Here is a 57,671-nt window from a genome sequence, read left to right as displayed (position 1 = left end):
ATGTTAAATCAATCATGATTGCTGGATTGATCGTGGCTGCACCCTTGTTACTGATTATGCTTCAGCCCGATACAGGTTCGGCATTGGTATTTCTTGCCTTTATGTTCCCCTTGTACCGCGAAGGTTTATCAGGTTACTTTCTATTGATATTTCTGGGAATGATTGTGCTCTTTATTGCCGATTTCTTAGTACCAACCTATATCTTAATCATCATCTTAACCACAATTGCTGGCCTCTTCATTTACAACAACAGAAGAAAGCAAAAAATTATCTTCTCAACCGTTTTGGTAACCGTTTTTGCAATTGGCTATCTGTTTCTGATAAAAATTGCGTACGAAAAAGTTTTAGCCCCCCACCAACGTAGCCGTATTGAATTAATGTTAGGCCTTAAAACCGATAATAAAGGTGCGGGTTATAATGTAATTCAATCGCAGATTGCCATAGGCTCAGGACAGGCAACTGGCCGTGGTTTTTTACAGGGCACACAAACCAAATATGGCTACGTACCCGAACAGAGCACCGATTTCATCTTCTCTACCATTGGTGAGGAATGGGGATTTATGGGCTGTTCTGTAGTAATAGGTCTGTATATGTTTCTGCTACTCCGATTGGTTAATTTAGCAGAAAGGCAACGATCTACATTCTCCAGGGTGTATGGCTATAGCGTAGCCTGTATCCTCTTTTTTCACGTTTTTATTAATATCGGAATGACGATCGGAATTATCCCGGTAATTGGAATTCCCCTACCCTTAATTAGTTATGGTGGTTCGTCGTTATGGAGTTTTACAATTTTACTATTTATCTTTTTAAAGCTCGATTCTAACCGGATGGGATTTATTTAGGCTAAGTGGGGAGTCTGGAGTCGATATCTAGCCTAAAATGCCCTTTTTAAGTTACATCATTTCGAGCGGAGTGCAACGCAGTCGAGAAATCTATATTAACAGATTTCTCTCCCGAACATTCGGGACTACACTTCAGTCGAAATGACGACCCCACAATAGATACTGACCTGTAGCAAAGCGGAAAGCTACGCAGTAAAACAAGTTCAGTATGACAACAGCGCGGTGTAACGCCAGGCGATTACTTACTAAACCTTCGGTTCAATAATTCGTAAAACTGATCAACCGTAGCCTGCTTATTGGCCCAGTTATTCTTTGCAGCATAATTATTCTGAAGGTAGCTATCTGCGGCTTCGAAGCTGTTCATCTTATTGATGATGTCAATTACTTCCGAATAGGCCAGATTATACCCATTAAAAAGATCTTTGATAAAAAGTAACTTTTCATTTAAACTGATCGCCTGTTTTAAATCTGTAATCGGTGCTTTAACAGGCTCATCACTTTTGCCATTTGTTTTGGCAAGCAGGTCGTTTAAACTTGGTGCAGGTTTAGCGGCTTCGGGCTGTGGAGCTGGTTTTACTGGAACAGCTTCAGGTGTAAACAAAGGACGTTCCTGCTCAACCGGTGGCGAAATAATGGGATCATCCAGTTTCACATCCTTCAGTGCCTCAATATGCTGAGTAGCAGGTGCAGGTATAGGTTCATCCACTTTAGCGGCTACAACAGGCGCTTCTTTCTCTATTATTTCTGGCTCTTCTTTATGGGGGATTAAAAAAGGTTCAGGACCAATTTCATCTTCTTCAGTTGGTAAAGCCTCTTCCTCAACAGCTAAAGCATCTTCCTTTTCGTGAATTATCTTTTTACGCGCTAAAATTTCAGCTTCTTCTTTGCTTAAAGGGCGATCGAAAATTTCTTCAACAGATTTTGCTTCATAATCGAACTGATCGTTTTCATCGTGTGTACCCAGCACAAATTCAAAAGTATGATCGTCCTGGTCGGGTTTAAAAAAATCTTTATTTAAAAGTGCTTCGGCTTTTTCTTCTTCAATACTTTCATCATCCAACACTTCCTGTTTGGGCTTTACATCCACTCGTTCTTCTTCTTCCTGAGCTGTAGCTACTTCTTCCAGTTCCTGTGGATCGAAACACTCATCGTCTTCTACATAACTTTTTTCAGCTTCGGGCAGGATAATGGTATTTTGTTCGGCCAGCAAAGCATGATTTCCAGATTCGGTGGGCTTATCCTCTATTATGGTATTTAATTTTTTGACGATATTCACATGATCGGAAAGAAAATGGGCATTGGCCAGAAAAAGCTCCAGCTCCAAATCGTTTAATTGCTGAGGGTTTTGAGCTAAAAACTGATATTGCTCATTTAATTCTGTTAAAATGCTGCCGATCTTTCTGAAAATATCTTGTTGGTTCATCATAAAATTAAAACGGATTTTTAATCGATTTATGTTGGTAACTATGTGTTCAAAAATAACACATAATTCTCATATTTAGTTTTAATAACTGGAATTTCGGAAAACGCCCTTAGATATGATTAAACCAATAATCCGTTTTTAAAAAAAATTGAAATTTGTTAATTTTGTCACTTATGTAGGGCGATTTTGTCACTCTTTACATATTCTTATAATATTTAATTTCTATAGACTAAAAACTAGTATCATTTTGTTGTTTTTGAATATAATAAACAACCTTCATGAGTTCATTTTTCGTAAGAGTATCTATATGAAACGTATTTGGAAGCTTAAACTTTTTGATGAAGCTAACGGAATTATTTGCCAAGTTGCCAATGGCTGGAGCAAACAATTTTATATTCATATCATGACAAGATTTACAAGCTTTTCTGAAAATAATTTTTCCCGCTATAATATCGTTATCTACATAGCTATTCCATAAACGATCAACAATCGATTTATTTAGGGTTTGTTTCAAATCTTGACCTTTAGAGTTTATTAATTTAAATTTATATCTATTCTTGTATTGTTCGCCTTTCAATTTTGAACTATATAATTTTAATCCTGAAATAAATGCAGCCGTATCATTTTCTGCTGTAAAAATAATAGGCTTATAATTTGTTCCAGTCATTACGAATTCTGGTAATAACTCTAAAAAGTATTTCTTTTGTGGTTTTACATTACAGGAAAAAATAACGAAAGATGCTAGTATAATTAAAAATAGCTTTAAGTATATTTTAACTGAGTCTTTCATCTGTGTACGGTTCATTATTATATTACTTGTTGAATCATGTATAGACTTTAACAAATATTTTGTTGGTAACTATGTATCCAAAAATACTGCAATATTCTCATATTTGTTCGGTTTAAAAATTATAGAACGGACATAGGGGAATAAAAAAACAGGCATGTTATTTAGCGAACAAAATTTTAGAAGAAGGGGCGAATTTTCGGGAAGTATAGAAGTGGTATGTGGCTCTATGTTTTCTGGTAAAACGGAAGAATTGATCCGCAGGTTAAAAAGAGCTCAGATTGCTAAACTGAATGTCGAAATTTTTAAACCCCGTACTGATACCCGCTATCATGAAACTGCTGTGGTTTCGCACGATTTGAACTCCATAAACTCTACTCCTGTTGATAGCGCTTCGGCCATTTTACTCTTGGGCACCAATACACAGGTGGTTGGCATAGATGAAGCGCAGTTTTTTGATGATGAACTGCCTGATGTTTGCAATAAACTGGCCCTTAAAGGCATACGCGTTATTGTTGCCGGCCTGGATATGGATTTTACGGGCAAACCCTTTGGCCCGATGCCCGCTTTAATGGCCATTGCCGAACATGTTACCAAAGTAAATGCCGTTTGTGTTTGTTGTGGAAACCCAGCCCTGTACAGTTACCGTACAGTTGCTGATGAAGCTACCGTTTTATTGGGCGAAAAGGAAAGTTATGAGCCACGATGCAGGGCTTGCTATAATCTCGGCAAGGGATAACCCCCATTCTTAATTAATCTGTACCTTTAAGTTGCACTTAAATATTGATATGGATAAACAATTTAAAATCGACGCTTTTAGAACCGGCTTAGCAAAATTCGTAACTTTTGAAGAAAGCGAATGGGAAATCTTAACTCGGTACCTGAGTTTTTCTACCCTAAAGAAAAAGGAACATTTTGTAGCTGAAGGAAAAGTATGCGATTATATTGCCTTTATTATCCAGGGTGCTGTAAGACATTATCATGTTAAAGACGGACAGGAAATTACAGGTTATTTTTGTTTTGAAAACGAGCTGGTAAGTGCCTACAAAAGCTTTGTAAAAAGAGTACCGAGTACAAACTTTATTCAGGCCTTGGAGGAGACCCAACTTGTTCTTATTGCTTACGCCGATCTTCAAAAAATGTTAAACCACCCCGTGCTGGCGCTGAAAATGGAACGGTTTGGCCGTCTGGTTGCTGAATATTACATCTGCTGTTTTGAAGACCGTCTTAATGCTTTTGTTACGCAAAACCCCGAAGAACGTTATACTGCGCTTGAAAAAACTGCAAAAGATATTTTTCAGCGTGTTCCACAACACTATATCGCCAATTTTTTAGGTATTACACCTGTTTCACTCTCGCGTATCCGTAAACGCACACTCATTTTAAAGGATTAAATTAATCCTTATCTTTTGTTAACGTTTTTATGGTTCAATGCCGCATAACTTTGAACTAATCAAAAACGAAGATATGCACACTATCCTTGGCGCCGGCGGACCAACAGCAAACGCACTGACCAGAGAATTAACCAATACTAACCAAACCATTAGATTGGTTAGCCGAAAACCAATTTCTACAAGCAACCCGAATACAAGTTGGGTTAAGGCCGATTTATTAAATGAAGCTGAACTTTTCGCAGCAGCCGAAGGTTCGAAAGTAATATACCTGTGCGCCGGTTTGGTTTACGATGCCAAAGTATGGCAAGAACAATGGCCGATTATTATTCAGAATGTAATTAACTTAACTAAACGTACGGGCGCAAGGCTAATATTTTTTGATAATGTTTATATGTATGGCCTGGTAAACGGCCCAATGACAGAAGATACGCCTTACCATCCCTGTAGTTTAAAAGGAGAAGTAAGGGCAAAGGTAGCCCAACAATTAATGAACGAATCGAAAGCGAGTAAAATAAATGTAACCATTGCCCGTGCTGCAGATTTTTACGGAGCAGAATCGATGAACAGCTTTTTTGATATGATGGTACTCGATAAGTTTGCCAAGAAAAATAAAGCTCAATGGATGGGAAACCCAAATACACTACACAGTTTTACTTACATTGAAGATGCGGGGAAAGCTTTATTTCTGTTAGGCCAAACACCCGGTTCCGGCAACCAGATATGGCACCTGCCAACCGCAGCTCCTTTAAAAGGGAAAGCTTTTATAGAAATGGCTGCAAAGATTTATGAAACCAAACCTCAATACTCGACCATTAATAAACTGATGTTACGCTTAGTGGGTTTATTTAAAAAGGTAGTTGCCGGTACTGTAGAAATGTACTACCAGTACGATCATGATTATCATTTCGATTCTAGCAAATTTGAAAAGGCGTTCAATTTCAAACCTACGCCTTATTATGATGGGATTTTAAAACTATCGGAAACCATGTATAAAAAGCAGAATTGACATCAATCAGGGTAAATTATAAAGCTAACTATTTATCTTTAGCGCCAATGATTCAAGATAATACAACGAATAGAAACAGTACTAAAACTATATCAATTTTAGGTTGCGGTTGGTTCGGACTGGCTTTAGCCAAAAAACTGATCGGGTTAAATTACATTGTTAAGGGTTCTACCACAAGCCAGGAAAAATTAGCCATACTTAAGGCTGAAAATATACAGCCGTTTTTAGTCAATTTTACGACTGAAGCGGTTGTGGCCGATCCAGCTTTTTTTGAGGCCGATACCTTGTTTATCTGTATTCCACCAAAACGCAATTCGACTGAACTCCTTGATTATCCCCAAAAGATAAATTCAATTTTGGCTGCAGCGAAAGATAAATCGAAACATGTGGTATTGATCAGTTCGACGAGTGTTTATGCTGATGAAAATAAAACAGTAAATGAAAGCAGCCATACATATCCTGATACGGATTCAGGAAAGGTCGTTTTAGCTGCAGAAATGCTATTTAAGAAACTATTTCCCGAAAACTGCACAGTAATCCGCTTTGCGGGCTTAATTGGCCCTGACCGTAACCCCGGGAGATTCTTTGCCGGAAAAAGTAATGTACCGAATGGTTTGGCTCCTGTAAACTTGATTCACCAAACAGATGCTGTAGGGATTGCAATTAAACTTTTAGAAAAACAGGCATTTGGTAGAACATATAATGCCTGCTCGTCAAACCATCCTGCAAAAATGGAATTTTATATCAACGCGGCTAAAAGTACGGGGCTTGCAGCACCTGATTTTATTGCAGAAAAGAAAGATTGGAAAATCGTAGAGAGTGTTAATGTACCTGAGTTTTTGGGTTATAAGTTTGAGGAGGGGATTTAGATATAAGTTCATACGTCATTTCGACTGAAGCTTGCCGATTTTTCATCGGCAGCGGAATGGAGAAATCTTTGAGAGTAAACAACCTAAAAGATTTCTCCACTACGGTCGAAATGACGATACTTCTAATTGACGAACTTACATTAACTCAACAAGCCCAATAACTCTTTCTTCGTTAAGTTCTTAAACAAACTTCCATCCGTCTGGATCAGATCCTTAACCAGATCTTTTTTTGTGGCCTGAAGCTTCATAATTTTCTCCTCGATAGTATCGGGGCAGATTAAACGCACAGCCATTACATTTTTATGTTGACCAATCCGATATGCCCTGTCTATGGCCTGGTTTTCTACTGCAGGATTCCACCATGGGTCGACTAAGTAAACATAATCGGCTTCGGTAAGGTTCAATCCGGTACCGCCAGCCTTTAAACTGATCAGGAAGACCGGAATATCGGCATTTTGTTGAAAAGAGCTAACCACTTCGGCTCTTTTACGGGTTTGCCCGGTAAGGTATTCATATTTAATGCCACGGTTTTCCAATTGTTTTTTAATCAGATCGAGCATGGTTACAAACTGAGAAAAAACAAGGATTTTATGGTTTCCGGCCTTGCGCTCAATCTGCTCCATCAGCACATCAATTTTTGAAGAAGCCTGTAAATACGATTTTCCATCAGCCAATAATGCGGCCGAATTGCATATCTGTCGTAAAGTGGTAATGCTTTTCAGTACGTGCATCGAACTTTTAGGCAATTCATCTTCCTGTTTACCCAAAATAAAATCCTGAATTTCTTTTTTGTTCGCTTCGTACACTTCGCGCTGCTCTGCTCCCATTTCGCAATACAGTACAATTTCCGTTTTATCGGGAAGTTCTTTGGCCACCTGTTCTTTTGTTCTGCGTAGAATAAACGGTCTTATTTTTTGCTGAAGTTCCTCTGCCCTTCTGCTATCCTTAAACTGATCGATGGGGGTTGAATATAAATCGGCAAACTGCTGTTTACTGCCAAACAAACCCGGACAAGCGAACGACAGCTGTCCATATAAATCGAAGGTATTGTTCTCTATCGGTGTTCCCGTCATGGTTACCTTATTCCTCGATTGCAGCATCCGAACCGCTTTATAACGTTGCGAATCAGGATTTTTTATCAACTGCGATTCATCTAAAAAGATATAGTTAAAGCGATAATCCTTTAAGAAACGGATATCAGAAAGCAGCGTTCCATAAGAGGTTAAAATGATTTCGTAATCGTCGAAAGTATCAGTCGTTTTGGTCCGTTCGCCAGCATAAATGGTTTTTACCTTTATAGAGGGGGCAAATTTCCCTACTTCGGCTTTCCAGTTAAATATTAACGAGGCCGGAACCACCACCAGATTTGTATTGTGTTTTACTTTTTCGCGCTGTGATAAAATGAAAGCCAAAACCTGAATGGTTTTACCCAATCCCATATCATCGGCCAAACAAGAACCAAAGTTAAAATCATCCAAAAAGTTAAGCCAGTTTAAACCGTCTTTCTGGTAATGGCGCAGCGTTGCTGTTAAACCTTTTGGCACTTCAACTTCCTGAATCGAATCAGTCCCTTCGAATTTCTGTTTATAAAGTTTCAATTCGTTCTTTACATCGCCATCTAACAAAGCATCTTCATAAAGCTCGTTTATAGAAGCAAACTTAATTTTTGGTGTAAGAATGGCATCTTCGGTTACTTCACCTGCACTAAAATAAGCAGCAAATTTTTCGATCCACTCATACGGTAGTATGCCCTGGGTTCCATCATCAAGGGTTACAAACTTACTTTTGTTCCTGATCGATTTATGCAGATGCTTCAGCGCAACCTGTTGTTTGCCAAACTTTACTTTTACTTTAGTTTCAAACCAATCTGTCCCACTTAAAACCTCGATATTAATTTTAGCCTGAAATTCGCTTAGTTTATTGTTCTTGAGTTGGTTGAAACCTAAAATATGAATGCCTTTGTTCCGCCATACCTCAAAAGCTTCGAGAAACCAGGCTTCTTCCAGGAACCGTTTGCGGTGCAGGTAAAAAGAATCGTTGGTTTCCTGATCGTAGAAATAAGGATGCTGTTTCAATACGTTTCCGATAAATTGCAGCTCGGTACTTTCGTCGCGGTGTAAAGTAAAAAGGTTACCCAGTTTATCCTGCGCCTGAATCTGCTTTTTAGACAGCACAGGTATTTCTAAATTCCCATAGCGCATTACCGGTGTAAGGAGAATATAATCTTCAGATTCAGAGAGATAAATCAGTTGCTCGTTTTCGAGATCGAAACCTTTTTCTTCGATCTGGCTTTTGGTGGCAGGTTTTAAATAAGAATAATCAACATGGATACTTCCTTCTAAAGGCACCAAAATAACTTTTTGAAACTCAGGATATTTAGTTTTATGCAGGATTAACCTGTTGCTCTGCTTTTTGAAAAACCCGATTACGCGTAAAAAATCCAACCTTCCAACTAAATAAAGTTGATTGTTAAGTTTAACAAAATACTGGTGTACCAATACCAGGTTATCCAACTCGTATGATTTCCCTTCGATGATCAACCGGCCTGTAATTTCATAATAATCATCACGTTGATTTACAGAAAGACGCAGGTCTACTTCCAATAAATGTACATCAACCGCTGTAATGGTCGACGCTTGAATAGCGACAGACTGCTTACCATCCTGCAGGTAAAAAGGAATCTGTTTAGGATTTTTAACGATCGCTTTTAAGGCTTCAATCTCCGCCTCGCTTTGATCGCTATTGTAGTTCTGCTGAAAAGTGGTAATACCGCTATAAAACTTTACCTGGTCGTTGTCATCTGTTTTAAACAGTAAATCAGCTGGATTGATTCCTTTTATCGGGTTTTTAACCTTGCCGCTTTTAGTGGTTTCAGCCTCGAATAATTCTACCGTTAAATTGTTGTAATAGCGGTGTTGCCCAAAAACCAGGATCATTTTACCCTGATCGTTTTTAGCTTGTACTTTTACTTTGGCTTTAGTCCCAGGCAGTAAAAGTTCCTGTAAATTTTGCTGGGCTTCTTTATTGAATGGCTGGAGGGCATCCATTTTTGGGCGGATATCTACCTGGCCGTTTTCGTAGCGGAGATTAAACAGAAGATCGAGGTTTTCTTCTTTTTCTAAACCATAGTCAATTGCTATTTTTAATAGTTTTTGCTTACGAAGGTTAGCATCGAAGAAAATAAGCAGATCCTGGCGCTGAAGAATATTGTACAAAACCCTTGCCTGATGCTCACATAACTTATGCTTCGGTGCAGCGCAACGACAAGAAAGTTTTACGGAGTTTGAGTGCTGTTGCACCTGAACAATCGGAAAGGGCAATCCAGAGACCTCATCGCTAAATGCTGCAAAATCGATTTCAATCTGCTCTGGAAAAAGTTGGTAAAAGCCCTTAACATCCGTATGGATCAATCCGCTTAAATGTTTGAGGATAACAATCTGGCTCAGATTTTTCAGGTTAAAATCCTTTAAAATATAATCGTAAGGGTTTTGCTCTGATACTTGATACCCGGTTACCTGTTCACTCATTTAAACTAAAATAGCTAAGTGATAAAAGTAATCATTAATAAGTTTTAGCTAAAACTCCTTTTTAGATTTTTATGCACAATTAATCAAGAGAATCGTCATTTCGAGGAAAAATTTATTCCATAAAAAACAATATAAATGACAGTGGGATTTTTAGAATTAATTAGGCTGCGAGGAGTCGTCATTGCGAGAAGGCTTTTTCAGCCGACGAAGCAATCTTACAACGATCGCTACTAGCGTGCGCATTAAGATTGCTTCGTGCCTCGCAATGACGACCCTTTTTATTTAAATCTGTATATGTTAGCGAGATTCAACGCAATCGAGAATCCGAATGCTCTGCACGGCAAAATCTGTCTAAACAACTCCCTCCCGAAAGTAGGCTTCAGTCGAGATGACGAACTAACAGCGTACTAAAGCGATTTACGCAGGTTCAAATAAAAAGGCACGGCTATCTTCTCAGTTTTTCCGTTGAGAATAAATTCAGCAGCTTGGGCGCCCAATTCACTAAAATCAGTTGAAATGGTGGTAATCCCATCCAAAATAATTCTTTTTAAAGGCGTTTCGTTATAAGAAATTACACCAACATCTTTCCCGATTTTAAGCTTTTGGGCAATTAAACGTTCAATGAGTGTTACCAGGTCATCTTCCATGAGGTTAATGTACACCTCACCTGGATTAATTTCTTCGTCTTTGATGTTGTGGATTACTTTATGATCGAAAGCATACTGCTGGCAGAACCGGTAAAAGCCTGTTAGAATTTCGTGCGGGAAATAACTGTTTTTTGGGAAGATAATTTTTAAGGTTCGGTAATGAGAAAGCCGGTCTAAAGCCTGTTCTAAAGCTGCGTAGATATCCTGCGCAAAGTTTTCATAGGCCGCAGCATAATCGCCTGTTACTCCTGGCAATAATTTATCAAGGATAACCAATTTTTCTTTGGGTATGGTGTTGATAATTTCATGTGCATTTTCGCCTCCTTCTAAAAAATGCGGAATAATTACAAAATGTGAATAATCATCACGTTTGGTGACGATCATTTTTTTAAACAGCGCGAAATCGTTGTTATAGATATAAAAATCAATCGCAGCACGCTCACCCAAAGTTTTGGTAAACGAATCGTAAATGATTTTTTTATGTGTACTGAGTTTATTAAAAAGCAGACAAACCTTTAGTTTACGCGAGAAATCGGTATTGATAATGAAATAGCCCTTTCCTGGCACAGAATCTACCACCCCAAGTTTCCGGAGGTTACGATAGCCTTTTTCGGCGGTATCCCTCGACATTTCCAGACTGAAACTCAATTCATTAATAGACGGCAATAAACTATTTTTCAGAAGTTTACCACTTTCAATTGCGGCCAAAATTGCATTGGTTAACTGCTTGTATTTTGGTGTCGACGAATACTCATCGACGTTAATGTAGGGGATTAAATCTTCTGGTTTCAAAATGGTTATATTGATATAGGAAATTCTAATATAAGGAAATTCCTAAAAATCTAGTGTACGTTGTATAGCAGAATAGTATTTTAACTGAATCATATCCGTTGGTGCAGGGTTTTCGTTCCATGCATCATTTATAGCTAACGCTGTACCGATTGCTGTAGCCTGCGAAACTGAAGAGGCATAAACCTCAATATCTGGAATAGAAGTAGCCAGCAGGTGCATGTAAATCGCATTTTTACCGAAACCACCATCTACAAAAATCCTTTTCACACCTGCATTTAAAATCAGCTTTAACGAATAAATCTGTTGTTTGATCAGATCAAAAATCAATTGATGATAGGCTTCTTCTGCCGTTTGAAAGAGGTTCAGATCACGCTCCGGGAAAGCGGAACTTGCCGAAAAGCCCTGTTGCTCCTGTTGGTTTTCAGGGATTTTATTGGCCAGTTTCAAAATCATTGAAGGGTTAAACTTCAAATGTTTAAAAAGATAGGCCGCACGATCGAAATGTTCTGCTATCCGCTTAAGCTGTACCTCGTGCTCATAACCTGCAAAAATACGCGAAGCCTTTACCGCTTTGCCTTTAAAGTGCATGTAACACAGGCAATCCTGTTTAAGTTCTTCGGCAGTTAGCGGTTCCTGGTTAAAAGGGTTTAAACTGATACACCAGGTTCCTGTTGAAATGAGTACAAATGGTGTATTAAAATTGGCCAGATAGGGAATCAGCGCGGCAGAACTATCGTGCAAACCTACACCAACCTTTACGCTGCTCCCTTCGAAGTCAGTTTTCAGGCTGGAATCTGCCGGGGTAAATGCACCAAATTTCTCGTCGATTTTTTCAGTAGTAACCCAATTATGGTATTCATTTTTATTGAAATCCCAAAGCTGGGTGTGGCAGCCTATACTGGTAATATCGGCCACGGCCTTACCCGTAATTAAATAACTTAAATATTGAGGCAGGTGTAAAGCCCACTTCACTTTTTTAAATATTTCGGGTTTTTCGTTTTTCAGGCGATACAATTGCATCCCTGAATTTAAGCTACCCAAAATCGGTGAGGCCGTTTCTAACGAAATCTTCTCCTCACCTCCGTATTTTGCATAAAAAGCTTTTTTAAGCTCCTCCGGGTATTCTTTTAAATAGTTATAAAGCGGTGTCAGGGGATCGCCGTTTTCATCGAGATAAACAAAACTGGCACCATAAGTAGAAAAGTTTATGGCCTTAACATCGAACTCTTTTAACTGCAAAACCTGATGCAGGGAATCGTAAACTGAGGAACGCAGGCTTTCGAGATTTTCGCATGGTTCGCCATCTTCATCAACTGTTTCCACAAAACGTGCAGACCGTTCGTAAACAATACTGTAGTTTTCGTCGATCAGAAACAGTTTTTTGTTCGTTTTTCCAACATCAAATATGGCAATAACAGGTTTAGGCATTTTCTATTTCTCTATTTACAAACCTGTGGCAACAGTATTTCCGCGGTGATTAACTAACTTATTTCTAACTTCTAAACCGCGGTATAAAGCGATTGGCGATAAGGCTGCCCCAGCTCTTAATCTGGCTTCGGCTACCAAAGCCCTTAAATCGCTACGGAAAGTATGTTGCAAAATTTCCTGTGCTTTTGCTACATCGTTGTTGTTCTGCGCTTCGTTTAATGCTTTTCTATCAACCAATAAGGCTTGTGCGTAGGCAATCATAATGGCTTCCACTGATTGCAATAAATCTTCAAGAGGATCTTTTACATTATGAGAAGCATCGATCATCCAGCCTAAATCTTTTGCATGGTTCATGCCCTTTGCATCCATACCTTCTACCAGTTCGTTAAAAATCAAGAACAATTGGTAAGGTTTAATGCTTCCGGCAGTTAAATCATCATCTCCATATTTAGAATCGTTAAAGTGGAAACCACCCAATTTTCCTTCCATTAATAATAAAGCAACAATCTGCTCGATGTTTGCATTAGGCAAATGATGACCTAAATCGACCAAAGTATAGGCTTTTTTACCCAATTTGCTGGCATATAATAACGACTGTCCCCAGTCTCCAACCGTAGTTGAATAAAAGTTAGGTTCGAAGGCTTTGTACTCCACAAACATTTTCCAATCTTCTGGCAGTGCTGAATAGATCTCCTGAAGGCTTTCTAAAGTATTTTCAAAGGCTTTACGGAAATTAAGCTGCCCAGGGAAGCAAGAACCATCGGCAAGCCAAACGGTTAATGCATCAGATCCTAGCGAGATACCATGCTTAATTACTTCTATATTATGCTCAATCGCTTGTTTGCGGATGTCTTTATTTACATTCTGTAACGAACCAAATTTATAGCTATGTGCAGAACCTTTCTGATCTTGAAAGGTATTCGAGTTCATGGCATCGAATTTTAAACCATAGCCAGATGCCAAAGTTTTTAACGCTTCTGCATTTTGAGGGATATCCCAAGGGATGTGAAGCGAAATTGCTCCACTTGCGCCGTTAAGGGCATGTAGCAGACCAACATCTTCAATTTTTTCTTCAATGGTACGTGGTTCACCGCCAGTAATGGCAAAACGGCCAAAACGTGTTCCACCTGTACCTAAAGCCCAGCTTGGAATGGCAATCTGAAAATCAACAAGTTTCTGGATTACGCTTTCTACATCAACGTGCGCCCATTCTTGTTTTAAAAAAGAAAGTTTGCGCTGATGCGAGGTTAAAAGGGAGTCGTTATGTTTTTCTATCTGGTTCTGCTCGATATTCATGAGAATATTTGGTTTTTGTTAGGTTAATCATTATGGCGATACAATCGCCATTCTTACTCATCATCGTTAAAACGAAGATGATGATATTATTTACTAAATTTAAAAGTCATTTCGGTCTATGCCAGGCACAGACCGATTAAACAACTTACTAAAACTGAATTTAAAATCTATCGCAGCGGTCTGTGTAACCACAGACCACTGATCAAATTATTCGTTTCGTTCTGTGAAGACACAGGCCGAGGATTAAGTTATCTTACAAATGCCATGGCTACTCCACCGTCAACATTTAAAACATTTCCGGTTGATTTATGCAGCAAGCCACCCACAAAGGCAAAACAAGCATTGGCAATATCATCTGGTAATATAATCTGATTTAACAGCGTACGTTTTGCATAATAGGCCGGTAGCTCTGCAACGGTAATGCCGTAAGCTTTTGCACGGCCTTCGGCCCAACCGCCAGCCCAGATATTGCTATCGCTGATTACAGCATCAGGATTAACCACATTTACACGGATATTATCGGCACCCAGTTCGGCAGCGTTTAACCTGCTCAAATGTAACTGGGCAGCTTTTGCACTGCCATAACCAGCATTATTTGGTCCGCTTACTAAGGCATTCTTACTTACAATATTAATGATATCGCCACCAATATTTTGCTTTTGCATCGTATTTGTTGCAGCCTGAGTGATAAAAAACTGACCTTTTACCAAAACATCATATAATAAGTCCCAATCCTTCTCGGTATGATCGGCAATGGTTTTAGAAATCGATAATCCTGCATTGTTTACAATAATATCTACTCCGCCAAAAGCCAGAGCAGCCGAATCGAAAGCTTGTTTAATATCTGCTTCGCTGGTAACATTTAAAATTGCGGTACTGTAAGAATCTTTACCATACAGGCTCGCAAATTCTTTACCTGCTTCTTCCAAACGCTCGGCATTCATATCATTTAAAATCACCACACCACCTTCTGCAACAAACTTTTTAGCAATCGCTTTACCTATACCACCTGCACTACCGGTAATCAAAGCAATCTTGCCAGTTAAAGGTTTTGGCTTAGGCATACGCTGTAACTTCGCTTCTTCCAACAACCAATATTCGATATTAAAAGCTTCCTGGTGTGGCAATGAAGTATATTCTGAAACAGCCTCAGCGCCTTTCATTACGTTAATGGCATTAATATAGAATTCTGCAGCAACCCTTGCTGTTTGTTTATCTTTAGAGAAGGTAAACATTCCGATACCTGGATATAAAATAACAACCGGATTGGTATCGCGAATGGCAGGACTGTTTGGATGTTTACAGGCTTCGTAATAAGCCGTGTACATGGCCCTATATGCTTCGAAAGCAGGCTCCAATGTTTCCTTTAGCGCTTTAACATCCGACAAATCGGCATCGCTTGCTAAAGTTAAAACCAGCGGACTGATTTTGGTTCTTAAAAAGTGATCAGGACAGCTTGTACCCATTGGAGCAAGACGATCAAGATCGTTAGAATTGATGAATTCTAAAACGCGGCTATCATCGGTAAAATGACCGATCATGTGCTGTTTAGAAGAACACAAGCCGCGCAAAACAGGTGCTAAAGCAGCCGCTTGTTGTTTACGCAGATCTGCTGCTGCACTTTCAATCTTTTGTCCTCCAAAAACAGGACCTTTTTTACCATAGTTCTGGTTGAGGTAATCAGAACAGATTTCGATAACTTCTAAGGTATTCAGGTAACTTTCGTAAGCCGTATTACCCCAGGTAAACAAACCATGTGAACCCAACATAATACCACGGATACCTGGGTTTTCATCTAAACATTGTTTTAACTGCAGGCCCAGTTCGAAACCTGGTTTTTTCCATTCTACCCAGCCTATCGTTCCACCAAATAATTCTTCGGTAATTTTTTTACCGTCTTTAGCTGCTGCGATTGCAATGGCCGCATCCGGATGCAAGTGATCGATATGTGCAAACGGTAGAAAACCATGCAAAGGGGTATCGATTGATGGTGCTTTAGAGCTTAAATCGAAAATGCAGTGGTTAAACAGTTCAACCATTTCATCTTCGTGTTCTACACCACGGTAAATATTTTTCAAGCTACGTAAACGATCTACGTACAACGCAGCCAAACCGCTTTTCTTTAAAGTACCTAAATCGCCGCCCGATCCTTTTACCCACATTACCTCGGTTTCTAAACCGGTAAGTGGATCCTTTTCCAATACTTTACACGAGGTATTTCCACCTCCATAATTGGTTAAGCGTAAATCTGCACCCAATAAATTAGAGCGATAAATTAAAAGGGCAACTTCATCACCAGCCAGTTTTGCGGCTTCCTCTTCATCCCACAGATAGCTTACGTGCTTATAACTTTTCGTATCGATTGACATTCTTATATTCTATTTAAATTTTTATTTATTAACCTTTAATTGAATTACCATAACCCACAATGAGTACCGAAATGATGATGGTTAAAATACCCGCCAAAACAGTAATCAAAGTTTTTCTTGATACACCTTTCCACTCTTTTAATACCAGCCCCCATACATTGGCGATGAGAATGATAAAGGCCATGTGCAGAATCCACGAACTGGCACCGTTGCCCATTTTGCTTTCGCCCATGCCGTAGAAAAAGAATTGTAAGAACCAGGTGGTACCTGCCAGGGCAGAAAAAATATAGTTTTTTAACAGTGGCGTTTTTGCATTGGTATAATCGCCAAATGTTTTATTCCTTGCATTTAATACCATACACCAGATAAAATTCGTAGTTAAACCACCCCACAGTACAATTACATAAGTAACGTTGTTCTGGAACAAGAAATTACCTGTTTCAGCAGGATTTGCTGCTTTCCAGATCGCATTGGCAGCATCGGCCATTGGTTTTCCGGCTTCGATACCAAAATTGAAACAGGCACTTAAAACCCCTGAAACAATCCCCACAAATAAGCCAAGACCGAATTTATATTCTGTTTTTACCTCCATGCCATGCGGATCGGTAATACCAGATTTCATTTCCTTTTCTTTCATCATACCTGCTTTACCGCAGATGATAATACCCACAACGCAGACTAAAAGCCCCAACAATACCATACGGCCCCAATCGGTATGTAGAAACATGGTAAAAGTATCTTTACCCACCTGAGGGAAAAAATCGAAATAGATGGACGGCAGGATTGAACCCAAAACCATACAAAGTCCTAAAATGATGCTACTCCCTAACGATACACCCAGATAACGAACGCCTAAACCATAGGTTAAACCTCCGATGCCCCAGAGCACGCCAAAAAAATAGGTTAACCATAAAATACTACCGTTGGTACTGGTAATAATTGCCGTAAAATTCGGGATGGTTAAAAAAGCAGCAAGTGGCGGAACGATTAACCAGGAGAAGATTCCCCCAACAATCCAGTAACTTTCCCAGGCCCAGCCTTTAACTTTTTTGTACGGAATATAAAAACTTCCGGAGGCGAAACCACCGAAGAAATGAAAAATTACACCTAAAATTGCTTGCATGCGCTATTAATATATTTGGTTGCTCTAAAATAGAATATAAGGTAATTTTAACTGTTATGCACTGTTATGGATGTGAAATAAATTGGTAGATGGATTAGTCGGGAGACCGATGACGGAGGTCGGAAGTTATAGTCTGGAAAACAGATAGCAGCCCTTTCTAGTGTAGTCAAATGTTACCAGCGTTGTCAACTTTAATGGCAAATGAGCTAGAAAGTTGACAACGCTTTTGAAGGAGTTAATCTTGTAAAGCCACGGAGATGCGGATTAGCGCGAAAAAAGTCGTCATCTCGAGCGGAGAGCAACGTAGTCGAGAGATCTATCAAGACAGATCTCTCCACCTCACTGCGTTCCAGTCGAAATGACTATTTTTATAAGGAAATTTTCTTCACAATATCTTCAATCACGTCAACCGATCTGAGGATTTTATAATGCCCCACACCTTCAAAAGATCTTGAACTGATTGCAGAATATTTATCCAGAAATTCTTTAAGGAATGGATATGGCGAAATATGATCGGCTGGGTCGAATGCCAGAAAATGATTTAAATCCGGACTTAGCTGATACAGTGCTGTCAGGTTAAAGTGACTTACAGGAACGGGGAATTCTTTGGCAAAGTTACTGAAGAAGGTATCCTGATCCTTTATGCCGATATTTACCGAATCGAGACTTTGTTCGAAGTTTTCTTTCAGTCTGATTAGTGGTGCGATGCTAATAAGCAGATTGGGAGTTAAACTGAGCTCCTGCAAAGCAATTACATTAGCCATGCCGCCAAGCGAATGCCCAATAAGGACATCAGGCTGCGCATAGTTTAGTGCAATAGATTTTACCGAACCGGCATATAACATCAGGTTGGAAAATTCAGAGATTGAGCTTCCGTTGCCAGGTGCATCAAAAGCAATAATTTCCAGATCGTCTATTTTCTGGAGTTCAATAATCAGCTCATAAAAATCTAAAGCCTTCGAAGCCCAGCCATGCGTAAGCAACACTTTACGTTTTCCATTTCCCCAGCTAAAGCAGTTAATGGTTATCTCGGCATTGGTAAAATAGGCATCAAAAACCTCGAGGCTAAACTGTTTCGAGGTAGCAATCAGCTGTTCCTGATGCAGGCGCAAAGGCATTTTGGGTGAGTAGAAAATAAACTCACGCATTAAAGCTGCATCAGCCGCTACCTGAGTTAATTTCAGCTCGTTTACGATTTGTTTTAGCCTTTTCAATTCGAGCTTATTTATGAGTTAAACCAAATGTGATTTTAAATCAGCAGGCGAATAGTTGATTGATTTTAAAGTCTTGTCGTCAGATTTTCTGAATACCAGAAACAGTCCGTCGATTTCTTTGTAATAAGATTCAGTCTGGTCTTTATCAAAGTAAAACTGAATGGTTTGTTCTGCTTCTTCTACCGTTTTACAGGCTTTGCTCATATTAGATCGGTGAACTTCATCAAATAAAGTCTTAAATTTTCCACCTAAGCCAAACTCATGGATAGCACCGGCTAAAACATACTGCAGGTCGCAAAGGGCATCAGCAACTTCTACCAGATCATCATTTTCTACTGCTTCCTGCAGTTCTTTCAACTCTTCGGCTAAAAGCGAAATACGCAAATTGGCTCTCTGTTTTGAAGGAATAACCGGACTTTCTAAAATTGGATGTTTAAAGGTAGTATGAAATTCTGCAACCTGGTTTAGCGAATTCGTTTCTTGCATGGTGATGTTTGATTTAAATCTTTATGCAACAAACTTAAAAAAAAGGCAAGAAATAATGGGGAGAATTTATGAACACTGTAAGGTTAATCGGTTAACTGTTTAAATTGGTTAATTGTAGGTATCGACTAATCCACAATTAACCAGTTAACCGATTTATACGATTAACCACCTTTCTTCCCCTCCCTCACCACTTTAAAAAACTCTTCCTTATAGGTTTCGCCGATGGGAATAGCCTGATCGTTGATGTAAACGGTATTCCCGTCAATCATCTTAATTTTTTCGATAGAGATAATGTACGATTTATGGATGCGGTAAAAAGGTGGCTGGGGCAGTTCGGTTTCGAGCTCACGCAGTGCCTGGTAAGTCACAATTCTTTGGGTGGCGGTATAAACAGAAACGTAGTTTTTCAACCCTTCTATGTAGAGAATATCTTCATAATTAACCTTAATAAACTTGTTCTTGGTATCACCCTTGATGAAAATAAAATCGTTCCCCTGCGTTACCTGCTGCACAACAATTTCTTGCTGAACGGGCGCTACAGGCATTAAAATCTGTTGTGCTTTCGTAGCTGCTTTGTAAAAACGCTCGTATGAGATCGGTTTAAGCAAATAGTCTACCACATCAAGATCAAAGCCTTCTAAAGCATATTCTGGATAGGCCGTGGTGAGTACAACCTTGCATTTGCCCCCACAGATTTTCAAAAACTGAATCCCGGTTAGCTCTGGCATCTGTATATCTAGAAAAACAAGATCAACTTTACCTTCCTGAACCAGGTTAAGTGCTTCAAAAGCATTGGTAGTGGTTCCAACCAATTCTAAAAATGGAGTTTTACTGATAAAAGCAGCAATAATATCTGAGGCGTAAGATTCATCATCAACAGCAAGGCAACGGATCATGGTTGAGGTTTAGCAGTTAGGGGTTGGCGATTAGCGTGAATTAACATTAGAATAGTTTTCAATGATACAAATTATCCTTTACAGATTTAAGATCAAAGTACTTTTATACGTATTGCCATTATTCGAAATCAACAATTCATGTTTTTCTGGATAAATCAGATCCAACCTTCGGTGGATATTCACCATACCTACACCACTCGAATGATCTTTCTGTGCATGACTGATCTTATTGCTTACCTCGAAACTTAAACGTTTGTTCTGCACCTTAAGTTTAATGCGTACAGGCTGTGTTTCATCATTTACTACGCCATGTTTAAAAGCATTTTCTACAAATGGGATCAATATCAGCGAAGCTATTTTTTGATCGCTAATACCTTCGGTTATAAAATCGACATAAAATTTTGGCTCAAAGCGCATTTTAAATAATGCTACATAACTTTCTAAATATTCTACCTCCTTATCTAAACTCACTTTTCCATCAGGACTATCGTTTAGGGTATAGCGCATTAAATCTGATAAACGCAAAACAGCGTTGGCCAGTTGATCGGAAACGGGAATAGCCAGTGAGTAAACATAATTTAAAGTATTGTACAGAAAGTGTGGATTAATCTGCGATTTCAAAAATGAAAGCTCGGCCTTAACTACTTCTTCTTTAAGTTTTCTGTTGACCTGCTCTGACTTGAAGCTCTGCTCGATACCATAAACCGCAGCTGGCAATACAATATAGGCAAGGCTCCAGTAAATATTATCAGAAATGTAATGCAATGCGGTTGTACCTTCTGCATAATTATGAAAACCAAACAATTTTAAATACAATACTTCTTCTATCAGATACCTTAGACCTATAAATATGGCAATAGTAAATATAATGCCACTGATTAGCTGAAGCGTTTTATTCTTCTTTAAGAATTTCGGATAAACCCATAGGTAACAGATGTAGAACTCTATCAATTGGATAAAATTCATCGATATACTGAAAGCCGATTGCCTTAAAGTAACTCCTTCTATAATTGCCCCTCCATAAAAATAGCCTAATACGAGTACCCAGCAAAGAATATGGATAGAAACGATTTTTATTGTTTTCATGGCCTAAAACTATACAAAGCTTTTTTAACTGCCTATTTTCTTATTCCAAACCTTCAAAAAATTATCCCAACCTGTACATTTTAAGGATCAACACCTTTTATTGTCCGAACAAGCATTGGGATAATATTTCAAGGGGTTGGGATTATATAATTTTTAGGCTCATGCAACCTCTTCATCTTTGAATCGTCAATAATAACACAAACAAGATGATGAACCTCTTATTTAAATCTGCGCTTTTCGCTTTGCTAATTTTTAGCTTTAAATCTGCCTATACCCAAAACATTAGGGTATCGGGAACCATTACCGACAAAAGTAATAAAGCACTCGATTATGCTTCAGTAGCATTAATCCACTTACCCGATTCGGCTTCGGTTGCCTTACAGGTCACCAACCAACAGGGCTTATACGAATTCAGCAATGTTAAATCTGGCCGGTATTTTATTAAAGCCTTAATGATGGGTTACGGTAAAAACCAATCTGTACCATTTGAGGTAAAAGATATGGCTGTTAAAGTTCCATCAATTATACTGGCAGACCACGCTCAAAACCTGAAAGATGTAAACATCGTATCGAAAATGCCTGTAATTGATCAAAAAGCCGACCGGGTGATCGTAAACGTAGAACAGATGAATACCGCAGGTGATAATGCGCTGGAAGTAATCAGCCGGTCGCCAGGTGTAAAACTAGATAAAGACGATAACATCGTGCTGAAAGGTAAGAAAGGAATCAACGTGATGATTGATGGCAAAATGAGCTATATGTCGGGCGTGGAATTAACCACTTACCTCAAATCGCTGCCCGGATCTGTATTAAGCAAAATCGAACTGATTTCTAACCCTCCATCCTCTTTCGATGCTGCTGGCACAGCAGGGATCGTCAACATTAAACTCAAAAGAAATAAAATGCAGGGCTTTAATGGGAACATGAATCTGGGTGGTGGTTATGGCCGTTATGAAAAAGTTTATGCTGGCACCAACCTGAATTACAATATCGGCAAAGTGAGTACTTATGTACGCTTAAACGCCGGACATTATAACTCATACAATAGGTTAACTTTAAACAGAACCATTGGCAACGAACAATATAACCAGCTTAATTTCTGGCACCCGGTAACCAACAGCTTAAATTACTCTACCGGTGCTGATTATTTTATTAATGAGAAACATACCTTAGGGGTAATGGTAAAAGGCTTTACTTCGCCAGCAGAAACCAAGGTAAACAGCAATTCGGTAAATTATAATGCAGCCGGCATAAAAATGGGTGGAACATCGATGTTTAATCCGCAAAGTAATACCGAAAAAAACCATGCAATTAACTTAAACTACCGTTTCAAAACAGATACATTGGGTGGTGAACTGGGTTTTGATGCCGATTATGTTCAATACGACAACAGCAAGAACGAAACATTTACCAATAACTACCTCGATGCCAGTGATCAGCTGATCGGCAATCCAATCGATTTACGAAACAAAGGTATGGGCAGTGTTTCGATCTATTCCATCAAGGCCGATTATAGCTTAAATTTCTCTAAAACATTAAAAATGGAAACTGGCTGGAAAAGCAGCTGGGTAGAATCGCAGAGCGATGTACGTTTCGATTCACTAAAAACCGCTGGCTGGATTAACGATCCGCGCCGGACCAATGCCTTTTTATACAATGAAAACATCAATGCAGGTTATCTTTCTTTAGATCAGAGTTTCAAAAACATACAGATTAAAGCAGGTTTACGTGCAGAGCAGACTTTGGGCAATGGCAGTTCATCGGGAACCAATACGCTGATCGACAGGAAATACTGGAAACTTTTCCCAACAGTATTTATCTCCTTAAAACTGGATTCGAACAACCTCGTAACAGCTGCCTACCGAAAAAGCATCAACAGGCCATCATACAGCAGTTTAAATCCCTTTACCTTTTATACCGATCCCTATACTGCCATACAGGGAAACCCATTATTACAGCCATCTTATGCCAATAGTTTTGAATTTAATTACTCGATTAAAAATTTCAGGGTATTAACATTGAGTTATTCGGTAAGTAACGGCGCGATGTGGGAAGTGATCTATCAGAACAATAATACAAAAGAAAGTATCTCCAGGCCAGAAAACCTGAACCGTACAACAAATTTTTATATGGCCACCGGAAGTCCTTTTGATGTAACCAAATGGTGGAACAACAGTACCGAAGTTTCTGTTGGTTATAACCGCACTACATCGGCAGTACAGGGAAACGGCTATAATGCCTTCTCGTGGAACTGGTCTATTATGTCGGACAATACCCTCACTTTGCCCAAAAACTACAGCTTAACGATGTATGGTTATTACGATTCTCCTTCAATTTCTGGCTTATTCCGCAGTTTAGGAAATTATCAGCTCAATGTTGGCGCTAAAAAGTCATTCTGGAACAAAAATGCAACACTGGCCTTAAAAGTGAACGATATCTTTAATACCAGTAAATTCAGGGCCAATCTGGAGTACAATAACATTAAAACTTATTGGCAGAACGAATGGGAAAGCCGTAGGATAAACTTAAGTTTCACTTATAAATTTGGGAACATGAAAATCAAAACTGCCCGCAGCAGACAAACCGGAACAAGCGATGAGGAAAACAGAGTCGGCAAAAATTAAGGCTTGATCAAGATAAATTATTTAAATCGGTTAACTGGTTAATTGAGCTGGAATTTCTCAATTTCAACCGTTAACCGGTTAATCAGTTTCAACGATTAACGAAGTTATAAGACCAGCAGCATCCAAACATTACAGGCAAAATGGCCTGAATTACCCAATGGAGCTGCGAGTTTTTTAAATCCTGCCTTTTCGTACATCTCAATTGCCCTTTTAAGATCGGGAAAGGATTCTAGATAAATCTCATTATAGCCAAAGTGCTGCGCAGATTCTATACTTTTCTCCATGAGCATTTTGCCAATACCTTTTCCGCGAGAAGATGCCGAGGTATACAATTTAACCAGCTCAACACAACCTTCTGGCAAGCCTTCGGTCGGGTAAATACCACAGCCACCAACAATAACCCCATCCTCTTCGGCCAGCCAGTAAGCTGATTGAGGGTGTTCGAAAAGTATAGATAACTCATCAGTTGTAGGATCCGTATAAACAGTACCCGGCTTGTCTATTTTAAATTCTCTTAAAACAGTCCTGATCATTTCAGCTGTTGCAGTATTATCCTGTGCAGTTATCCTGCGGATGGTAATGGCCATGTCTTTTGTTTTTTGTAAAGTTAATGGTTTAGGTTAATTGTTTAAATTGACAGGTTATTAAATTATTCTGATTTGACCTTTAGTTAACCGGTTTACACAATTAACCGACTAAGCAATTAACCTATCTAAAATAGATTCATTATTTTGGCGTTATGTTTGCAGTACATAAATATCCAAATTTTTGGATATTTATGCTATCACCTAACACACATAAAATGAAACAAAGATTATTAGTATGCCTTTTAACTGTTGGCCTTTTCGGTTGCGGAATAAACAGGCAAGCCCAGCAGATAAAAGCCCTGGAAGACTGCACCTATAAAATTACAGGTGTGCAACAGGTATCGATTGCAGGTACAGATGTTAAAAAGTTAATGGACCAGCAAAGCTTTAGCTTAACCAGCTTACCTGGGGTTGCATTGGGTTTATTGAGAAAAGACATCCCTTTAAAAGCCAATCTGAATTTAGAAATAACCAACCCATCGAGCAATTTAGCGGCCATTAACCAATTCGAATATAAAATATTGGTTAATAATACCGATCTGGCAGAAGGAATTGTTAATCAAAATGTAAGCATTGCACAAGGACAAACGGTTACTGTTCCGGTACAACTGATAAGCAACATTTACGGATTAGTATCTAATGGTAATGTTTTTAATGATATTATCAAAGCTGCTCAGAAAGGATCAGCTTCAAAAGATGAAAAACTAGGTTTATTAACCATTAAAATAAAGCCAACCTTTATGCTGGGCAATACACCTGTTAAATATCCTGGTTACATTACCATCAATAAAGATATCAGCAGTAAAATACTGTTATAGTACGGCAACAAATAAAAATGAGGGTATATCATAAAGGCGATTTTAGCCCAGATGCTGTCATGTTGAGCCTGTCGAAACACCTTAAAGCGTATTTCAACAGGTCCTTCGACAAGCTCAGGATGACAAATCTATATTTATGATACACTCTCTTTTTAGTTAAAAAGCTTTTATTAAAATCTCTTATCGGGCGTCATCACCATCCCCTTAAATCCTTTTGGGTCTAACTTTTCATCTAAAGCCCTCAATTCTGCTACTGATAGTTTTGATGGCATTACTGTTGTCGTTGTGCTTAAGCTAGCTGTTTTTCCAGCCGGAGTTACAAAATTCCCATTCTTAGCATATAGTAATGCGTAGGCCAATAAAGTCTCTGTTTCATCGCCCCATGCCTTCGTTAAATCCTCAGATGATTCTTTGTCAACCGTTAGCCCAGAATAGTAACCACCAACGCCAACTTTATTTTTGGTTTCAAATTCTGGAATATACATATCCACCTTGTCTATTCTGATCGGGAAGAAACCAACAGGTTTACCATAAGTTGTTCTACCAATTAATTTTACATCCATTACCGGTTTTAAACTGTTAATGGTTAGCTCACTTGCTGAGGCTGTTGATCCAGTTACGATAAAATAAACTCTGCTTAAAGATAATGAGCCTGATTTTGCAAACTTCTCTATATTATCGGCTGCTGTAGGCGAATAATTTAAATCGGCATAAGTAGCATACTTTCCGTTTACACCCGTGGTAAAAGTCTGTAATTTACCATCATCGTCTAACAACGGTTGGTGTGCCAAAACCGAGGCCTTGCGCTGTGCAGTAGTGATCGACTGTAGGTAGTTATTGTAATAAGAAGTAAACATCGTATTGCCGTTTTCTCCTGCCGGTGCTGCTAAATTAATAATCTGGGTAGCTGTTGAAACATAACCACCGCCATTATAGCGTAAATCAATAATCAATTCACTTACTCCCTGGGTAGCAAAATTAGAAAAAACTGTATTTATGGCTGCAGAGGCATTATTGGTAAAACTATTGAATACAATGTAACCTACTTTTTTTGTACCAACTGTATACACATTGGTAAATAATATCGGATTAACCGTATATTGGCTGCTAGATACAACTGCTGTTTTTGGGTTGCCATTAATATCATTGAAGGCCAGAGTAACCGTTGCATTTGTACCGAAAATGGCACTGTTTAAAAAATTAACTGCATTTGGCCAACTAAGATCTGTTCGTCCATTTACGCTGGTTAACCTACAGCCACGTGTTAAGCCCTGCTGCGCTGCAGGTGAGTTTGGGTAAACATATTTTACCCTAAGGTCTGTGTCGTTGTTATACTGAACGGAAAACCCGTAATCATTGGCCGAGCCATTTACATCGGCCTTCAGCGCTCCTGTTTTACCAGTTGTAGCTGCTGTATAGTCGAAAAATGAATACTTCGGCTCCCCGGAAGTGCTTACATACTCATACGGTTTTCCTGTTGCCGGATCTAAAGAATACTGTGTCATGGCATATAGCTCAGCTTCATTCGAACTAAATCTACGCGGATTAAACACTTCATAAGTTGGTAGTGAAGTATTCCAATAATAAAGTTCTTTACCATATAAAAAGATAGAATCTTTAGTCAATTCATCCCGCGTTCCGGTAGGCGTAGTAACAACCGGTGGAGTTACGGGCTCAGGCTCAGGACTGCTCTTTTTGCAGCCGGTAATGGCCCCAAAGCTTAAAAAACCTAGTGCAAACAGGTAAAGGAATCTCTTATTTATCATGGAATTATTGTAACATTATCTTCTATATACGTACGGGGCAACGCTTAAGTTGTTCAGAAGAAACTTTATCTACCAACAAACTAAATTTAATTCAAAATATTGTGCTTCTGTGCATATGTATCATTGAATTACGTAAATCTACCGATTATATTACTTTTTACTGAGATATTTAGTAAATTTTAACAAGATATAACAAACTGGTGCTGCACTGTTAGTCCTTATGCCCCCACAAATTGTCGCCTTTGCACCGCTTAAGTCAATCAAATTCGCTGCAAATTTGTTATACTAAATAAGTTGATTTAAAAACCAAGAACCATGGAAAAGATCGAATTTAAAACCACAATTAACGCAACAGCAGAAAAAGTTTGGGATGCGCTTTTTGGCGTAGAAACCTACCCCAAGTGGACAGCGGTGTTTGCAGAAGGATCGCGTGTAGAAACCGATTGGAAAAAGGGAAGCAAGGCCCTGTTTCTGGGTAATAACGGGGATGGAATGGTAGCTGTGATTCAGGATAATATCCCTAACCGGTACATGTCTATCAAACACCTCGGCGAAATAAAAGACGGCAAGGAGGATTTCAGCGGAGATTGGGGCGAGACACTCGAGAATTATACGCTCAATGAAAAAGATGGTAAGACAGAACTCCTCATTGATATGGATATTAACAATGAATGGAAAGATTATTTCGAAAAAACCTGGCCAAAAGCGCTTGATAAGGTCAAAGAACTAGCTGAAAAACGGAGTGAATATCATGTGGAGACCTAAATAAGCGTACTCAAAAACCAAAAAAGCCTTACATTTCTGTAAGGCTTTTGTGGAAGTGGTGCCACCTGGATTCGAACCAGGGACACAAGGATTTTCAGTCCTTTGCTCTACCGACTGAGCTATGGCACCCCCTTTGGGGATTGCAAATGTAGCATTCTTTTTTTCAAATCCAAAAAAGGATTTTAGATTTTATTCAGTTTTTTTCTTCAGATGCAACCTTACTAAGGCCATCTTTTTGATAAGCAGGAAGATGGGCGGAAAAATATTTTTATTTCGGTTTAGGAATTCCTTTTTGAAATGGCATAAAACCAAAAAAGCCTCTCATTTCTGAAAGGCTTTTGGAAGTGGTGCCACCTGGATTCGAACCAGGGACACAAGGATTTTCAGTCCTTTGCTCTACCGACTGAGCTATGGCACCATCCGTTTGGGATTGCAAATGTAGCGTTCTTTTTTCAAAAGCAAAACTTTTTTTCAATTATTTCATTGTTGCGCTGATTATCAATTAATTAATTTTTCACTTTTCTTAAAACATGCCTTAATACTTGCTTAGAATGAGTACAAACAAACAATTTTATTATTTTTTTTATGCATGCATAGTATTTTATTTAGATTAATATCCTAATTTAGCGTAACAATCTAATTTTGCATGGTAGCACAGATCATTTTTCTAGTACTTACACTTGCAGCAATTGCGCTGTTTACAGTTAACCTGCGTAAAATAATTCGCAATATCCGTTTAGGAAAACCGGCAGATCGAAAAGATCAGCCGCAAAAAAGATTAATGACCATGCTTCGCGTGGCTTTTGGTCAATCTAAAATGGTTGTACGCCCTATCCCCGCCTTTCTGCACTTTTTTGTTTACATCGGTTTCGTAATCATCAACATTGAAGTATTGGAGATTATCATCGATGGTTTATTCGGCACACACCGGATTTTTAATGGTTTGGGTGGTTTATATAACTTTCTGATCGGATCTTTCGAAATCCTGGCCTTTACCGTTTGGGTTTCATGCGCTATTTTTCTCATCCGCAGAAATATCCTAAAACTTAAACGCTTCAGCGGCGTAGAGATGAAAAGCTGGCCAAAATCTGATGCCAACTACATCCTTATTACTGAGATTTTGTTAATGAGCGCTTTCTTGTTAATGAATGCAGCCGATGCAAAATTACAGCTTTTGGGCGCTAGCCATTATGTTAATGCCGGCGCATTTCCGGTAAGCCAATACTTGATCAATATCCTGCCTTCATCCGAAAGTGCCCTGGTTATTGTAGAGCGTAGCTGCTGGTGGTTCCACATTATTGGCATTCTGGCTTTTTTAAATTACCTGCCTTATTCGAAACATTTTCATATTCTTTTCGCCTTTCCAAACACCTACTTTTCTAATTTGGAACCTAAAGGCGAATTTACCAACATGGCCTCTGTTACCAATGAGGTGAAAGCCATGCTCGATCCTTCTTTTGTTCCGGCAGAAACCGAACCTGGTAAATTTGGCGCCAAAGACGTTACCGACTTAAGCTGGGTAAACCTCATGAATGCTTATACCTGTACCGAATGCGGAAGGTGTACTTCGGTATGCCCGGCAAATATTACCGGTAAACTTTTATCGCCGCGGAAAATTATGATGGATACCCGCGACCGCATTACCGAAGTTGGCCAAAATATAGATAAACATGGTGCAGAACACCAGGATGGAAAATCTTTATTGGATGACTACATCAGCAGAGAAGAAATTTGGGCTTGCACAAGTTGTAACGCCTGTGTAGAAGCCTGTCCGGTAAACATCGATCCATTACAGATTATTATGGAGCTTCGCCGTTTTGCCGTGATGGAAGAGTCGCAGGCACCCGGCAGCATTAACGCGATGCTGGGAAATATTGAGAATAACCAGGCACCATGGAAATACTCTCCGGCCGATCGTTTTAATTGGGCACAAGAAAGTTAGCAATTAACAATTTTCAGTTGGCATTAAATTAATATAATAATTACATCAGGTCTTGATACTTGATAATAGATACTAGACAAATGGAATTTAAAGTCCCTACAATGGCCGAGTTGATGGCCGCAGGTGAAGAACCAGAAATATTATTTTGGGTTGGCTGTGCCGGAAGTTACGATGAAAGAGCGCAGAAAATTACCCGCGACATTTGCAAAATCTTACAGCATGTAGGCATAAAATACGCCGTTTTAGGAACAGAAGAAAGCTGCACCGGAGATCCGGCTAAAAGAGCTGGTAACGAATTTCTTTTCCAGATGCAGGCCATGACCAATATTGAGGTATTAAATGCTTACAATATCAAAAAAATTGTAACAGGCTGTCCACATTGCTTCAATACCATTAAAAATGAATATCCGGGTTTAGGCGGCACTTATGAAGTGATCCACCACACACAATTGATACAGGATTTAATTAACGAAGGAAAACTAAAAGCTGAGGGTGGCGAAAGTTTCAAAGGCAAAAAAATCACTTATCACGACCCATGTTATCTGGGCCGGGGAAATGGAATTTACGAAGCCCCTAGAAAAGCCTTGGAAGTGCTTGATGCGCAGTTGGTAGAAATGAAACGCTGCAAAAGTAATGGCTTATGCTGTGGCGCCGGTGGCGCACAGATGTTTAAAGAACCAGAAAAGGGAAATAAAGATATCAATGTAGAACGCATTGATGAGGCTTTAGAAACCAACCCACAGGTTATTGCAGCAGGTTGCCCATTCTGTATGACCATGCTAAGCGACGGTATTAAACTAAAAGATAAAGAACAGGAAGTTAAGGTATTGGATATTGCCGAGATTACGGCAAGGGCAAACGGCCTGTAACGATCGTTTTTAGATTAACTTAATAAAATGCTGTATCATAAGTTTATATTCAATCTGTCACGTTGAGCCTGTCGAAACGCTTAAATCTGTAATTAAACAGATCCTTCGACAAGCTACCAATGACAGATTTAAATAAAAAGGGTCGTCATTGCGAGGAGAAACGACGAAGCAATCTTAATACTAATGCTAGTAGCGATCGTTATAAGATTGCTTCGTCGGCTGAAAAAGCCTTCTCGCAATGACGATATGATATAATTCTTTATACCGCATCAGATAAAGAGGTAAAAGTAAAATCTCTTATTCTTAATGGAGGTAAAAGATAGTTGGCTTCCGATTCAGCACTTACTGTCCTTTCCGCTATTCCGATTTCGTCCAGGTTGTTCAACATAATAATCGGACTTTCATTGAAACGGAAATTTTTGACAGGAAACTTGATTTCTCCATTTTCGATATAAAAAGTACCATCCCTGGTTAGCCCGGTTAGTAACAAGGTTTGTGGATCTACCGTGCGGATGTACCATAAGCGCGTAACCAATATTCCTTTTTCTGTTCCTTTAATCAGCTCTTCAAGGGTTTTCGTTCCACCCTTCATAATGGCGCCACCCGGGAAAGGGATCGCTTTAATTCCGGTTTTTTGCGCCCAGTACCTTGAGCTGTATAAATTTTTAACTACTCCTTTTTCTATCCAGTTTACTTTCTCCTGTGGCCGCCCATCCCCAGACCATGTTGCGGTTGGCAGTTCAGGATTCCATGGGTCTGAATAAATATTTACCCGTTCATCCACCAGCTGCTCTCCCAATTTTGTTTTACCGCCGGTTTTACTCATAAAGCTCCGCCCTTCATCGGCCTGTCTGGCATCCATCGAGAAGAATAGGTTTTCCAGCATCACCGCTACCGCAGTAGGTTCTAGAATAACGGTATATTTTCCTGGCTCTATCGCTTTTGCCGTTACCGACGACATTGCTTTTTTGGCAGCTATGGCTGTGTCGGTCTTTGCATTGAGCTTGCTAAAATCATTGTATCCTCTTGTGGCGTAACCAGAGCCTTTACCATCATCAGTTCTTACGGTAATATTAAAAGCTACATCGGTTGAGGTATTGTAGGCAAACAAACCTTTACTGTTCATCATTGCCGAACAGCCTATACTGTTGGATAAAAACCCAGCGGCATTCAGCTTGCTGTCTATAGCCTCTTTTAAACTGGCCTGTACTGCATCAGCTCTGTCTTTCGGGGTAACGGCTGCTGTAGCCGGAGAAAAGGTAGGCGAATCGGCACCATATTCCTGAGGACCGAGAAAAGGCATAAATTCGGGATTTTCGGGTGCCAGCTGAGCAAGTTCTTCTGCCCTGCGCACCACTTTTTCCAATGAGGCATCATCAAATTCATTTATAGTGGCTGTACCCAGTTTTTTCCCGAAGGCAGAACTGACTACCAGGCTGTTAGCGCTTATACCCCCACTGGTTGATACCGAATTTCGGGCGTACCTTATATTACCGCTATCTGAGCAATTTAGGTTTACTTCACATTGTTCTGCTTTAGAGTAAGAAAGTACTTTAGTTAAAAGTGCTTTTGCTTCTGCTTTTGTTAAGATTGGCATAATTTCTATCAGATTTTTCTAGCGGTGTTGATCACATTAACTTTATTGAAACGTGCAGTTGCTGATCCGTGTGAAACAGCACTTACCTGCCCGGGCTGGCCTTTACCATCAAAGAATGAGCCTCCTAAGCGGTAATCGCTCTGATCACAAATGGCCACGCACGAATTCCAGAATTCCTGAGTATTGGCCTGGTAGGCTACATCTTTAAGCATACCTGCGATTTTGCCATCTTTAATTTCATAATATAGCTGCCCGCCGAACTGGAAATTATAACGCTGCTGGTCGATAGAGAAAGAGCCATCGCCTACAATGTAAATTCCTTTTTCCACATTTTTGATCTGATCTGCGATACTCAGCTTGGTTTTGCCCGGCTGCAGTGAAATGTTGGCCATACGCTGAAACTGCACACTGCTCCAGTTATCGGCATAACAACAACCCTGCGAAGCATTTAAACCCAATATATGCGCCTGATCCCTAATGGCCTGGTAATTTACCAATATACCGTCTTTAATCACATCCCATTTTCCGCATTTTACCCCTTCATCATCATAACCAACAGCTCCTAACGATCCGACTTCGGTTTTATCGGCAGTAATATTAACTTCCTTACTGCCATAATTAAATTTTTTGGATTCCCATTTGTCAAGTGTCAGGAAACTCGTTCCTGCATAATTGGCCTCATAGCCCAACACACGGTCAAGCTCAGTTGGGTGACCGCACGATTCGTGAATGGTTAACCATAAATGTGAGGGATCCAATACCAGATCATACTTACCTGGCTCTACTGATTTAGCCTTCATTTTTTCACCCAACTGCCTCGCTCCCTGTGTAGCATCTTCAAGCATATCGTACCTGCCTTTATAAAGGGTGCCCGAAGCGGTTTGTATTTTATCCTGTGGCCTTGCATCCAGGTATTCGTATCCCTTACCAGTAGGTGCACTCAGTGCATTTCTGGTTTCGAACTTACCGGTTGCCTTATCTATTTTAGTGATAAAAAAAGTAGGCCAGATACGGTGGATATCCTGATCAATATATGAACCATCAGTTGAAGCAAAATATTTTTGTTCATTTACTGCAAATAAGATGGAATTAATGTAATCTGCACCTCCTTTCATAGCCGCATCGTTCACCGCCAGCAATAAATCTACCTTTTCTTTTACGGGTACCTCAAAAGTATTTTTCTCAATCGGCGCTTTCCAGCTTACCTCACCATACCCTTTTTGTGGGGCCAGCTTTACAGGCTCTCTTAACAAACGGGCATTTTCTTTGGCAATAGTTACTGCCAGTTCGGCTGCTTTGGCAATGCTGTCTTTATCCATTTTGTCGGTTGCCGCAAATCCCCAACTGCCATTCGAAATTACCCTGATACCAATTCCATACGATTCGGTATTTACAATATTCTCTACTTTATCCTCGCGTGTAACAACGTATTGGTTAAGGTACCTGCCTATACGCACATCAGTATAAGTTGCGCCTTTTGATCGTGCCGCATTTAAGGCCACATCCGACATGATTTTTTTAGCTGCAGGGTCGATATATGTTAAAGCCTGCTCGGGGGAAATCTCCTTCCCAAAAACCGGAATGGCAGGAAGCATAGCTGCAGCTGCTCCTACACCAGTTAAATAAATAAAGTTTCTACGTTTCAAGATGAGATTGTTTTAAGTTGACTGAATATAAGTGTTTTAACTTATTTTCCGAAATTCACAAATCCACTATCTAACTATAGCAAATTGAAAATTTTATTAGAGAAATGGTTAAACCAGCAAAATCATCATAAAATAACAATTTCTATGGAGTGGAAACCGGCGCATTTATTTTATTCAAATTATCGCGGATCAGGTTTAAATCTTCAGCCTCCATATTTTTTAACGGAATAACCAGTTGCGTAGCCATCGAATCTACATCCCCTCCCTTGTCTTTATAGGTCTGCACAATTACGTCGTCACCTTTGGTATGGATATACAATTTGCCCGAAGTAGTTGTACCATAATAATCCATATCTTTAAATTTCGAAAGCTTAAATGCGAAATACTCTGTTTTACCGTTATTAAAATAACGCTTATAACGGCAAAAGCCATTGTTAGTAACATTTAGCTCATAACGTTTTACCTGGTCGCTTTCCTGACTGTTATCGTAATGATCAGTAAATGTTTTTTGAAGAAAATTGATTGACTGCGTTATGGTTTCGGGGTCGGAAAAAGCACATAAAAACATACAAAAAGCCGAAAGAAGGGATATTTTCAAGCAGAGTGTAAACTTTTTCATCAGGTTAGCGTTTTAAACACACCAATTTAATTAAAATCATAAATTTGTATATGAGTTTTTCTCCACAATCAAGAGTTTGGATATACCAAAGCGATCGCAAATTTACTTCTACTGAAGAAAGTGAGATCTTAAACAAATTAGCAGCTTTTACCAACCAGTGGAAAGCACATGGAAATGAATTGCTTGCAAAAGCGGAAATCCGCTACGGCTTTTTTATTATCCTAACGGTTGACGAAAGTCAGGCAGGCGTTACGGGTTGCTCTATTGATAGCTCTGTTCGCTTAATTAAAGAAATTGAACAGGAATATCATGTAGATCTTTTTAACCGTTTCAACATTGCCTATAAGGTAAATGGAGAAGTTGTGGTAAACAGCAAAGAAGATTTTGAAACTTTGGTCAATATCAAACAGGTAACGCCAGAAACGATTGTATTTAACAACATGGTTCAGAACCTGGCTGAGCTGGAAAGTAAATGGGAAGTACCTTTTCAAAATAGCTGGCACAGTACTGTTTTCGCCCATTTATTATAAAAAAGCATGTTTATTGTAGATCTTAAATATATTGTTCCGCTTGAAAAGCTGGATGAACATATGGAGGCGCACGTTCAATTTTTAAGAAAATATTACGATCAACATATCTTTGTAGCTTCGGGCCGAAAAGTACCCCGTACCGGTGGAATTATCTTAGCCCTGGCAAAGGACGAAGAGGCTTTAAAAAAAATCCTGATGGAAGATCCATTTTACATCAATAGATTGGCCGATTTCACCATTACCCAATTTTTAACTTCACAATTTCATCCAGATCTCGCATCACTTTTAGGAAAATAATTCTTAAAACCAGCAGTTGTACAGTGCATTATTTTCGCTATTGATCAAACAATTAGCTCACGAAAAACATTATATTGGTTAAATCAAATAATGTCTATGAAGCGCTGGCTCAAAATCTCTTTTAAAATTATATCGGTTATTGTTGTGCTGATTATCCTCACCTGGCTGGCAGGAGCATTTTACATCAGTAGAAATAAAGAAGAAGTACTGGCTTCTATCCTTTCACAGCTCAATAAAAATTTAAACGGAAAAATTACCGCTACCAGCATGGAGCCAACACTCCTTAAGAGTTTCCCAGGAGTTTCGGTATCCTTAAACGGCGTTTTACTGAGAGATAGTTTATGGAGCCAACATAAACACGATCTTTTAAAAGCGCAGGATATAGATGTATCACTAAATGTACTTTCGCTTATCGTAGGTAATATCAACATTAAACAGATTGCCATTAACAATGCAGCAATTTATATCTACACCGATTCTACAGGCTATAGCAATACCAGTATTTTTAAAAGCAAGCCTAAAAACGAAAAAAAATCTTCACCAAAATCTTCCGCATTAGAAGTTAAAAAAATAGATTTTAATAAGGTTAGCCTAATATTAGATAACAAAAAGAGATTCAAACTATTCAATTTCGATATTGATCAGATCCAGGGCAGAATGCAATATCCTGATAGCGGCTGGACAGGTAAAATAAAGTTGATGACCAAGGTAAACAGTTTCGCCTTTAATACCCGCAAAGGAAGCTTTTTGAAAGACAAGACGCTTAACGGGACATTAAATGCACATTACAGCCGTGAATTGGATGCGGTAATACTAAGCCCCGAAATATTGAACATTGGCGGGCATCCTTTTAAAATCGGCGCTAAAATAGACCTTGCCAAATCTGCTTTTGCCATTAGTATAGCTGTTGATGATATTTTATTTAGAGATGTTGCCTTACTTTTATCGCCCAATATTTCTTCCAAACTCTTAAAATTCGGCATAGAAAAACCAATCGATATCCGGGGAAATATTGTTGATGACGGATCAGGGAAGTACGGAGATCCCTTGATCAAAGTTGGCATAACCGTTCGGGATAATGTGGTTTCTATTCCGGCAGGTAAATTAACCGCTTGTAATTTTGATGGCTCGTTTACCAACAGAGATACAGTTGGCGGCATTATTGGCGATGAAAACTCATCTATCAAGTTCCACAGACTTACAGCAAAATATTTTAATGCACCGCTGAAGATAGACACTTTTACGGTTAATAATTTATCGCGCCCGATTGCTACCGGATTGGTAACCTCGCAATTTCCCCTGTCCAATTTAAACAATTCATTAGGCACGAACGATTTCGAATTTAAAAACGGAACAGCCAACTTAAGGTTATACTGCAAAGCTGATATTGATAACTTTAGGTTTACCAAACCGGTTGTTTCAGGTAAAATACAGATTGCCGATGCCGATATTCTTTACATCCCACGGAGGCTTCATCTGGTAAAAAGTGCTTTAAACATCAACTTTAACCAGAACGATTTATCGATACAGAACGGGCACTTCCAATTGGGTAAAAGCGTGCTTAATGTAAGTTGCAGCATCGCCAATTTTGCTAACCTGTATTATACTGCTCCCGAAAAAATATTGGTGAACTTAAAAATGTCGAGCCCACAACTTTATCTAAAGGAGTTTTTACCCTTCTTAGGGCCAAGAACGGCAAAGAAAAAGTCGAGCGGAAACAAACAAGTAGTTTCTAAAGAGCTGAGCAATGTGCTGGAGCTTTCGAAAATGAATATCCGTTTAACCGTTGATAAAGCCATTTATGATAATTTCCTGGCTAAAAACCTTGATGCCGACATTTCTTTGCGTGGCGGCGGTATATTCTTCAACAAAATAAGCGTGGCCCATGCAGGTGGTCAGTTATCGCTGAATGGAAATATTATGCAGGAAGCCGCATCAAATAGCTTTAAAATCAATTCAAAGATCAGCCACGTAAGTGTTAAAGATTTCTTTTATTCATTTGATAACTTCGGGCAGAAAACCATTACCAACAAGAATTTAAAAGGTTATTTATCATCGCTGGTTAATATTTCCGGAAGGATATCGCACACCGGAAAAATTCTTCCCCGATCTATTAATGGTAAAGTGGTCTTCAACCTGAACAATGCCGCACTGGTTAATTTCGACCCGATGGTTAAGGTAGGAAAATTTGCTTTTGCCAACAGGAACTTATCAAACGTAGAAATCAAAAATCTTGATGGAACACTTACCGTGCATGGCGATAAGGTAGAAATCAGTCCGATGCAGGTAAACTCCAGTGCGTTAAACTTTAATGTAAAAGGCACTTATGCTTTAGGAAATGGCACAAATGTAGAGATGGACATCCCGCTGAGAAACCCAAAGGGTGATGAAAACCTAACCAGATCAGAAAAAAGAGAAGCCCGTATGCGCGGCATCGTATTACATCTGAAAGCTGTTGATGATGAAAAAGGCGGAATAAAGATCAGGTGGAATAAGGATCATGATTAGTTTTAGTCCAAAGTCTGGAGTCCAAAGTCCTTAGTCGATAAATGGACTGAAGACATTGGACTGTCGACTAAAAATCCAGTGGTCCCAACCTATTCATATTTCTCAAAATCAGATATTGACGGTGCCTGATGTATGGGGTTGCATTTTTGGGTGTCCACCTTCTGGGGTTTGGAAAACAGGAAGCAATTAAAGCAGCCTGTTTCCGGGTTAGTTTTGTACAGGATTTACCATAATACTCCTGGGCGGCGGCCTCGGCACCATAAATCCCATCGCCCATTTCGATTACATTCAGGTAAACTTCCAGTATTCTTTCTTTGCTCCAGAACAGCTCGATGAGTAAAGTAAAATAAGCTTCAAAACCTTTTCTTATCCACGAGCGGCCAGGCCACAAGAAAACATTTTTAGCTGTTTGTTGCGAAATGGTACTCCCCCCCTTCACTTTTTTGCCTTTGGCGTTACTGGCAAAAGCTTTTTCAATGGCTTTCATATCAAAACCGATATGTTTTAAAAAGAGCTGATCTTCGGCAGATACCGCAGCCCTTTTCATATTATCAGACATATCCTCAAAATTAACCCACTTTTTCTCGGTTTTAAAAGATTTTCCATCGGCTTTTCGCTCAATGTTCCGCAGAACCATTAAAAGTGTAATAGGTGGGTTGATAAAACGCAGGGCGATTACCCAAAACACCGAAACCAGCAAAAAATATAAAAATACTTTTGTAGCAATATTAACAATCTTCTTTACAAGGGGATGTTTTGCTTTACTTTTAGTTCTGCTTTTCCGGGTTTTCGCCATGGCGCAAAGGTAATTAAAGGGAAGGAAGATGGGAAATGCTGGAGACTCGAACAATGCTAAAAAATACTTTTTTTTTGTGATCGAAAAACAAAGCCGAAATGCAAAATTCTCGTGGTAAAGCCTTAATGCACATTAAAATCACTTTGTTTATGTATTTTGTGATTCACATTTTTAAACAGGGTGCAAAACAAAATTAACCAAATGAAAAAACTAGGCTATCTCTTTCTTGCTGTTACACTATGGAGCTGCAGTACAACCAAAAACATCAATAACAGATCTGAAAAATGGATAACACTTTTTAACGGGAAAGACATTAAAGACTGGAATGTTAAAATCCACCACCACGATTACAATGTAAACTACGGAAATACCTTTAGGGTTGAAGATGGAACTATACAAGTTCGATATGACCAATATGGCGATTTCAATGATCAGTTTGGTCATCTTTATTATAAAACCCCATTTTCCTATTATCACCTAAAATTAAAATACCGTTTTGTTGGCGAACTGCAAAAAGGTGCGCCAAGTTATACCTTACGCAATAGCGGGGTGATGTTCCATTCCCAAGACCCGAAAACCATGCCTAAAGAACAGGATTGGCCAATTTCGATCGAGATGCAGTTTTTAGGTGGTTTAAGCGATGGCCGTCCCCGTCCTACCGGAAACATGTGTTCACCAGGCACGGAGATTTTTTACAATGGCAGTATGTTTCCAGGGCATTGTTTAGATTCGAAATCAAAAACATACGATGGCGACCAGTGGGTATCTGCCGAGCTTATTGTTATGGGCGATTCAATACTTAAACATATTATTAATGGTGATACCGTATTGCAATACAGCAAACCACAAATTGGCGGAGGCGTAGCTAACCGTTTCGATCCGAAAATTAAAATTGATGGAAAAGCACTTACACAAGGTTTTATTGCCTTACAAAGTGAAGGACAGCCAGTGGATTTTAAAGATATCCAGATTATGGAGCTTCCGCACCAGAACAACAAAAAATCTAATTAAACATTTTTCGATACTATACGTTACAAGAACATGAAAGTTGCATTAATTACAGGAGGAAGTAAAGGAATTGGTTTCGGTATTGCCGAAGCCCTTTTAAAAGAAGGTTATAAAGTAGCCATTACCAGCAGGACAATTGCCAGCGCAAACCAGGCCGCATCACATCTGGTGGCTCATGGTGATGTATTGGCCATTGAAGCAGATGTTGCAGATTTTAAATCTCAGCAAGGTGCGGTAAACCTGATACTCGAAAAATGGGGTCAATTGGATATACTCATTGCCAACGCTGGCATAGGGCATTTTGCACCTATTGACGAGCTGGATATAGATTTATGGAAAGAAACCATTGATACCAATTTAACAGGCGTTTTTTACAGCATTAAAGCCAGCGTTGAAGAAATCAAAAAGAACAAGGGACATATCTTTACTATATCAAGCTTAGCCGGTACAAACTTTTTTGCAGGTGGCTCAGCCTACAATGCCAGTAAATTTGGTTTAACAGGTTTTACGCAGTCGGTTATGCTCGATTTAAGAAAATATGGTGTAAAGGTGAGTACCATTATGCCAGGATCTGTAGCGAGCCATTTTAACGATCACCAGCCTAATGCTGAAGATGATGCCTGGAAAATCCAACCAGAGGATATGGGCAAACTAATTGTTGATTTATTGGCTATGCCAGCAAGGACTTTACCGAGTAAGGTAGAAATCAGACCGACTACCCCAAAAGGATAATACCTAATGGAATAGGGAAGATGGAAAATGAGATAGAGATCCCTATCACCCATTTTGCCTATTCCATTTTCCATAAAAAAAGGTCCCGATTTTCATCGCGACCTTTTTTAGATTCTTTAAAGAATGCTTATTCAGCAACTACTTCAAAAGGAACCTGAACTTTAACTTCTTTGTGTAAGTTTAAGTTAGCAACATATTCGCCAACAAATTTAGGTTCAGTTTCGAAAGTAATACGACGACGGTCTACATCAAAGCCTTGTACTTTTAATGCTTCAGCAATCTGGATGGTGTTAACCGCTCCGAAGATTTTTCCGCTTTCGCCTGCTTTAGCACCGATTGAAAGTTTAACATCAGTTAAACGCTCAGCAACACCTTCAGCATCTTTCTTAATTTTATCTTGTTTAAAAGCAGCTTGCTTCAAGTTTTCAGCTAAAACTTTTTTAGCTGAAGAAGTAGCCAATGCTCCAAATCCTTGAGGGATTAAATAGTTACGGCCATAACCTGGCTTTACTGTAACTACATCATCTTTCTCACCAAGGCCTTTAATATCTTGTTTTAAAATAATTTCCATATCTCTAGCCTCCTATTTTAATTGATCAGCAACGAAAGGTAACAAACCGATGTGACGGGCACGTTTAACTGCCTGAGCCACTTTACGTTGGAATTTTAACGAAGTACCAGTTAAACGGCGTGGTAATAATTTACCTTGATCGTTAATAAATTTCAACAAGAAATTTGCATCCTTGTAATCGATGTATTTAATTCCGTTTTTCTTGAAACGGCAATATTTTTTACGGTTATCCTCTACTTTAGGGGCAGTTACGTATTGTATTTGTTCTCTTGCCATTACGCTGCAACCTCCTTAGTTTTTTTGTTAAAAGCACCACTACGCTTTTTCTCATTGTAAGCAACAGCGTGTTTGTCTAAACGGATGGTTAAGAAACGTAACACACGCTCATCGCGTTTTAATTCAAGCTCTAATTTTGCGATCAAATCACCTGAAGATTTGTATTCAGTTAAGTTGAAGAATCCGTTTGATTTTTTTTCAATTGGATACGCTAATTTTCTCAAACCCCAATTATCCTCTTGGACAATTTCGGCTCCGTTATCAACAAGAATTGCTTTATATTTGGCTAATGCCTCTTTAGCAACTTCTTCTGATAACAAAGGGGTTAGAACGATAACAGTTTCGTACTGATTCATTGTTATAAATTATGTTTTTAATTTTTAATCCCGAGGTATATTACGGGGATGCAAAAGTAACAATATATTTCTTAAAATCAAATGATTAATTAGAAAAAAGAAGAATCGCAAGCAATTAAGAAAGAAAAAGTTACGTAATAAAACGAAACACAAAAAATGACCGCGACAAGTTACCTCATCACGATCCTGGCGCCACATATCTCATGTCGCATATCTCACAAACAAAAAAGGGAGACTATCTATCCGACAATCTCCCCATATCAATTAGCTGTAATGTTTAATAAGTTTGTATCGTTTTAACAAAACTTTCTTCTTTATACTTCACCACAAAGGTTAATTCTTTAGAATCTGTTTTGCTGATATTGAATTTTTTTGTTAGCTGCGCTTTATCTTTAAATACTTCGTTGTAAACCTCGTCATTGTATTCGTTGTATACTTTAATTTCGATCGGATTTTTATCCAGGTTATCCAGATTAAGGGTAATTACCTGATCATTTTTAGTATAAACCGGTTTAAATATGTTAGATACTTTTGGCTCAGACACCAATGCCTCACCATCTTTGATGGTTACTGTATATTTAGCCAATTTTAATTCAGACTCTACTTTAAGTATATAGTTTCCATCAGGAAGTGCATTTAAATCATAAACCTTGCTTGAGAAAGCTGAAGCATGGATATTTTCCTCAAATAAAACTTCCTCATCTGCACCGATCAGTGACAGATTAACGTCTTCTGCCTTATCTACAGAAAAACGGATAAACTTTTCTTTTTCGCCTTTTACTTTTAATGTAAAATTATCATCGTTAGCGTGAACACCCGTAGCAGTAAAAAACAACGCTGCTATTAAACCGATTTTTAAGAACTTTTTCATAACCAATATTTTTAAAGAGTTAATAATTATATGACACCACTAAGATATGGAGGTAACTGAGCTATAGACGATTGCATATTTTCCAATATCTATGCTATATTACCCCAATTACAGGGGTATTTTGTCATAAGTTATAATAAAGCATATTTTTTATGTATTTTAGTGCAATTAAATTAGAAGATAATGAAGCCAAGTTTCGAGGTTGTTGAACCCTCTTTCGGGAGTTCATTCTATTATTCAAAATATGTAGAAAACGCCAATAACATGGCGCACCTCTGGCATTACCACCCCGAAGTTGAAATGGTATTTGTAAATGGCGGTGCCGGGAAAAGGCAGATTGGCAGCCACGTTTCTTATTATACCGATGGCGATCTGATCCTGATTGGCAGCAACCTCCCCCATTGCGGATTTACCGATACCAATACGGGGAACAAAAACGAAACAGTAATCCAGATGAAACCCGATTTTTTGGGCGCCACTTTTTTAGGCTTACAGGAGATAAAAGGAATCCATGAGCTTTTTGATAAAGCAAAGGCCGGAATTGCATTTGGCAGCGAAACCAAGAGTATGGTAGGCGACCGGATCGAAATGATGGACGATCAGCCTCCATTCGATAGGCTTTTAACCTTGCTGAGCGTTTTAAAAGAACTTGAACACGCCAAAGATTATAAAATTTTAAATGCCGACGGGTTTTCGATGGAAATGCAGGTGCAGGATAACGACCGCATCAATATGATCTTTAACTATGTAAAAGATCATTTTCAGGATCAGATCAGCTTGCAGCACATCGCAGAAATGTCGAGCATGACTGTTCCATCCTTTTGCCGATATTTTAAAAAGATCACCAAAAAAACCTTTACCCATTTTGTAAATGAATACAGGGTGGTACATGCTTCAAAGCTTCTGGCCGAAAAACCCATCAGTATCGCCAATATTTCTTATGAAAGCGGTTTTAACAACTTTAGCCATTTTAATAAATTGTTTAAGGAGTTTACGGGCAAAAGTGCTTCAGAATATAGGCACGAGCTTAAGTCGCTGATTAAATAAATGAGCATGAACAAATTCCTACTATTGATACTCTCAAACATCACCAGCCTATCTCTTTACGCGCAATATGTTGACATTAATTTAGTTAACTGCAAAATAAGCGAAACCGAGCAAAAGAAGATAGAGAAACTGATTGCTTACGAACGCATGTTCAGCAATGAAATTTTCGAAACAAGAGAGAACATTACTGCACCTGTTAAAATAAACCTATATGGAAAAAACAAAGATTACCGGTTAGCGCAAAAAACGTATAGTGCACCAATAAATAGCGCTGGATTTTATATTGCCGCAATTAACGAAGCCTTTGTATACAAAAGCAGCGATTTCATTTCGGTAGCGCTCCATGAGGCCAGCCATAGTATTTTCCAGTTTAACTTTAAAAAATCGCCTAAATGGTTAAACGAAGGCCTTGCAGAGTTTTTCGAAACACTAGATTTTGACAGTGAAGGAAATTTATACTCCTATCCACAAAGTGGTAGAATTAAGAGCATAAAGGCAGGAATAGATTCGAAAGACAGCGAAAGGCTAAAAAATTTCTTTAAAATATACAGTGGTTCATTTTACGGGCATGATATAGACGACAATTACAACACAGCCTACAGTGTGATCTACTTTTTTATTAAATCCAAAAGAACAGACCTGTTAAAAAAAATAATTAAACTCAATACGCAGGGTTACGATACCGAAAAAGCGATTGACCTTACTTTTGGCAGTTTTAATACATTTGAAGCAAATTATAAACTGTTTTACAACCTGCATCATTAATATTATCAATATTGCTTAACTTTTATACGATAGTTACCTTTATAATATTCTTTCATTTTAATTACCTCTTTTGATTTCTCGGTTAGCCAGAAAATGGCATAACTGTCTTGGCTGTAATTAATTTTAAGCAGCCAGCAATTAGCTGTTATATCTGAATTCAATTTCAAATTATCTTTGCCAACCACTTCATAACGATGGTAGCTTGCTGATTTTTCATTGGGATCAAAAAATGAAATATCAAACTGCTGGCCAACCTTTTTAATTGGTAATAATGAATAAGTTTCTAAATCCTGTTCCCACGAAATGATCGGAATATCCAATTTAACCGGACCTTTTTTGATTGCATCATTATTTTTCACGGTATCCGATGGTTGCATCAGGCCATTTTTATAATCATAAGCAAAAACACCCCTACGTTTATAACTAGCATAATGATAAATTGGAGACATTGTTTTTCGATCGCAGATATTCGTTATTGTGGCAAAAAGGGAATCATTGTGAAGCCATTTCCAATCAAATTCTACCACTTCATTTTTATCTCTTTTTTTAAAAGCAGTTGTTCTTTCCCATATATCTCCTACGGTCCGTTTCGTTTCAAGAGAATCAGTCATATAAATAAGATAACTTGTTTTTCCCTCTTTCAGATTGCTCATTACCAATTTATGGTTTTGTGCATTTATAGTATCAACCTGTGCCATTGAAACGCCCGCAACAGAAAACAATATCGCGTTAATAAAAATTAATATCCTCATTTATAAATCTTTACGATTAGATTAATTTTATCATTAAATGTTACTTAATCTTTTACAAATCATTTAGGTATTTCAACTTTTCCACATTCCAACTTTTCAATCTTACAACACCTAAATTTTTCCTATTTTCGTGCCGATGGAAAATTTTATTGTTTCTGCCCGTAAATACCGCCCAGCCACCTTCGAAACCGTTGTTGGCCAGCAGCATATTACCGGTACGTTAAAAAACGCCATCAAAAACAATCAGCTAGCACAGGCATTTCTATTTTGCGGGCCTCGCGGTGTGGGTAAAACAACCTGCGCACGTATCCTTGCAAAAACCATTAACTGTACCAACCCTACAGCAGAAATGGAAGCTTGTGGCCAATGCGATAATTGCCTTTCTTTCCAGAACGGACATTCTTTTAATGTTCACGAATTAGATGCGGCTTCGAACAACTCTGTTGATGATATCCGTAGTTTAATTGAGCAGGTTCGTATACCACCACAAGCGGGAAAATATAAAATCTATATCATTGATGAGGTTCACATGTTATCGCAAAGTGCATTTAATGCCTTTTTGAAAACACTGGAAGAACCACCTTCTTATGCTATTTTTATCCTGGCCACTACCGAGAAACATAAAATCCTGCCAACCATTTTATCGCGTTGCCAGATTTTTGATTTCAACCGGATCCAGGTAGAAGATATTGCCAGTCACCTATCAACTATTGCCCAACGCGAAAATATTGCTTTTGAAAGCGATGGTTTGCATATTATTGCCCAAAAGGCAGATGGCGGATTGCGTGATGCACTTTCGATGTTCGATCAGATTGCAAGTTATGCAAACAAGAACATCACTTATAAAGCTGTAATCGATAACCTTAATATTTTAGATTACGATTATTTTTTCAAGCTTACTTCTTATTTAACCGCAGCAGAAGTTAGCCAAACCCTACTCCTGTTCGACGAAATTTTAAATAACGGTTTCGATGGCAATAACTTTATAAATGGCCTGGCTTCGCACTTCCGTAATTTATTGGTGGGTAAAGACGCATCGACCATTAAACTTTTAGAAGTTAGCGAAAACATCAAACAAAAATACCTCGATCAGTGCAGGCAAACAGAATTATCGTTTTTGCTAACTGCATTAAACCTGGCCAATACCTGCGATCTAAATTACAAGAATTCTAAAAACCAACGTTTACAGGTAGAGCTGGCACTGATTAAAATGTGTCATATCCGGTCGGTCGTCAATTTAGCACAACAGCCTTTAAGCCCCATTAACACAGCAACTGACGTAGATCAGGATAAAAAAAAAACTAATGTCGTAGCCGGACAGGCAGAAACACCAAAGCCAGAACCAGAAAGCGAAAATACGGCCCAGGCTGTAGCGCCTGTTGTTAAAACGGCTGTTTTACCTCACATTCCTGCAGAAGAAAAGCCAAAGGAAACACCAAGGGTTGGTCCGCCACCATCTGCAACTTCCATCAGTATCAATATTCCCAAGCCCAATGCAATAAGCACACTTATTCCATCTTTAAACGATCTGAACCGTGTTGCACAGGAAGATGATGACAAGGGGCCAAAAAAAGTTACAGGCGAAGCCAGAGAACCTTTTAGTTACGACCGCTTATTGGAAGTGTGGAATGCCTTTACTCAAAAAATGAAGGCGGCCGATAAAATCAATCTTTTTACCATCTTAAATAATTTCGCGCCTACGCTTTTAAATCCCGAGCTGATTGAAATTTCGGTAGAAAGTAAAACACAGGAACACCTTGTACAACAAGAATCTGTTGAGCTGTTAAACTTTTTGAGAAATGAGCTTAGCAATTTTGGTGTAGAGGTTACGTACAAACTTGTTGAACGTAAAATAGAAAACAGGCTTTATGGCAACCGCGAAAAGTACGATTACCTGGTAAACAAAAATCCAAAGCTTGACGAATTGCGCAGGAGATTTAATTTAGATGTTAATCCGTAAATTCATATTGGATAACTAACAATACTTATTCGGTTAAAAATTACTAAACAAAAAGCAGGATTACGCATCATTGCAAATGTATAACCCTGCTTTTCCTATTATGATTGTTTCGTCAAATAACTATCCTCACGACAGTGCTCTATTGACTATTTTTGGGGCGTATCGTTAATCGGATAACCTTCTTCATCTAAATCATCGCGGTTATCTTCGGGTGTACGGGCAAGTATTTCATCTTCAGGGCTCAGCTTTACACTCTCCCCGTTATCTACGTGCATGCCTAATTCTTCCAGGTTATCTTCGGCAATTTCTTCATTGCGGGCATATTCATCACCAATATAAGGGTTAGCTTCATCATAGGTCGAATCATCATCTTTGGCACCAGCAGCAACCGTTTCATATCCCATCGGGTGGTCGTAATCTTTATCTGTGCCTCTTACATCGAGCTCGTAACTCTGCTTATTTTCATCATAAGCAAGATTCTCTTTATTGATTTCGCCATTTTCTGTGGTACTGTGTATTTTATCCTGCGATCCTTTATTCTCGTTAATTGCCATGATATGGTCTCCTTTAATTTATAAGGTTATAACAATGTGGTATAGATAAGGTTTTTCTCTGACAAATAATTTTATTATTTGGGCGTGCCCCAAGCTGCGCAAGGGTCGGGCTATACACTACAAGTCCTCGCCCGATGAATCCCGATTTTATATCGGGAGGGCTGTGGGCTTCCCGTTGCTATCCCTCACGCATGCAAAGTGCCAACTAACATAAGCGCAATATCTCAATTGTATTTTACTTCACCCAACAAGAATACTGGGTTAGAAATAGATCCTACTGGAGCTGCGCTAATCATCCCTCTTTACTACGGAAAACCGTAAAGTATATCATCATCAACCGTGTAGTTTTGAATATAATCAACAAAAAAACAAACTATGGCATTTTTAGATCACAATGGGGAAAGTGAATTTCCAATGTCGAAAGACAAAGTTTTTGAAGCAATGTTACTTGCAATTCCAACAATTAAAGGATTACAGATCGAAAACGCAGATAAACTACAAGGTCGGTTTATGGTAAAAGCAGGAGTTAGCTTGTACAGTTGGGGCGAAAATATACCGATACAGTTGACGGAAATCGCAGAAAATAGAACCAAAGTCCAGATTACTTCCTCACCAAAAACAGGAATTATGTTTGGGGGAGCATTCGATATGGGGAAAAACAGGCAGAATATTGAAAATATTCTTTCAAGTACCTCCAGAATATTATCATCAGAAAATAAGCCGAAACTGCTTCAAACAGATATAGTACCCTTTCAAACCAATGATTTCCACACAAATCCAAACTTTATAATTCCCAATCATTCAAATCGCTGGTACGAAAAAACTTGGTTAACAATAATTTTATGTATAATCTTTTTTCCAGTTGGCCTTTATGCCCTTTGGAAAAATTCATCTATATCCAGAGGATGGAAAATTGGAATAACAGTAATAATATCCTTAATTGTATTATCAAATTTAAGTGATAAAAATAAACCGTTAACAGAAAATCAAAATACTGTTGAAAAGCAACAAGCTAATCCTTCTTCAGAAGTTGAAACAGTTAAAAGTACTCAAAATGATATAATTGATGCAGTAGAAGAAGAAATTACGCAAAAACTTAAAGCAAAAGCAAGAAAAGATTGGCCTGATGATTATAGCACACAGGAATTTTGGGTTAACGAGCAAATAGATGCATATAAATATATGCTAACTATTGAGAATAACTCAATAAAAGCGAAAGCACAGCAAGACTGGCCACTCGACTTTACCACTCAAAAATTTTGGTATAATGAACAAATTGAGGCTCAAGAGCGCCTGAGGTAATAGACTACTATCCAATAGATATGTCGCACAGACAGAAATAATATTAAAGAGTTGTCAACTTTCGTACTAGAAGCATATTAAAGTTGACAACTCATAAAAAAAGCATCCCGATTTTTATATCAGGACGCCAAAGTATCTAAGAGTTGTCAACTTCCATACTAGAAGCATATTAAAGTTGACAACCCAAATTTAGCTTACAAAGAAGCCAAAGAAGTATTTAATGTTTCACTCGGACGCATTGCTTTGCTTGCCAGCTCATCATTAGGGTTATAGTAACCGCCAATGTTTTGAGGTTTACCTTGCGAGCCGATCAACTCTTCATTGATTTTGGCTTCATTTTCTAGCAAGGTTTTAGCCAACGGCGCAAATCTAGCTTTCAGATCGGCATCCTTCGTTTGTGCAGCTAAAGCTTCAGCCCAATATAAAGCCAAATAGAAGTGAGAACCACGGTTATCGATAGTACCCAATTTTCTGCCAGGAGATTTATCCGTTGCCAAGAATTTAGCATTAGCCTCATCCAAAGCATCAGCCAATACCTGCGCTTTTGCGTTATTTTGCGTTTGAGATAGATGCTCTAAAGAGGCCTGAAGTGCTAAAAACTCACCTAATGAATCCCAACGTAAATAACCTTCTTCAATAAATTGCTCAATATGTTTTGGGGCAGAACCACCAGCACCAGTTTCGAACAAACCACCACCATTCATTAAAGGAACAATTGATAACATTTTAGCAGAAGTTCCTAGTTCTAAAATCGGGAATAAATCTGTTAAATAATCACGCAATACGTTACCGGTAACCGAAATGGTATCTAAACCTTTACGGATACGCTCCAAAGTAAATTTAGTAGCTTCAATTGGTGCAAGAATGCGGATATCTAAACCAGTAGTGTCGTGATCTTTTAAATAGGTATTTACTTTAGCGATGATTTCTCTATCGTGTGCCCTGTTTTCATCTAACCAGAAAACAGCAGGAGTTTCTGATAAACGCGCCCTGTTAACCGCTAATTTTACCCAATCCTGAATCGGGGCATCTTTGGTTTGGCACATGCGGAAGATATCGCCTTTTTCTACTTTCTGATCGAAAAACACTTTACCATCAGCATCAGTTACGCGGATTGTTCCGTCAGCAGTAGCCTGGAAAGTCTTATCATGCGAACCATATTCTTCAGCTTTTTGAGCCATTAAACCCACATTTGGTACTGAACCGATAGTTGTCACATCAAAAGCACCGTTTGCTTTACAGTCATCAATAGTTGCGGTGTAAACACCGGCATAACAACGGTCTGGAATTAAAGCGATGGTATCCTGTGCTTTACCTTCTTTGTTCCACATCTGTCCAGAAGTACGGATCATGGCTGGCATCGAAGCATCAACAATCACATCCGATGGCACATGTAAGTTGGTAATTCCTTTATCAGAATTTACCATGGCCAGGGCCGGACCGTTTTCTATGGCCTGAGCCAAAGCAGCTTCAACTTCAGCTTGCTTTGCGTTGCCTGCAATTTTAGCGTAAACATCGCCTAAACCATTTCTGGTATCGATGTTCAGTTCTTTGAAAAGATCGGCATATTTAGTAAATACATCTGCAAAGTAAACTTCAACAATGGCACCGAAAATAATCGGATCTGAAACTTTCATCATCGTTGCTTTTAAGTGTGCAGATAATAAAACACCTGCTGCCTTAGCTTCAGCAATTTCTTTGGCCACAAAAGTTTTTAATGCCGATAAGCTCAATGCAGAACTATCGATCACCTCTCCTGCTTTTAATGGCGACAAAGCTTTTAATTCGGTTACTGCCCCATCTTCAGCAACAAATTCTATTTTAAACTGACCTGCTTCAGCAACAGTTGTAGATTTTTCTGAACCGTAAAAATCGCCTTCAGTCATACTGGCCACTTTGGTTTTCGAATCTGCCGACCATCTACCCATCGAGTGCGGGTTTTGTTTGGCGTAGTTTTTAACCGCTTTAGGTGCTCTACGATCAGAGTTACCTTCACGTAAAACCGGATTTACAGCCGAGCCTAAAACTTTTGCATATTTAGCTTTAATTGCTTTTTCTTCGTCACTCTGTGCATTATCAGGGTAATTTGGAATGGCAAAACCCTGCGCCTGTAGTTCAGTAATTGCACCTACCAATTGCGGGATAGAAGCAGAAATATTTGGTAATTTGATAATGTTAGCTTCAGGAGTGGTAGCCAAGGCACCAAGTTCTGCTAGAGCATCACCAATTTTTTGATCGTCTTTTAAATACTCAGGAAAGTTTGCCAAAATTCTTCCTGCTAAAGAAATATCTCTGGTTTCTACATCAATACCTGCTGATGCGGTAAAAGCTTGTACGATAGGTAAAAGTGAGTAGGTTGCCAACATAGGCGCCTCATCGGTTTTGGTGTAGATAATTTTTGATGTATTTGACATGTTTATATTGATTTTGCTTATTAAGGTTAACTATTCAATCGGTTTTTAGGTTTGTAAACCGATCTTTTTAAAATCGCCTAAAGATAAAATAATCGAATGACTTAAGGAACATCGCAATGTTATTTATGCTCTGGTTTGTACCATTTATTGCATATAGCAAGTAAAATGTTAATGACGGAATTTGTTTTGGAGCGCAGGGCCATTTGCTATTTTTAATTTAGCCCTGCTCATATCTTTATCTTTATAAATCGGAGAGCAGGACTATAAACTTAGGGCCGTGGTACAGAAACTCAACCTAATTGCACAGGACTAACTAAACTAAACCTGATCGAACGGATGCTATTTTTCATGGCAGCAGGTAGAGCAGGAAGAAATTAACCGATAGCATACTGCTATTGCTTTTCAAAAAAAATAAACGACCATATCATAATGAGGTATAGTTTTATCTGTCTTTAGTGCAATACCCCAATATTTTTTTGTGAACCATTTCTTTGGCTAAACTTTTGTAGCGTCAAAACCATATATCTATCTAGTTTAAACTTTTTAATTGAAAATGACCGAACCTACCTTAGATCAACAGTTAAATGCCCGCAAATTCGAAGAGGCTAAAAGCATGATGCATAACGGCGAAAAACTTTCTAAAAGCATTCAGGAACATCATAAATCATCAATTTTTGATCATCTGGTGAGAGAGAAACAGTACGAAATCCTGAATATGATGCTAAAAGACAAAACCATCGAAACCGACGTCTATGAATTCGACAGTTTTGACAAAAGCATTTTTCAGGCTATTGTCCGTAACCTTGGCAATGATGATGAAGATATTGCATTTTTTAATGAATTTATTACTCATTTCGACAACTTAAATGACGAGGTTAACACCAAAACACTATTAAGTTATTTCTTCGAAAACGGGGTGAGCTTAGCACTGATCAAAGCATGTATCAATGCAGGTTGCACCACCACCTTCAAAAACAATGCAGAGGAAAACTACATCCACCAGGTAGTAAAAAGCAGTTTCCGAAGGTATAACCTAAACGATGAACAGACTACCGATCTGCTTAAAGGATATATCGATATCCTCCTTAACGAAGGTGTTGATATCAACGAAGGCAATGTGGTGCAGGAAAGTCCATTAATTACCGCAATAAAATTCAACAAGAAAAATTTAATTGCCCATCTGCTCGAAAATGGCGCCGATCCCAATCATACCGACCGCGATGGAAATTCAGCTTTCTTTTATGCAGTGGCGCATTTACAGAGCGAAAACATATATGATACGCTGCGCAATTTCGCCTCACCAGCTTTCGATCAGGTTAATAAAAACGGCGAAACACTATTATTTGAATATGTAAGGATGATGTCGAACAGTGAAAGTGGCACCAAATTCCTTAAAAAACTGATTGAAGATGGCGCTGATTTATACCAGGCAAGTACGTGGTATGGCGCTGATAAAACACCATTGGATATCATTGCCGAAAAACAGGCTGATATTTTACAGGCTGTTTTAGAAACCGGACAGATAGATGTAAACAGGGCCGATAATAAAGGAAATACCCTGCTGCATAAAGTTTGTACCTACAATGTAAATTATGAAGCAGAAAAAGCGAAAGAAACCTATCGAAAAGTAAAGCTCCTGCTCGAAAACGGTGCAGATATTACTATCACCAACGATCAGGATCAAACCGCTCTGATGCTTGCATCTGATGATAACCTGAAAATAAAAACTGTAGAACTGCTCATGAAACAATCTTAAAATATGTCGATGTCATTTATTATTGCCTGCGAAAGCGGCAAGCGCAAAATAGCCGAATTTTTATTGGCCAACCAAGAGGTAGAGGTAGGCTATACCGATGAAAAAGGCAGAACAGCCCTCCATTATGCCGCCCACCGCGGGTATTTAGACCTTGTACAGATTTTGTTAGATCGTGGGGCAGCTTTAGATTACGAAGATCATGCCGGCGAAACACCGTTTTACTTTGCCTGTTTACAAAAACAGAAACAAACCGCACTATTTCTTTTAGATAAAGATGCAAGAGTTGACATTAAGGATTTTAAAGGCAACAGCTTATTACACCTTACTGCTCAAAGCGGGCAGATTGAAGTATTAGAAAAACTACTTAATGAAGGTCTTGAAGTTGATGGCGAAAATAATGAAGCAGAAACGCCTTTGCTTATTGCTGCAGGCTGGCGGAACAAAGAAATTGTTCAAAAATTATTGGAATTTGGTGCCAATATCAATACCACTAATAAACATGGCGATTCACCCCTAATTTTTGCGGTAAAATCTAAAAACACGCCAATGGTTGAATTGCTGATTGATAAAGGCGCCAATATCAACCATGTTAACCACGCAGGCGAATCGGCACTGCTGCTTGCCTGTTATGACGCCAACCGCATGCTCACCAAAACATTGGTAGAAAAAGGTGCCGATGTATTCGTTTCTTCAAAAGATGGTCTCTCACCAATCTGGTATGCCTGCGCCAATAACCAGAAAGAAATTGTCGATTTATTTTTAAGCCAGGGTGTAGATGTAAATTATGCAAAACCACTTTCGGGTAACGACGATTCCATGTATTCATATTTAGAATGGGTAGAAACCGCCAATAACATTTCCATTTCGGCCAGTTTCTCTTTCGATAACAACTACAACTACGGAGGCGAAAGCATGTTACATGTAGCAGCCAAAAGCGGCCACTTAAGTATGTTAAAGCTATTAACAGAAAAAGGTGCTAATGTTAATATTCAGGATGAAAGCGGAAACACAGCTTTACATTATGCAGCTGCGAATGGCAAAAAAGATGCAGTAAAATTTTTACTCGAAAAATCAGCTAACCCTTCCATTGTAAATGTTAAGGAACAGAAAGCAATAGATTATTCAAACATTAAGGGGTTCAATGAAATTACAGAACTCTTGTTAAAATTTGGTCCTTCAAACATTTCTAACCAGCCAATCAATGGTACAGCACCTGCTGAAAACAGTACAGAACCGACTAAAAATGATATCACATCAAAAAAACAGGCACTGTTAGATCTGAAAGAATTATTGGATGCCGGTATTTTATCGCAGGAAGAATTTGATGCCGAAAAAACCAAAATATTAAAAGGTTAAGTGATGATACTATAAAAAATTACCAAAAAAGTTTAAGACTTAAATTTTAGTTATAAATTTATGTCTTAAGATTTTTCCTGGCTGAATGACTAAATTTAGCCAGGAAAGTTCAACTTTAATGCTCACACAAATGAAAAACCTCAACAAAATCAAACTGCAGTTATTTGCCTTAATTGTTATTGCTCTTGTGATATATAGCTGTTCGCCAAAACTGTATCTGGATGAAACTAAACGCTATCAGGCAGGAACACTAACCGATTCACAAGTAGATTCCCTGCATCTTTTTTTAAAAGAAAACCAAAGGCTTGCTTTAAAAGATACCATTATCATTAAATACGATTTCAATAAAGACGACTGCTGGAAAGACCTTAGTTATCAGAACGCAGAATTCCTGAACAATGTAAGGTGGACCTTTCAGAAAAACATTCTCGAAAAAGCAGAGGCCAGACCAAAAGTTGCCATTTACCAATACCGCGAAGTAGGAAAAAGTTTCAGTCCGATTAAATCGAAAGGTTTAGAGATAGAAACCGATTCGGGCTTTCTTAGAAAATTATTGTTTAAAGAGATTACTTCTTGTGGAACCTCAGCAATCATCCTTCCCAACGGAAAATTTTTACTGGTAAAATCAGACCCTCAATTCTCTGCGCTGATCTTAAACGCTAAAGACATCGAGAAAAAATTACAGGAAAACCTGGTTAAATAATAGCCAAGAAAATCCAGCCTTCGCATTAAAAACGATTTAACAAAATTTAACTAAAAAATTAGGTGTAATGCTGTAATTTAGTTTTAATTAATCGTTTTCAAATTAACAACTGGAAATTTATGCTCAAATTCCTTTGCTACACTCCCATAACTCTAAAAACGGATCGTCTTTTCGGTGATCAGATTTTTGTTGCTCAATCAATATCTCAATTTAAAAGATTATATAAAAGTACTTCCCTGTTAACCATAGCATTGGGCCAGGGAAAATAGTATGCGCTCTCCAGGAAGGTACTTCAGGGTACTTTCCTTTTATTGTTTATAATGATCTTTGTACAAGGGCAAACCATCTGTCCGTTTTTGATGTTATATTTTTCTGAACTAATTTCCTTTATCAAAACGGGTTAACATGAAAAATAAAATTTTCTGCACAGCAATACTTTCATCCATTATTTTTTTCGGATGTCGGTCTGATTCAGGTTCGCAAAAGCAAGGAGAAGATACAACACTTACTACTAAAAACGGAACCTTAGACTTACCTGCACCAGATACCAACGCAGCCAAAAGTAAATTTAGTAAGGTTATCGATTGGCCTGAAGGTAAAACGCCAGTTGCCCCAGCGGGTTTTGTGGTAACCAGATTTGCTTCAAATATTAAAAGCCCGCGCAACACATATATAGCTCCAAACGGGGATGTACTTGTGGCCCTTTCCAATTCAGAAAGAAGTACTGCAGAGGCCGTTGCCAACGCAGTAACCGGCAAAGCTAAATCTGAAGTACCTGGTAAAAGTGCCAATACGATTTTACTATACCGCGATGAAAATAAAGATGGCAAGCCAGAAACTGTTACCACTTTTTTGAACGGGCTCAATCAGCCTTTCGGAATGCTGATTATTGGCAATTCATTTTATGTAGCCAATACCGATGGCTTGTGGCAATTTCCTTATAAAACAGGTGATACGAAAATCAACGCTACAGGCAAAAAGATCCTGAGTCTCCCAGCTGGTGGATATAATAATCATTGGACGAGAAATTTAATTGCCAATGCAGATAAAAGCAAAATTTATATTACCGTTGGATCGGGCAGTAATGTTGGTGAAAATGGCATGGAAAACGAAGCAAGAAGAGCTAATATCCTGGAAATCAGCACAGATGGAACTGGTGAGAAAATTTATGCGAGTGGTTTGCGCAACCCCGTGGGAATGGATTGGGCACCAGCTACAAATATGCTTTGGACAGCTGTAAATGAGCGCGATGGATTGGGAGATGATCTTGTTCCCGATTACATCACCAGTGTTAAACCTGGCGGTTTCTATGGTTGGCCATATTCTTATTTTGGTCAAAATGAAGATCCCCGTTTAAAAGGTAAAAACCCGGAGCTGGTTAAAAAAGCAATTGTGCCTGATGTTGCTGTAGGTGCGCATACCGCCTCTTTGGGCTTAGCTTTTTACAAAGGCACAAAATTCCCTCAAAAATATCAGGGAGGTGCATTTATAGGTCAGCATGGATCATGGAACCGCTCTGCCATTTCCGGATACAAAGTTGCATTTGTGCCCTTTAAAGATGGAAAGCCAGCAGGCAAACCAGAGGACTTTTTAACTGGTTTTGTAGCTGATGCAGATAAGGCCGAAGTTTATGGCAGGCCTGTTGGCGTTACCCTGACGCCCGATGGAGCATTACTGGTTGCCGATGATGTTAGTGGCATAATTTGGAGGGTTGCTGCTAAATAGTTTACAAAATAACCGCAGGTTAGCAGAATATGCGCTAAATTTATCTGCCAATCTGTGGTTAAACCATCAATTATTATCCTATTGAAACCGAACCTTCTACTATTCCTGACTTTATTTTCCTTTACTGGTTTAGCGCAAACGATAAAACCCGATTCGACCAAAAAACTCGAAGAAGTTACCGTTAAAGGTTATTACAATCCGCACTCATTATTAAGATCGGTATCAGCCGTAAATTTGATCGATAGCAATTTAATCGGAAATCAGCAGAACAGTTCCTTAGTGAGCACTTTAAATACTGTACCTGGTGTAAGAATGGAAGAACGTTCGCCTGGTAGCTATCGTTTATCGCTCCGAGGCAGTTTACTGCGATCTCCTTTTGGCATTCGAAATATTAAAATTTACATTGATGAATTCCCCTTAACTGATGCAGGCGGAAATACCTACCTCAATGCTTTAGATGTTTCTGCAGTAGGTATGATGGAAATTTATAAAGGGCCTGAAGCCAGTATTTTTGGTGCAAATACAGGTGGTGCTATTTTGATTAATCCGCCTGCCATAAACCACAATGAAATTACTATTTCAGCGATTGGAGGCTCCTATGGCCTCTTTCATCAAACGGCATCCATCAAACAGCAATACAAAAAGTACAGTTTCAGCTTTAGCGAAGGATACCAGAGAAGCGATGGGTATCGGCAAAATAGTGCAATGGGCAGAAAATATTTTCAAACGATACAGCAATGGAATTATAGCAATGCTGGCAGTTTAAAGGCTTTTGCTTTTTACAGCGATTTAAATTACGAAACACCAGGTGGATTAACGGCTGTACAATTAGATCAAAACCCTAAACTGGCCCGTCCGGCAACACCAACATTACCTGGCGCCATTTCACAGCAAGCCGCCATTTACAATAAAACCATTTTCGGGGGAATATCCAATTCATACCAGATCAATAAACATCTAAAGCATGTTATTGC

49 protein-coding genes and 2 tRNA genes (2 of these 51 only partly in view) are annotated in these 57,671 nt (G+C 38.8%); 24 read left to right on the top strand and 27 right to left on the bottom strand.

Annotation, left to right across the window (positions count from 1 at the left end):
* On the top strand, positions 1–842 hold the 3' portion of the coding sequence (gene rodA, locus AC07VK_RS21255; RefSeq protein ID WP_492954529.1) for a rod shape-determining protein RodA. The gene continues 421 nt to the left of window position 1, outside the view; the window shows 842 of its 1,263 coding nt (coding positions 422–1,263); the start codon falls outside the window, past its left edge; its stop codon occupies positions 840–842.
* 238 nt (positions 843–1,080) lie between these two features.
* Here the strand turns inward: rodA and AC07VK_RS21250 are convergent, their stop codons facing one another.
* The gene (locus AC07VK_RS21250; protein ID WP_492962716.1) at positions 1,081–2,268 is read right to left on the bottom strand and encodes a DUF8457 domain-containing protein; all 1,188 of its coding nucleotides are present in this window, start codon (positions 2,266–2,268) and stop codon (positions 1,081–1,083) included.
* A gap of 226 nt (positions 2,269–2,494) precedes the next feature.
* A complete protein-coding gene (locus tag AC07VK_RS21245; RefSeq protein ID WP_492962717.1) occupies positions 2,495–3,070 on the bottom strand; it encodes a hypothetical protein in 576 nt (191 codons plus the stop codon).
* A gap of 139 nt (positions 3,071–3,209) precedes the next feature.
* On the opposite strand from AC07VK_RS21245, the gene AC07VK_RS21240 reads away from it, so the two are divergent.
* The 4 genes from AC07VK_RS21240 (at position 3,210) to AC07VK_RS21225 (ending at position 6,321) form a co-directional block, all read left to right on the top strand.
* The gene (locus tag AC07VK_RS21240) at positions 3,210–3,791 is read left to right on the top strand and encodes a thymidine kinase (protein WP_051691820.1); all 582 of its coding nucleotides are present in this window, start codon (positions 3,210–3,212) and stop codon (positions 3,789–3,791) included.
* A 49-nt stretch (positions 3,792–3,840) separates the two neighbouring features.
* Complete coding sequence (locus tag AC07VK_RS21235; RefSeq protein ID WP_492962719.1) at positions 3,841–4,446, top strand: Crp/Fnr family transcriptional regulator; 606 nt, start codon at positions 3,841–3,843, stop codon at positions 4,444–4,446.
* A gap of 73 nt (positions 4,447–4,519) precedes the next feature.
* On the top strand, positions 4,520–5,452 hold the full coding sequence (locus AC07VK_RS21230; protein WP_492962721.1) for an NAD-dependent epimerase/dehydratase family protein: 933 nt from the start codon (positions 4,520–4,522) through the stop codon (positions 5,450–5,452).
* A 47-nt stretch (positions 5,453–5,499) separates the two neighbouring features.
* The gene (locus AC07VK_RS21225; RefSeq protein ID WP_492962723.1) at positions 5,500–6,321 is read left to right on the top strand and encodes an SDR family oxidoreductase; all 822 of its coding nucleotides are present in this window, start codon (positions 5,500–5,502) and stop codon (positions 6,319–6,321) included.
* Positions 6,322–6,461: 140 nt separating this feature from the next.
* On the opposite strand, the gene AC07VK_RS21220 is transcribed toward AC07VK_RS21225, so the two are convergent.
* The 10 genes from AC07VK_RS21220 to AC07VK_RS21175 all read right to left on the bottom strand — a co-directional run bounded on the left by AC07VK_RS21220 (position 6,462) and on the right by AC07VK_RS21175 (position 21,185).
* The gene (locus AC07VK_RS21220) at positions 6,462–9,848 is read right to left on the bottom strand and encodes a DEAD/DEAH box helicase (protein ID WP_492962725.1); all 3,387 of its coding nucleotides are present in this window, start codon (positions 9,846–9,848) and stop codon (positions 6,462–6,464) included.
* Between the two features lie 407 nt (positions 9,849–10,255).
* Complete coding sequence (locus AC07VK_RS21215) at positions 10,256–11,287, bottom strand: GntR family transcriptional regulator (protein WP_057932524.1); 1,032 nt, start codon at positions 11,285–11,287, stop codon at positions 10,256–10,258.
* 42 nt (positions 11,288–11,329) lie between these two features.
* Positions 11,330–12,715, bottom strand: a complete 1,386-nt coding sequence (locus AC07VK_RS21210) for an FGGY-family carbohydrate kinase (protein WP_492954523.1) — start codon at positions 12,713–12,715, stop codon at positions 11,330–11,332.
* Between the two features lie 15 nt (positions 12,716–12,730).
* Positions 12,731–14,011, bottom strand: coding sequence for a sugar isomerase (locus tag AC07VK_RS21205; protein WP_492962727.1), 1,281 nt, complete (start codon positions 14,009–14,011; stop codon positions 12,731–12,733).
* Positions 14,012–14,259: 248 nt separating this feature from the next.
* Positions 14,260–16,380 carry a bifunctional aldolase/short-chain dehydrogenase gene (locus AC07VK_RS21200; protein ID WP_492962729.1) on the bottom strand — a complete coding sequence of 707 codons (2,121 nt, stop codon included), beginning with the start codon at positions 16,378–16,380 and terminating at the stop codon, positions 14,260–14,262.
* A gap of 28 nt (positions 16,381–16,408) precedes the next feature.
* Complete coding sequence (rhaT, locus tag AC07VK_RS21195; RefSeq protein ID WP_492962731.1) at positions 16,409–17,503, bottom strand: L-rhamnose/proton symporter RhaT; 1,095 nt, start codon at positions 17,501–17,503, stop codon at positions 16,409–16,411.
* 368 nt (positions 17,504–17,871) lie between these two features.
* Positions 17,872–18,717, bottom strand: coding sequence for an alpha/beta fold hydrolase (locus tag AC07VK_RS21190; RefSeq protein WP_492962733.1), 846 nt, complete (start codon positions 18,715–18,717; stop codon positions 17,872–17,874).
* A gap of 18 nt (positions 18,718–18,735) precedes the next feature.
* The gene (locus AC07VK_RS21185) at positions 18,736–19,203 is read right to left on the bottom strand and encodes a pyrophosphohydrolase domain-containing protein (RefSeq protein WP_492962735.1); all 468 of its coding nucleotides are present in this window, start codon (positions 19,201–19,203) and stop codon (positions 18,736–18,738) included.
* Between the two features lie 161 nt (positions 19,204–19,364).
* On the bottom strand, positions 19,365–20,099 hold the full coding sequence (locus AC07VK_RS21180; protein ID WP_492962737.1) for a LytR/AlgR family response regulator transcription factor: 735 nt from the start codon (positions 20,097–20,099) through the stop codon (positions 19,365–19,367).
* A 78-nt stretch (positions 20,100–20,177) separates the two neighbouring features.
* A complete protein-coding gene (locus AC07VK_RS21175; protein ID WP_492962739.1) occupies positions 20,178–21,185 on the bottom strand; it encodes a sensor histidine kinase in 1,008 nt (335 codons plus the stop codon).
* 206 nt (positions 21,186–21,391) lie between these two features.
* On the opposite strand from AC07VK_RS21175, the gene AC07VK_RS21170 reads away from it, so the two are divergent.
* A complete protein-coding gene (locus tag AC07VK_RS21170; RefSeq protein WP_492962741.1) occupies positions 21,392–23,809 on the top strand; it encodes an outer membrane beta-barrel family protein in 2,418 nt (805 codons plus the stop codon).
* 104 nt (positions 23,810–23,913) lie between these two features.
* Here AC07VK_RS21170 and AC07VK_RS21165 read toward each other — a convergent pair whose 3' ends face one another.
* Positions 23,914–24,396, bottom strand: coding sequence for a GNAT family N-acetyltransferase (locus AC07VK_RS21165; protein WP_492962743.1), 483 nt, complete (start codon positions 24,394–24,396; stop codon positions 23,914–23,916).
* 215 nt (positions 24,397–24,611) lie between these two features.
* On the opposite strand from AC07VK_RS21165, the gene AC07VK_RS21160 reads away from it, so the two are divergent.
* On the top strand, positions 24,612–25,214 hold the full coding sequence (locus AC07VK_RS21160) for a hypothetical protein (RefSeq protein WP_492954513.1): 603 nt from the start codon (positions 24,612–24,614) through the stop codon (positions 25,212–25,214).
* A gap of 170 nt (positions 25,215–25,384) precedes the next feature.
* On the opposite strand, the gene AC07VK_RS21155 is transcribed toward AC07VK_RS21160, so the two are convergent.
* The gene (locus AC07VK_RS21155; RefSeq protein WP_492962745.1) at positions 25,385–26,980 is read right to left on the bottom strand and encodes a S41 family peptidase; all 1,596 of its coding nucleotides are present in this window, start codon (positions 26,978–26,980) and stop codon (positions 25,385–25,387) included.
* Between the two features lie 315 nt (positions 26,981–27,295).
* On the opposite strand from AC07VK_RS21155, the gene AC07VK_RS21150 reads away from it, so the two are divergent.
* Positions 27,296–27,745 (top strand): SRPBCC family protein, encoded by a 450-nt coding sequence (locus AC07VK_RS21150; RefSeq protein ID WP_492954511.1) that lies wholly within the window; start codon positions 27,296–27,298, stop codon positions 27,743–27,745.
* 56 nt (positions 27,746–27,801) lie between these two features.
* Here AC07VK_RS21150 and AC07VK_RS21145 read toward each other — a convergent pair.
* Both AC07VK_RS21145 and AC07VK_RS21140 read right to left on the bottom strand, forming a co-directional pair.
* Positions 27,802–27,874 (bottom strand) — tRNA-Phe (locus tag AC07VK_RS21145).
* 216 nt (positions 27,875–28,090) lie between these two features.
* Positions 28,091–28,163: transfer RNA gene (locus AC07VK_RS21140), tRNA-Phe, on the bottom strand.
* A 228-nt stretch (positions 28,164–28,391) separates the two neighbouring features.
* Between AC07VK_RS21140 and AC07VK_RS21135 the strand changes: the two genes are divergently transcribed.
* Together AC07VK_RS21135 and AC07VK_RS21130 are read left to right on the top strand one after the other, a co-directional pair.
* Positions 28,392–29,687, top strand: coding sequence for a 4Fe-4S dicluster domain-containing protein (locus tag AC07VK_RS21135; protein ID WP_492962747.1), 1,296 nt, complete (start codon positions 28,392–28,394; stop codon positions 29,685–29,687).
* A gap of 80 nt (positions 29,688–29,767) precedes the next feature.
* Complete coding sequence (locus tag AC07VK_RS21130; RefSeq protein ID WP_492954509.1) at positions 29,768–30,556, top strand: (Fe-S)-binding protein; 789 nt, start codon at positions 29,768–29,770, stop codon at positions 30,554–30,556.
* A gap of 259 nt (positions 30,557–30,815) precedes the next feature.
* On the opposite strand, the gene AC07VK_RS21125 is transcribed toward AC07VK_RS21130, so the two are convergent.
* The 3 genes from AC07VK_RS21125 to AC07VK_RS21115 all read right to left on the bottom strand — a co-directional run bounded on the left by AC07VK_RS21125 (position 30,816) and on the right by AC07VK_RS21115 (position 34,418).
* On the bottom strand, positions 30,816–32,153 hold the full coding sequence (locus AC07VK_RS21125) for a TldD/PmbA family protein (protein ID WP_492962749.1): 1,338 nt from the start codon (positions 32,151–32,153) through the stop codon (positions 30,816–30,818).
* 8 nt (positions 32,154–32,161) lie between these two features.
* Complete coding sequence (locus AC07VK_RS21120) at positions 32,162–33,799, bottom strand: TldD/PmbA family protein (protein WP_492962751.1); 1,638 nt, start codon at positions 33,797–33,799, stop codon at positions 32,162–32,164.
* A 142-nt stretch (positions 33,800–33,941) separates the two neighbouring features.
* The gene (locus AC07VK_RS21115) at positions 33,942–34,418 is read right to left on the bottom strand and encodes a hypothetical protein (RefSeq protein WP_492962753.1); all 477 of its coding nucleotides are present in this window, start codon (positions 34,416–34,418) and stop codon (positions 33,942–33,944) included.
* Positions 34,419–34,468: 50 nt separating this feature from the next.
* Here AC07VK_RS21115 and AC07VK_RS21110 point away from each other — a divergent pair, with 50 nt between their 5' ends.
* The 3 genes from AC07VK_RS21110 (at position 34,469) to AC07VK_RS21100 (ending at position 37,753) form a co-directional block, all read left to right on the top strand.
* Positions 34,469–34,948, top strand: a complete 480-nt coding sequence (locus tag AC07VK_RS21110; RefSeq protein ID WP_492962755.1) for an ABC transporter ATPase — start codon at positions 34,469–34,471, stop codon at positions 34,946–34,948.
* A gap of 6 nt (positions 34,949–34,954) precedes the next feature.
* Positions 34,955–35,245, top strand: a complete 291-nt coding sequence (locus AC07VK_RS21105) for a YciI family protein (RefSeq protein ID WP_492954504.1) — start codon at positions 34,955–34,957, stop codon at positions 35,243–35,245.
* Positions 35,246–35,341: 96 nt separating this feature from the next.
* Positions 35,342–37,753, top strand: a complete 2,412-nt coding sequence (locus tag AC07VK_RS21100) for an AsmA family protein (protein WP_492962757.1) — start codon at positions 35,342–35,344, stop codon at positions 37,751–37,753.
* A gap of 67 nt (positions 37,754–37,820) precedes the next feature.
* On the opposite strand, the gene mtgA is transcribed toward AC07VK_RS21100, so the two are convergent.
* Entirely contained in the window at positions 37,821–38,549 is a 729-nt protein-coding gene (gene mtgA / locus AC07VK_RS21095) for a monofunctional biosynthetic peptidoglycan transglycosylase (RefSeq protein WP_492954502.1), read from the bottom strand.
* 201 nt (positions 38,550–38,750) lie between these two features.
* Between mtgA and AC07VK_RS21090 the strand changes: the two genes are divergently transcribed.
* Both AC07VK_RS21090 and AC07VK_RS21085 read left to right on the top strand, forming a co-directional pair.
* Positions 38,751–39,560, top strand: a complete 810-nt coding sequence (locus AC07VK_RS21090; protein WP_492962759.1) for a 3-keto-disaccharide hydrolase — start codon at positions 38,751–38,753, stop codon at positions 39,558–39,560.
* Between the two features lie 30 nt (positions 39,561–39,590).
* A complete protein-coding gene (locus tag AC07VK_RS21085) occupies positions 39,591–40,289 on the top strand; it encodes an SDR family oxidoreductase (protein WP_492954500.1) in 699 nt (232 codons plus the stop codon).
* 127 nt (positions 40,290–40,416) lie between these two features.
* Here AC07VK_RS21085 and rplI read toward each other — a convergent pair whose 3' ends face one another.
* The 4 genes from rplI to AC07VK_RS21065 form a co-directional block, all read right to left on the bottom strand.
* Complete coding sequence (gene rplI, locus AC07VK_RS21080) at positions 40,417–40,860, bottom strand: 50S ribosomal protein L9 (protein WP_492962761.1); 444 nt, start codon at positions 40,858–40,860, stop codon at positions 40,417–40,419.
* 12 nt (positions 40,861–40,872) lie between these two features.
* Complete coding sequence (gene rpsR, locus AC07VK_RS21075) at positions 40,873–41,136, bottom strand: 30S ribosomal protein S18 (protein ID WP_010599582.1); 264 nt, start codon at positions 41,134–41,136, stop codon at positions 40,873–40,875.
* The gene (gene rpsF, locus AC07VK_RS21070) at positions 41,136–41,492 is read right to left on the bottom strand and encodes a 30S ribosomal protein S6 (RefSeq protein ID WP_029277408.1); all 357 of its coding nucleotides are present in this window, start codon (positions 41,490–41,492) and stop codon (positions 41,136–41,138) included. The genes rpsR and rpsF overlap by 1 nt, the downstream gene beginning before the upstream one ends.
* 277 nt (positions 41,493–41,769) lie before the next feature.
* Complete coding sequence (locus AC07VK_RS21065; RefSeq protein ID WP_492954499.1) at positions 41,770–42,363, bottom strand: hypothetical protein; 594 nt, start codon at positions 42,361–42,363, stop codon at positions 41,770–41,772.
* A 183-nt stretch (positions 42,364–42,546) separates the two neighbouring features.
* On the opposite strand from AC07VK_RS21065, the gene AC07VK_RS21060 reads away from it, so the two are divergent.
* Positions 42,547–43,410, top strand: coding sequence for an AraC family transcriptional regulator (locus tag AC07VK_RS21060; protein WP_057932549.1), 864 nt, complete (start codon positions 42,547–42,549; stop codon positions 43,408–43,410).
* Positions 43,411–43,416: 6 nt separating this feature from the next.
* Complete coding sequence (locus AC07VK_RS21055; protein ID WP_492962763.1) at positions 43,417–44,175, top strand: DUF1570 domain-containing protein; 759 nt, start codon at positions 43,417–43,419, stop codon at positions 44,173–44,175.
* Between the two features lie 5 nt (positions 44,176–44,180).
* On the opposite strand, the gene AC07VK_RS21050 is transcribed toward AC07VK_RS21055, so the two are convergent.
* A complete protein-coding gene (locus AC07VK_RS21050) occupies positions 44,181–44,927 on the bottom strand; it encodes a DUF3108 domain-containing protein (protein ID WP_492962765.1) in 747 nt (248 codons plus the stop codon).
* Between the two features lie 136 nt (positions 44,928–45,063).
* On the opposite strand from AC07VK_RS21050, the gene AC07VK_RS21045 reads away from it, so the two are divergent.
* Complete coding sequence (locus AC07VK_RS21045) at positions 45,064–46,887, top strand: DNA polymerase III subunit gamma/tau (RefSeq protein WP_492962767.1); 1,824 nt, start codon at positions 45,064–45,066, stop codon at positions 46,885–46,887.
* A gap of 146 nt (positions 46,888–47,033) precedes the next feature.
* Here the strand turns inward: AC07VK_RS21045 and AC07VK_RS21040 are convergent, their stop codons facing one another.
* A complete protein-coding gene (locus AC07VK_RS21040) occupies positions 47,034–47,441 on the bottom strand; it encodes a hypothetical protein (RefSeq protein ID WP_492954495.1) in 408 nt (135 codons plus the stop codon).
* A gap of 375 nt (positions 47,442–47,816) precedes the next feature.
* Between AC07VK_RS21040 and AC07VK_RS21035 the strand changes: the two genes are divergently transcribed.
* Complete coding sequence (locus tag AC07VK_RS21035; protein WP_492954494.1) at positions 47,817–48,743, top strand: hypothetical protein; 927 nt, start codon at positions 47,817–47,819, stop codon at positions 48,741–48,743.
* A gap of 194 nt (positions 48,744–48,937) precedes the next feature.
* Here the strand turns inward: AC07VK_RS21035 and AC07VK_RS21030 are convergent, their stop codons facing one another.
* Complete coding sequence (locus AC07VK_RS21030) at positions 48,938–51,157, bottom strand: NADP-dependent isocitrate dehydrogenase (RefSeq protein ID WP_492954493.1); 2,220 nt, start codon at positions 51,155–51,157, stop codon at positions 48,938–48,940.
* Positions 51,158–51,710: 553 nt separating this feature from the next.
* Between AC07VK_RS21030 and AC07VK_RS21025 the strand changes: the two genes are divergently transcribed.
* The 5 genes from AC07VK_RS21025 to AC07VK_RS21005 all read left to right on the top strand — a co-directional run.
* On the top strand, positions 51,711–52,913 hold the full coding sequence (locus AC07VK_RS21025) for an ankyrin repeat domain-containing protein (RefSeq protein ID WP_492955377.1): 1,203 nt from the start codon (positions 51,711–51,713) through the stop codon (positions 52,911–52,913).
* A 9-nt stretch (positions 52,914–52,922) separates the two neighbouring features.
* Positions 52,923–54,269 carry an ankyrin repeat domain-containing protein gene (locus AC07VK_RS21020; protein WP_492962769.1) on the top strand — a complete coding sequence of 449 codons (1,347 nt, stop codon included), beginning with the start codon at positions 52,923–52,925 and terminating at the stop codon, positions 54,267–54,269.
* 85 nt (positions 54,270–54,354) lie between these two features.
* Positions 54,355–54,972: a hypothetical protein gene (locus AC07VK_RS21015; protein ID WP_493053048.1), complete on the top strand. Its 618-nt coding sequence runs from the start codon at positions 54,355–54,357 to the stop codon at positions 54,970–54,972.
* 405 nt (positions 54,973–55,377) lie between these two features.
* A complete protein-coding gene (locus AC07VK_RS21010) occupies positions 55,378–56,697 on the top strand; it encodes a PQQ-dependent sugar dehydrogenase (protein WP_492962773.1) in 1,320 nt (439 codons plus the stop codon).
* A gap of 81 nt (positions 56,698–56,778) precedes the next feature.
* Positions 56,779–57,671, top strand: the start of a protein-coding gene (locus AC07VK_RS21005) for a TonB-dependent receptor (RefSeq protein ID WP_492962775.1). Its footprint extends 1,159 nt past the window's final position; the window shows 893 of its 2,052 coding nt (coding positions 1–893); it begins with the start codon at positions 56,779–56,781; its stop codon lies off the right edge, out of view.

It is taken from the genome of Pedobacter sp. GW821-FHT01D05 (assembly GCF_059422505.1).
The sequence above is the reverse complement of the archived record's forward strand: the minus strand, read 5'-3'. Positions and strand labels throughout refer to the sequence as shown.

Coding starts and splice junctions, on each gene's coding strand:
- AC07VK_RS21090 (WP_492962759.1), top strand. CDS start 38,751: ATGAAAAAACTAGGCTATCTCTTTCTTGCTGTTACACTATGGAGCTGC.
- AC07VK_RS21100 (WP_492962757.1), top strand. CDS start 35,342: ATGAAGCGCTGGCTCAAAATCTCTTTTAAAATTATATCGGTTATTGTT.
- AC07VK_RS21015 (WP_493053048.1), top strand. CDS start 54,355: ATGACTAAATTTAGCCAGGAAAGTTCAACTTTAATGCTCACACAAATG.
- AC07VK_RS21235 (WP_492962719.1), top strand. CDS start 3,841: ATGGATAAACAATTTAAAATCGACGCTTTTAGAACCGGCTTAGCAAAA.
- AC07VK_RS21250 (WP_492962716.1), bottom strand. CDS start 2,268: ATGATGAACCAACAAGATATTTTCAGAAAGATCGGCAGCATTTTAACA.
- AC07VK_RS21050 (WP_492962765.1), bottom strand. CDS start 44,927: ATGAGGATATTAATTTTTATTAACGCGATATTGTTTTCTGTTGCGGGC.
- AC07VK_RS21055 (WP_492962763.1), top strand. CDS start 43,417: ATGAACAAATTCCTACTATTGATACTCTCAAACATCACCAGCCTATCT.
- AC07VK_RS21110 (WP_492962755.1), top strand. CDS start 34,469: ATGAGTTTTTCTCCACAATCAAGAGTTTGGATATACCAAAGCGATCGC.
- AC07VK_RS21060 (WP_057932549.1), top strand. CDS start 42,547: ATGAAGCCAAGTTTCGAGGTTGTTGAACCCTCTTTCGGGAGTTCATTC.
- AC07VK_RS21115 (WP_492962753.1), bottom strand. CDS start 34,418: ATGAAAAAGTTTACACTCTGCTTGAAAATATCCCTTCTTTCGGCTTTT.
- AC07VK_RS21170 (WP_492962741.1), top strand. CDS start 21,392: ATGATGAACCTCTTATTTAAATCTGCGCTTTTCGCTTTGCTAATTTTT.
- AC07VK_RS21205 (WP_492962727.1), bottom strand. CDS start 14,011: ATGAATATCGAGCAGAACCAGATAGAAAAACATAACGACTCCCTTTTA.
- AC07VK_RS21045 (WP_492962767.1), top strand. CDS start 45,064: ATGGAAAATTTTATTGTTTCTGCCCGTAAATACCGCCCAGCCACCTTC.
- AC07VK_RS21225 (WP_492962723.1), top strand. CDS start 5,500: ATGATTCAAGATAATACAACGAATAGAAACAGTACTAAAACTATATCA.
- AC07VK_RS21175 (WP_492962739.1), bottom strand. CDS start 21,185: ATGAAAACAATAAAAATCGTTTCTATCCATATTCTTTGCTGGGTACTC.
- AC07VK_RS21200 (WP_492962729.1), bottom strand. CDS start 16,380: ATGTCAATCGATACGAAAAGTTATAAGCACGTAAGCTATCTGTGGGAT.
- AC07VK_RS21020 (WP_492962769.1), top strand. CDS start 52,923: ATGTCATTTATTATTGCCTGCGAAAGCGGCAAGCGCAAAATAGCCGAA.
- AC07VK_RS21185 (WP_492962735.1), bottom strand. CDS start 19,203: ATGCAAGAAACGAATTCGCTAAACCAGGTTGCAGAATTTCATACTACC.
- AC07VK_RS21010 (WP_492962773.1), top strand. CDS start 55,378: ATGAAAAATAAAATTTTCTGCACAGCAATACTTTCATCCATTATTTTT.
- AC07VK_RS21125 (WP_492962749.1), bottom strand. CDS start 32,153: ATGCCAATCTTAACAAAAGCAGAAGCAAAAGCACTTTTAACTAAAGTA.
- AC07VK_RS21065 (WP_492954499.1), bottom strand. CDS start 42,363: ATGAAAAAGTTCTTAAAAATCGGTTTAATAGCAGCGTTGTTTTTTACT.
- AC07VK_RS21085 (WP_492954500.1), top strand. CDS start 39,591: ATGAAAGTTGCATTAATTACAGGAGGAAGTAAAGGAATTGGTTTCGGT.
- AC07VK_RS21035 (WP_492954494.1), top strand. CDS start 47,817: ATGGCATTTTTAGATCACAATGGGGAAAGTGAATTTCCAATGTCGAAA.
- rpsF (WP_029277408.1), bottom strand. CDS start 41,492: ATGAATCAGTACGAAACTGTTATCGTTCTAACCCCTTTGTTATCAGAA.
- AC07VK_RS21165 (WP_492962743.1), bottom strand. CDS start 24,396: ATGGCCATTACCATCCGCAGGATAACTGCACAGGATAATACTGCAACA.
- AC07VK_RS21155 (WP_492962745.1), bottom strand. CDS start 26,980: ATGATAAATAAGAGATTCCTTTACCTGTTTGCACTAGGTTTTTTAAGC.
- AC07VK_RS21030 (WP_492954493.1), bottom strand. CDS start 51,157: ATGTCAAATACATCAAAAATTATCTACACCAAAACCGATGAGGCGCCT.
- AC07VK_RS21245 (WP_492962717.1), bottom strand. CDS start 3,070: ATGAACCGTACACAGATGAAAGACTCAGTTAAAATATACTTAAAGCTA.
- rplI (WP_492962761.1), bottom strand. CDS start 40,860: ATGGAAATTATTTTAAAACAAGATATTAAAGGCCTTGGTGAGAAAGAT.
- rhaT (WP_492962731.1), bottom strand. CDS start 17,503: ATGCAAGCAATTTTAGGTGTAATTTTTCATTTCTTCGGTGGTTTCGCC.
- AC07VK_RS21180 (WP_492962737.1), bottom strand. CDS start 20,099: ATGATCCGTTGCCTTGCTGTTGATGATGAATCTTACGCCTCAGATATT.
- AC07VK_RS21130 (WP_492954509.1), top strand. CDS start 29,768: ATGGAATTTAAAGTCCCTACAATGGCCGAGTTGATGGCCGCAGGTGAA.
- AC07VK_RS21230 (WP_492962721.1), top strand. CDS start 4,520: ATGCACACTATCCTTGGCGCCGGCGGACCAACAGCAAACGCACTGACC.
- AC07VK_RS21240 (WP_051691820.1), top strand. CDS start 3,210: ATGTTATTTAGCGAACAAAATTTTAGAAGAAGGGGCGAATTTTCGGGA.
- AC07VK_RS21150 (WP_492954511.1), top strand. CDS start 27,296: ATGGAAAAGATCGAATTTAAAACCACAATTAACGCAACAGCAGAAAAA.
- AC07VK_RS21210 (WP_492954523.1), bottom strand. CDS start 12,715: ATGCCTAAACCTGTTATTGCCATATTTGATGTTGGAAAAACGAACAAA.
- AC07VK_RS21160 (WP_492954513.1), top strand. CDS start 24,612: ATGAAACAAAGATTATTAGTATGCCTTTTAACTGTTGGCCTTTTCGGT.
- rpsR (WP_010599582.1), bottom strand. CDS start 41,136: ATGGCAAGAGAACAAATACAATACGTAACTGCCCCTAAAGTAGAGGAT.
- AC07VK_RS21220 (WP_492962725.1), bottom strand. CDS start 9,848: ATGAGTGAACAGGTAACCGGGTATCAAGTATCAGAGCAAAACCCTTAC.
- AC07VK_RS21105 (WP_492954504.1), top strand. CDS start 34,955: ATGTTTATTGTAGATCTTAAATATATTGTTCCGCTTGAAAAGCTGGAT.
- AC07VK_RS21040 (WP_492954495.1), bottom strand. CDS start 47,441: ATGGCAATTAACGAGAATAAAGGATCGCAGGATAAAATACACAGTACC.
- AC07VK_RS21135 (WP_492962747.1), top strand. CDS start 28,392: ATGGTAGCACAGATCATTTTTCTAGTACTTACACTTGCAGCAATTGCG.
- mtgA (WP_492954502.1), bottom strand. CDS start 38,549: ATGGCGAAAACCCGGAAAAGCAGAACTAAAAGTAAAGCAAAACATCCC.
- AC07VK_RS21025 (WP_492955377.1), top strand. CDS start 51,711: ATGACCGAACCTACCTTAGATCAACAGTTAAATGCCCGCAAATTCGAA.